This is a genomic window from Nocardia sp. NPDC049149 (genome assembly GCF_043197455.1).
Classification (GTDB): Bacteria; Actinomycetota; Actinomycetes; order Mycobacteriales; family Mycobacteriaceae; genus Nocardia.
This window is the reverse complement of sequence record NZ_JBICTD010000002.1, coordinates 414054-470812: the sequence shown is the minus strand read 5'-3', so window position 1 is coordinate 470812 and position 56759 is coordinate 414054. Positions and strand designations below refer to the sequence as shown.

Sequence of the window (56759 nt, the reverse complement as noted above, 5' to 3'; positions counted from 1 at the left end):
CAATCCCGTCATCCTGGACAGCGTTTTGAGGTCGGCGCGCAACGCCTCGTCGGCGCCGGGGTACTGCACCTTCACCGCGACGACGCGACCGTCCGACCACACCGCCTTGTGCACCTGGCCGATGCTGGCCGAGGCGGCGGGGCTGTCGTCGAACTCCTGAAAACGCTGCCGCCACTGGGTGCCGAGCTGTTGGTCGAGCACCCGGTGCACGGTCTCTGCGGGCATCGGCGGCGCGGCCGCCTGCAGCTTCGTCAATGCCTCGCGGTAGTGCTCGCCGAATTCCTCGGGGACCGCGGCTTCCATCACGCTCAGCGCCTGGCCGAACTTCATCGCGCCGCCCTTGAGCTCGCCGAGCACCGTGAACAGCTGCTCGGCGGCCTTCTGATTCAGCTGCGCGTTGATCTCCGACTTGTCGCCGCCTGCCAGCTTCTTCCCGAAACCCACGGCCGCGCGCCCGGCGATGCCGAGTGGAATCTTGGCCAACTTGGCGTTTCGGGATGAGCGACGGCGCACGATCTCAGACACGTACCCATCATGGCGGACGCACCCGCTACTTAGCCACGGCAATCTTGAAACGGAGGCGTTCGAGCGAGTGACCCCGATCACTTCGACCCGTTCGCGAGCACATTCGCGCGCCATATCTTTGCGCACTCATGCGTGTTCGGTATCGAAACGCCCTGTGCGGAGGGCGGTTCAGGAGCGGGCCGCGATGCTGGCCGGCAATGCGAACGTTTCCTTACAACGGCAGCCCGGCGGGGATGCGCGCACAGTCGCAGTCGGGATGCCTGGGCCAACGGCGGTGGTCCAGGCGGTGCGAGTCCAGGTCCAGCTCGAGGGTGGTGTCGAGGGTGGCAAGCGGGCGGTCCGGCGACAGCGACAGGATCGTTTCGATCTCGGTGACGGCCAGCGCCGCGGTGGCCGCGACCCGGGCGGGCGAGGCATGACCGGTGCGACCGAGCAACTGGGCGGCCAGGTGCGGCCAGCTGCCGTCGTTGTCGGAGCGCAACAGGTCGGCGCAGCGCAGGCAGCTGGTGGCGCCGGGCAGCACGAGCGGCCCGATCAGTCCTCTGCCGTCCCTGATCCGCACCGGCAGGTGCGGAACCCGATGTCGAACAAGATCATCGATGAGGCGCGGGTCCGCGATCTGCGCATCGGTCAGCACCACCAGATCGACCCGCCAGGTGGACACCGAGGCCGCCTGCGGTCCGTAGTCGCGGGACCGGCTCGGGCGCACGCCGAGTTTGCGCAGTCCCGCGGCGACCGCGTCCGACATCGGGCCCAACCCGTGCACCCGCACCGCGCGGATGCGTCCGGCGCGCTCGTCCGGATGCTCGAGCAGTCCGGCTCCGTCGAGCAGGTCGAGCAGCGCCACCGCATGTTCCGGTTCGATGCCGTGTTCGCTTGCGCGCCAGACGATCTGGGGCCGAGTCTGCAACCCGTCCAACAGCCGAAGGAACGCGACGACCGTGTCGGCGTCCAGCCCGCCGGCGTCCAGCACCACCGCGGTCTCCGGCTGCCACCCGAGCTGCACGACGCCGGACGGGCGCACCAGCACCGCGACCTGAGAGCGCAGCATCGGACCACGGCGCAGGGATGTCATGCCAAGCAGTATGCGAACCCCGCCATGCGTGACTCGCGCGAAATCCCGTGGTTATCCCCAGGATTCGCGCTGGTCAACAGGGCACGTCACGCGGACGGTCCGCTGTCCTTACCGAGGTCGGGTCCGGACTCGCCGCGGTCGGCCCGGCGTTCCTCGGCCTGCTCTCGCTCGGCCTGCTCCCGCGCCTCGGTCTCGGCCAGCTGTGCGAGCGGATCGTCGAACGCGGTGGTGCCGCCACCGATCACCGCATCGATGAAGCCCGCGGGGGAGTCCAGATCGGCGGAGTCGGGCAGCAGGTCAGGGTGCGCCCAGACGCCGTCGCGCTTCTCCATGCCCGCATCGTTGGTCAGCCTGCGCCACAGCGCGGCGGCTTCGCGCAGCTTGCGCGGTCGCAGCTCGAGACCGACCAGGGTCGCGAACGTCTGCTCCGCGGGACCACCCGTGGCGCGGCGCCTGCGCAGCGTCTCGGCCAGCGCGCCCGCGCCGGGCAGCCGATCGCCGACCGCGTCGGTGACCACCACCTCGACCCAGCCCTCGATCAACGCGAGCAGCGTCTCCAGTCGTTCCAGCGCCTGCTTCTGCTCCGGCGTCGTCTGCGGCTCGAAGGTGCCCTGCGACAAGATCTCTTCGAGCTTCGAGGGATCCGACAACGCCATCGGGTCGATGCCCTGGGCCGCCTCCTCCAGCGCGGAGAAATCCATCCGGATGCCGCGTGCGTAATCCTCCACCGCGGCGAGCACCTGCTGACGCAGCCACGGCACATGACCGAACAGCCGCTGATGCGCCGCCTCCCGCGCGGCGAGGAACACCATGATCTCGCTCTCCGGCTGCTCCAGGCCCGCGCTGAACTCCGCGATCGCCGAGGGCAGCAGGGCCGCGGTACCGGACGGTCCGAGCGGAAGGCCGATATCGGTGGAGGTCAGCACCTCCTTGGCGAGCTGGCCGAGCGCCTGCCCGAGCTGGGAGCCGAACGCGAGCCCGCCCATCTGGCCGAGCATGCCGACCATCGGCGCGGCGAACTCCTTCGCCTCCTCCGGTAACGACGCGGTCCACATTCCGGAAATCTGTTGCGCCACCGGGTCGCACAGCCGCTGCCAGGTCGACAGCGTCTCCTCGATCCAGTCGTTGGCGGTCCATGCCACGGTCTTGGTCGCGCCGGCGGGCAGCGTGGTCGCGCCGTCGAGCCACAGCTCGGCCAGGTGCGCGGCATCGGCGACGGCACTCGCGGTGCTCGCCGACACCGGGGTCAGGTTCTTGCCGAGTTGCTGGCGGGCCAGCCGCTTGGCGACGTCGTAGTTCACCGGTCCGGACTGTGCCGAGCCCGGCTGGCCCATGCCGCTGAGCATCTGGCCGAGCGAGGTCAGCATCTGTCCGAGCTGCGACGGATCGAAGCCGCCGCCAGGTCCGCCCATTCCCATGCCGAACGGGTTGTTCGACTCGGGACCGCCCGGCTCGTCACCGCGCTTGCGGTCATCGTCGTCGCGGTTCGAAAATCCGAAGGGGACGTCACTCATAACCCTTACGTTACGCGTGCAGTGCAGCCCCCCGACGTTCGCGCAGCGCGAAACGGTGCCTGTTCTCGGCGTGCTCGCGACTGTGCCGTTCGTCGCACTGGTTTGTTTCCTGGCCGCGATGCCTCAGCTCGACGGCATCAGGTTCTGCCGTTGATTCGGCTAGGTGGCGAGGGCGTACGGATCTGTCAATGCGGTCGGTGTCCGCGCGATCCCCAACGGTGTTTCGGGAAAGCGGGAGCCTGCGACATAGAACCGTGCGCGGGTTCGCCCCACCGGCTCGAGGATTTGCCGGTGGACGAGTTCACGCAAATCTCGTTGTGCCTGCTGCAGGTTGAGGCCTTCGTTCTGCTCGTAGCGAGTGCGGCGGACACGGCCGGACAGTGCGACGTCGTGCAACGCGGTGACCAACCGCTCATCGAGGCGCTCACGGGACGCGAATTCGGTCAGCGCCTCCCAGACCTGGCCGGAGCGGAGGAACCGAGCATGGACGGTCTGCGTCTGCTGGTGGTAGGCCGTCAGGTTGAGAGGACGCGCGGGGTGCCGAATGTTCGCCTCTGCGGCCCGGAGCGGGCGGCGATCATTACTGTGGTCCAGGTGAATCGTCGGATCCTCACGCTGGTGGCCGCTCTGATCCCGGTGCTGGTGCTCGGTGCGCTCGGCACCGTGCTCACTGTGCCGTTCGTCGCACTCGGCCCCGGCCCTACCTTCAACACGCTCGGCAAGGTGGACGGCAAAGAGGTCGTCGATGTCCGCGGCACCGAGGTGGACCCGGTGTCGGGACACCTCAATATGACGACGGTGTCGGTGCGGGACGGGTTGAGCATCTTCGAGGCCTTCGGCTTCTGGGTGAGCGGCAAGCACGGGCTGGTGCCGCGCGCCGAGGTGTATCCGCCCGGGGTGCCGCGCGAGGAGATCGACAAGTCGAACCAGCAGGACTTCAAGGATTCCGAGGGCAACGCCGAAGTGGCGGCGCTGCATTTCCTGAACCTGCCGACGGTGGTGCTGCTGCGCAAAGTGACCGAGGAAGGTCCGGCCAAGGACCTGCTGCGCCAGGGCGACCAGATCATCAGCATCAACAACGTCCCGATGAACACGCCGAAGGATGTGGTGTCCGCGGTATCGGGGCAGGCGCCGGGCACGCAGCTGACCATGCTGGTGCGTCGCGACACCGGCGAGCAAACCGTCACCGTCACCCTCGGCCAACGGCCGGACGATCAGGCCAAGGGCTACCTCGGCGTGACACCGGGGGAGGGCGCGCGCCCGCCCATGCAGGTGGACTTCAATCTCGCCGACATCGGCGGACCGTCGGCCGGGCTGATGTTCAGCCTCGCGCTGATCGACAAGCTCACTCCCGGTGAACTGGATGGCGGCCGCTTCGTCGCAGGCACCGGAACCATCGACCAGGACGGCAAGGTCGGCCCGATCGGTGGCATCCAGTACAAGATGATGGCCGCGCGCGACGCGGGCGCCGAGACCTTCCTCGTCCCCGCCGCCAACTGCAGCGAGGCGAAGCAGCGCATCCCCGACGGCCTGCGCCTGGTGAAGGTCGAAAACCTCACCGGCGCAGTGCAGGCGCTCAACGACATCAACGCGGGCAAGGAGCCCGTCAGCTGCAGCAGCTGACGCGGGTCACTCCAGCGTGGCGTGCAGCGCGTCGATCAGGTTGGGCGCCAGGTTCGGATAGGTGCGCAGGTCCATGTCGGCGAATTCGTCGGCGTCGTCCTCCGGCCGCACCTGCAGCAGCGACAGCGACGCGCCCTCGCGCAGCACCGCGGCGAACAGTCGCGCCTCGCGCCGATCCGGATGCGCTTCGGCCGCGGCCCGCGCGGCGGCGTCGGCGGCCTCGTGGTCGGCGAGCAACGGCACCAGCGCGTCGTCGAGCGCGGATTCCGCGTCCGGCGGCAACACCACGATCTCCTGCACCAGGACGCAGCCGAGCACCGCGGGCGGCCAGCTCATGGTCGCGAGGATCTCGTCGAGCGCCATCGAACCGCCCGTCACGTCGTCCGGGAACAGCTCCTGGGCAACGGGAGTGAGCTCGGCGCCCTCGTCGAGCTCGTCCAGTAGTTCCGGCTGGGCCGCGACCAGGTCGGCCGTCGGCACCAGCGCAAACATCTGCGGCGGCTTGCCCCACCCTTCGGCATCCACAAATTCCGCCACCTCCCGGACGGAACGGGCGAGGACGAGTTCGGCGTGCAGATCTGCGGGGGTCACGGGGTGTATCCAATCAAACGATCGGCAGGCCGAGTCACCAACCCGCTGATTCGCCACCGACCACTCAACCACCACGCGCGAGTTCTGCGAGCGCCGTTCGCGGCGCGAGACTAAGGGGGCCGCGAACACGCAGCGCCGGAGGCGCTGCCAAAGACACTGTCCGATTCCGTAGAGTGGGCCCGAAGCGGTCCGGAAGGACCATCCGCAACATCGGACTGCGGCGGCTCGGCCGGACGTTTCGGCGCGGGCGCCGCCGGACCTTGGAGAGTGGCATCGTGGGCATGCGGCCCCCCACCGGCTTACCTTCGCTGTCTCGACGCAGCCGCGTGCTGCTGCTGGCGGCCATCGCCTTGGCGGCGTTGCTGCTGCTCGGGCCACGACTGACCGACACGTACACGAACTGGCTGTGGTTCGGGGAGGTCAATTTTCGCAGCGTGTATCTGACCGTGCTGCGGACTCGGATCTTGCTGTTCGTCGCCACCGCCCTCTTCGTCGGCCTGATCGTCTGGCTCGCGTTGCTGCTCGCGTACCGGTCTCGGCCGGTGTTCGTGCCGGTGGCCGGGCCGAACGATCCGATCGCGCGGTACCGCACCACCGTGATGAGCAGGCTGCGGCTGTTCGGTGTCGGCATCCCGTTGCTGCTCGGGCTGCTGTCCGGCCTGGTGGCGCAATCGAATTGGGTGACGGTGCAGCTGTTCTTGAACAGCAGCTCGTTCGGCCAGCAGGATCCGCAGTTCCACTTGGACGTCAGCTTCTACGCGTTCGAGCTTCCGTTCTATCGGATGGTGTTGAACTGGCTGTTCGTCGCGGTGGTCATCGCGTTCTTCGCCAGCTTGATCACCCATTACATCTTTGGTGGCCTGCGGTTGAGCGGCCGCGAGGGCACGCTCACCAGGGCCGCGCGGGTCCAACTTGCGGTGATCGCGGGAATCTTCGTGCTGCTCAAGGCGATCGCGTACTGGTTCGATCGCTATGAGCTGCTGATGAGCAGCCGCAAGGAGCCCACGTTCACCGGTGGTTCCTTCACCGATATCAACGCGGTGCTGCCCGCCAAGCTGATCCTGTTGTCCATCGCGGTGATCTGCGCGGTCGCTTTCTTCGCCGGCATCGTGCTCCGCGATCTGCGGGTGCCTGCCATGGCGGCGGCGTTGCTTGTGCTGTCCTCGATCCTGGTCGGCGCGGTGTGGCCGCTTGTGGTGGAACAGTTCTCGGTGCGCCCGAACGCGGCGGACAAGGAGAGCGAATACATCCAGCGCAATATCGCCGCGACCAGGCAGGCGTATGGCATCACGCCCGACAAGATCGACTATGTGGATTACAAGGGCGAGAGCAAGAAGACGCCGCTCGAGGTTCCTGTCGATGCCGCGACGATCGGCAATGCCCGGCTGCTCGATCCGAACATCTTGTCGCCGACGTTCACTCAGCTGCGCCAGCTGAAGAACTTCTACGGCTTCCCCGAGTCGCTCGACATCGACCGCTACAACCTCGACGGCGATGTGCAGGACTACATCGTCGCCGCGCGTGAGCTGTCGCCCGCGGCATTGAGCGGCAACCAGACGGACTGGATCAACCAGCACACCGTCTACACCCATGGCAACGGTTTCGTTGCGGCACCGGCCAACCGGGTCAACAAGCCGCAATCCGATCCGAACGCGACGGGCGGCAGCAGCGACAGTGGCTACCCGATCTTCATGGTCAGCGATCTGTTCACGCCGACGGACAAGCAGCGAATCAAGGTCGACCAGCCGCGCATCTACTACGGCGAGGTGATTTCGCAGACCAACCCGGACTACGCGATCGTCGGCGCCAACAGTCAGCCGCCGCGTGAATACGACACGGACGCCGCGCAGTTCACCTATGACGGCAAGGGCGGCGTGTCGATCGGCAACTGGTTCAACCGGCTTGCCTTCGCCGCCAAGTACGCCGAGCGCAATATTCTCTTCTCCTCGGCCATCGGCAACGACTCGAAGATCATCTTCAACCGCGCGCCGCGCGAGCGGGTGCAGAAGGTGGCGCCGTGGCTGACCACCGACGGCAACGCGTATCCGGCGGTCGTCAACGGGCGGATCCAGTGGATCGTCGACGCGTACACCACTCTCGACAACTACCCGTACGCGCAGACCACCTCGCTCAGCAGCACGGTCGAGGACAGCATCGACAAGAAGACCGGTCGACTGCTGCCGCGCAAGACGGTCAGCTATATCCGCAACTCGGTCAAGGCCACCGTCGACGCGTACGACGGCACGGTGACGCTGTACGAGACGGACAAGACCGATCCGGTGCTGCAGGCGTGGCGCGGGGTGTTCCCCGGCGCGGTGAAGTCGGAGAGCGAGATCTCACCCGAGCTGCGGGCGCACTTCCGCTATCCGGAGGATCTGTTCAAGGTGCAGCGCGAGATGCTGACCAAGTATCACGTGGACAATCCGCGAGAGTTCTTCACCAACAACGCGTTCTGGTCGGTGCCGACCGATCCGACGATCGAGGGCGGCACGTTCAACCAGCCGCCGTACTACGTGCTGCTCGGTGATCCGCAGACGAACAAGCCGGTGTTCAACCTGACCAGTGCCATGGTCGGCTACAACAGGCAGTTCCTCTCCGCCTACATCTCGGTGCGTGCCGATCCGGACAACTACGGCAAGTTCACGATTCGTCGCTTGCCGACCGATACGCAGACGCTCGGTCCGCAGCAGACACAGAACCGGATGACGACCGCGCCGGATGTGTCGCAAGAGAAGACCTTGCTGTCCAACTCGAACAAGATCAAATACGGCAACTTGCTGACGCTGCCGGTTGCCGACGGCGGGATCCTCTACGTCGAGCCGTTCTACAACGAACGCAACACCGGGCCGAACACCGCGACGTTCCCGCAGCTGCTGCGCGTGCTGGTGAGTTACCGCGACGAAGCGGGCAGCGTCAAGGTCGGCTATGCGTCGACGCTGGCCGACGCGCTGAACCAGGTGTTGCCGGGAGCGGGTGCACTGGCGACGCCGTTCGGCGGCGACTCCGGTGCGCGGCCCAAGCCGGGCACCGTGCCGCCGCCCGCCGAGACCGGTTCGACGACCCAGCCGCCCGGCGGTACCCCACCGCCTGCCGGGGTGACCCCGCCGCCCGGCTCGTCCCCGGCGAAGGACGCTGCCGCGGCAGAGCTGAACAGGAAGATCGAGAACGTGCGTAATGCCATGCGCACCGGCAACTTCCAGGAATTCGGCAAGGCGTTGGACGAGCTGGAGGCGGCCGTGAAGGCCTACCAGGACGCCGGTCGCTGAGGTAGGTATCGAGCGAAACACGAAGCGGCGCTGCTATCCCCGGGGATAGCAGCGCCGCTTGCGTTGTGCGACAGCAGTTATCGGTTCGCGATCGACTCGATCAGCGGGCCGTTCTGCTCCAGGATCTGCTGGAACTGGGCTTCGACGCCGTACTGCTTGGCCAGGTTGCTGCCCGCCGACTTGGCCTGGTCGACGAGTGCCTGGCGGCTGCCCGGCGCGGGCAGGGCGGGCGCGGCGGGCTCAGGCTCGGGCTCCGGCGTGGCGGCGACCTCGGGCTCGGAGGTGCCAGCGCGCAGGTACTGGCCGCACGTCGGCCAGGCGCCCTGGCCCTGGGAGGCGAGCACGTTCTCCGCGACGCGGATCTGCTCCTCCTTGCTCGCGGTGTGGGCCGAGCCCTGACCGCCGTTGGCCCGCCAGGTGCTCTGCGAGAACTGCAGGCCGCCGTAGTAGCCGTTTCCGGTGTTGATCCCCCAGTTGCCGCCGCTCTCGCACTGTGCGACACCGTCCCAGTTGTGGGCGGGTGCTGCGGAGGCGGTCGCGGTGGAGAATGCGAACGGGACGGCAACAAGAGCGCCGGTCACGGCGGCAAAGCCGAGGGCGCGGGCGTTGAACTTCCGGTTCTCAGTCATAAGTGCTTTTCCCTCCCTGCGCCTACCGACTCGGCGAATAACGTCGCCGGTCCCTGCCCCCAGGTCGTCGGGGATCCTCGAACCGTGGGGCAGGGTCGCCGGTATTCGTCGGTTCGAGTTCGAGCCCATCACGGATGATCCGGGCCGTGAACGCACGGTAACGAAGAAATCTCGGCAGATCACGTCTTGATAACGCGCGAATTGCATGAAGCGAATAACCCGAATATCGTCCTTTGTGCAGGTGGGAAATGCCCTCGACACGCGTTCCGGTCGGTCTGTTATAGCACCGTTAAGTGTTCGAGATCACTACGAAATAGTGACCCGGATCACGTTTGAGCGGTTGCGATAGTCGGTGATAGACCCATTCGCATTGCTAAGCGTTCGGGTTCGTCGCCCCCATGCGTGGGTGATCCTGCGCTCCGGCCTGGCCGTCGGGCCGCTCGGCTCGTCGTGCTGATCGACTGCTGGCACCGGAATCGCCGGTCTGACCAGGCGATTTGGCGTCAGCGTGAACCCGTGTGTAATGTTGTGTTTACCGACGCGGGGTGGAGCAGCTCGGTAGCTCGCTGGGCTCATAACCCAGAGGTCGCAGGTTCAAATCCTGTCCCCGCTACAAAAGGGAAAACGGCTCGGAACGAAATGTTCCGGGCCGTTTTTCATTGCCGCTCGAGGTAGGGCGTTCGCCGGCCGTCGGATCACCGCGCCGGTATCAGGCTGGCCTTGACTCGTATTGACAAGGCCTAAGACAGCGCCGTCGCGGCGCCGCAGGACCCTACGCTTCGGTACTGATCAGCATCGGATCAACGGCGCTCCGGTGCTGATCGGAACCTGATCAGCGCGAGTACGGAGAACGCGATAGTGGTGGTCACCTCCATCGAATTGCCGGATCCCAAGGGGGACAGGCGATGTCGATGAATGCAGAGTCGAGAATGTGGAATACGGTGCGGGACTTCGCCGGTCGGCGGTCACGAGCCGCGCTCGGTGCGGTCTGTGCGCTTGCTGTCGTCGCGGGCGGCGCGGTGGCCGGGCCGGCGGCGGCTGAACCGGATGAGCCTGCGACAGGGACGGTGCATGCGCCGAACTGGCGTCTGCCCGTTAATGTGCGGTCCGGTCCGAGCCTGCGCAGTGCGAAGGTCGGCCGGGTTCGGCACGGTGCTCAGGTGACGATCGTGTGCACGGTTCGTGGCGACCGCGTCCGGGGCGGCTGGGCCGCCACCGATGTGTGGGACAAGCTCGATAGCGGAGGGTTCATCAGCGACGCCTTCGTCGACACGGGAACCGATGAGCCTGCGGCGCCCGACTGCGCGGGCGAGGACCCCGAGCAGCCTACCAAGCCCGCGGAACCGACCGACCCGCCGAAACCCACTGAGCCGCCGAAACCCACCGAGCCGCCGAAACCCACCGAGCCCGAGGAACCGGAGAAGCCGGCACCGCCGGACGCAGGTGAGGGCGCGACGGCGTGGGAGAAGCAAATCCTCGACCTCACCAACGCCGAGCGTCGAAAGAAGGGCTGCCAGCCGCTGCGCTTGGATGCGCGGTTGACCAAGGCGGCGCGGCTGCACAACCAGGAAATGCGAGATCGACGGTACTTCAACCACATCAGCCCCGTCGCCAGCCACCGCTACCCCGAGCACCGCGCGAAGGCGCAGGGGTACCAGGCGGAGGTCTCGGAGATCATCGCCCTCGGCGCCTCCAATCCCCGTGAGGCCATGCAGGGTTGGATGAGCAGCTCCGGCCACCGAGAGGAGCTCCTCAAATGCTCCTGGAAGTCGGTCGGTGTCGCCGCACTCAAAGGCAGCCCCGGACGCGGCAATCGCTTGGAAGACACCGGACCGTGGTGGACCCAGATGTTCGGCACCCGCTGATCCCGTTGCCCCGCTATGTGGAAAGCGGCTCGAAACGCGATGTTCCGGGCCGTTTTTCGCTGCTGCAAGCGTGACTCGGTGCTACGCCACCGTCGGCTGGCGCGAAATCTGTTCGGTCACTTGATCATTCGGAAGCGCGGATGGCGCAGCCAGGCTTCGAGGAACTCCACGTCGCCGATATGGCAGCGGTCGACGAGGTACAGGCGGCCCGGCAGCTTTCGCATCCCGTGCGCGATCCGTCTCGCCAGTTCGGCCTCTTGCTCACGAGTTCGTTTGACGAAGGGGATGTCGTCGGGCCAGGGGATCGGAACCAGGCTGCCGCAGAAGTCGATCAAGCCGTCGTATTCGAGCGCGAGCACCAGGCACAGGTGACCGATCAGCCGGTGATCGACGGGGCGGTTGGCGCCCATCGACAGGGTGATCTTGGCGGCCGGTGTGAAGCCGATTGCCGTGGCCAGCCGTGGATCCGCACGATGGGGTGGTCGCACGACGACTGCCGTATACGAGGCATCGACCAGGTCCTCCGGCATTCCGAAAGCCGAAGGGTCACACAGAATCCAGTCGTCCTCCCAGGGGGCAGGCAGGAATGCCTGCGTCATGAGGCTGCGCACCTTCTCCGCATCGATCGGTTCTCGCAACAGAACCATCGCAACTGGACCGCCCATGCGATCCATGATGCGCCGGCCTCGCCGAGGAGCCAGGTCATTTTCGGCTGTGGTTGAGGCACAGCGCTTTCTGATGTCGGTCTAGATCGCGTCCAACGCCCGCCTGCCGGTGCGCGGGCCCCATATCCCGACGAGCGTGACCATGGCGAGCAGTGCGACGGTGATGACCGTGAACACCAGACCTGGGCCGTTGGCGCGGTCGAGCAGCGGCAGCAACACGAACGGCAAGATAGCGGTGCTGACCTTCGACAACGAGTAGGTCGCGCCTGATGCGGTGCCGCGCACTGCGGTCGGGAACGATTCCGGAAGGTAGGCGTGCAGCGCGTCCGAGAAGACGTTGCTGGCGAGGGTGAACAGCGCGCCTGACAGCAGAATGATCGGCACGCTGGTGGCGAAGCCGAAAGCCAGGCCGAACAACGCCATCAGCGTCGCGGTCACCATCACGAGATGTTTGCGTTCGAACCGTTCCATCAGCGGGATGGCGAGCAGCGAGCCGAGGGGATAGCCGAGATAGGTGACGGCCAGATAGCTCAGTGAGGTCACTACTTCGAAACCCTTGCGGTCCAGCACGAGAACGGCCAGCGTGCCGAACCCGTAGTAGCCGAAGACCTGCAGGATCATCACCGCGGAGAACAGTGTGGTCCGGGCCCGGTACGGCGGCCGCACGATCGCGCTGAAGGGGACGGCCGTCGCCTTGGCGGCCTGCTTGGCGATCCAGTGCGGCGATTCCGGCATGTTCTTGCGCGCCACGACCACCACGGCGGCGCCGAGCCCGCCGATCACGAACAGCCAGCGCCAGCCGTCGACGCCGAAGGGCTGCAACGGAACCAGCCATTTGGCGAGGAACCCGACGATCGGCACCGCGCAGAAACCGATCGTGTACGCCATGGCGATCATCCGGCCGCGCACCTGCGGCGGCACCACCTCGGAGAGATAGGTGTCGGACACGGTCATCTCGGCGCCGATACCGAGGCCTGCGAGGAATCGCGTCGCCATCAGGAAGGTGATGTTGGGGCTGAACGCGCCGAGCAAGGTGAATCCGGAATACAGCGCGATATTGACCATGAACATGCGGCGGCGGCCGAAGATATCGGACAGTCTGCCGATCACCAGCGCGCCGAGGAATTGGCCCGCGAAGGCCGAAGCGACAATGCCGCTGAGCTGGAATGTGGACAGGTGCAGTTCTTGTTTCAGTACGCCGGTAATGGTCCCGGCGAGAAACAGCTCATAGAGATCGAAGAACAGTCCGGCGCCGACGAGTACAACCAATTTGCGATGAATGGGACGAACCGGCAGTTCGTCCAGCCGCAGACTTTCTCGCCCGAGGTCGGATGCTGTTGTCATTCCGCCATACTGCCGACGAACCAAGCACCCGACAACTATTTCGTGGTGCGCGACACGAGGTGTCGCGCACGGTTCATTCGAAACTCACCGAATGGTTGACCTGCCACCCTCCGGCCCGGTGGTTGTGGTGTCGCGCACCCGCGCTTACTGGGCGAGCGTCCAGGTCGCAACACTGTCAAGGCCACCTCGATTCCGCGCACCGCTGCCCACCCCGGGTGGTTGACTTGCCGTGCGCAGGCTCCGGCCGGTCGCACGTCAGCTAACCCGAGGTCAGGAGGCCACGGAAATGCCCACTCACGACGGAAGTTGGCCGCAGGGGACACCGTGCTGGGTCGACACGCAAGTCGACGACACCGCACGAGCCCGCGAGTTCTATGGCGAACTATTCGGCTGGGAAGTCCAGGACAGTCCGCCGGACGCAGGTGGCTATCTGCTGGCGCTACTCGGCGGCAGGCCTGCCGCGGGCATCGGGCCCAAGCCCGACGGCATGGCCATGCCGTCGGTGTGGACCACCTACTTCGCCGCGGACAGCGCCGACGCGATCGCCGAAAAGGTCACCGCGGCAGGCGGTGTGGTCTTCATGCCGCCGTTCGACGTGCTCGACGTCGGCCGGATGTTCGTCGGTGCCGACCCGGCGGGGGCGGCCTTCGGTGTGTGGGAAGCCAAGGCGCACACCGGTGCCGGGATCTACAACGAGCCGAACGCCTACTGCTGGAACGAACTGCACACCCTGCAGTACAAGCAGTCGCAGGAGTTCTACGCGGCCGTATTCGGCTGGAACTACACCGAAATCGGTGACGGCGCGAACTTCGTCTACTCCACCTTCAGCCTGACGCAGGGCGGCGACCCGGTCGGCGGCATGAACGATTCGGCCACCGGACCCGGCGGCGAGGACATGTCGTACTGGCTGACGTGGTTCCAGGTGGACGGCACCGACGCGGCCCTCGACAAGGGGGTGGAGTTGGGCGCGACCGTCATGATGGGCGCCCAGGACAGCCCGTTCGGTCGGATGGGCATCCTGCAGGGGCCGCAGGGTGAGGTGTTCGGCGTGATCGATACGACGAAGACGGTGGGCGAACCGCCTTCGGGTGCATAGCAATAGCGCACAACGAAGGGCCTGCACCTCGGTGCAGGCCCTTCGCTGCTGATCGACGCTATGACTTGGTGATCGGCGGGATCGCCGGGCGGGTGGTGCGCAGCGTCGCCTTGGCGGCGCGGTTCTCCGCCTCGGTCGCGGCGTTGGCGAGCTCGACGTTGTCGGGTGCGACGGCGGCTTTGTCGGCCGCCTGCATCGCCTCGGCGGCTTGAAAGGCGCCGAGGACGCTGTCGGCGGCCTTGCCGGTGGCGCGGATCGCGGCGTATGCGGCCAGGGCGGCGGAGGCAGCGGCGCGGGTGGCCTCGACGGTCGACATGGCCGCCTCGACCGTGGTCACGGCCGCCTCGGCCGGTGACGGCGCGCGGACTCTGCCGGTCTGGGCGGGTGTGGTGCCGCTCGGGGCCTGCTGAGTGGCGGTGTCGGTGCGGCGGGTGGCCTCGGCGCGGTCGCGCGCGCTCGCCGTCCGTTGCTTGGCCTGGTCGATCAGTGCTTTCTCGGTGGACGTCTGGGTGCGGGACGCGGGGGCGGCGGCATCGTGCGCGGCGGCGACCCCGGCCCCGGACAGCAACAGTGCGGAACACGCGACGACCGTGACGGCGGCACGGGTGCGATCACAACGCATAGCGCTCCATTCAAGAAGACTGGGCAGTCTGCTTCACCGTACGTCCACTTTGTCGGACTTTCGGGGACCCTGGCCGGGCGTGCCGCAGCGAGGCCCCGCTGACCGGGCGCGAGCTCGCGTCGCCGGACGCCCGGCCGGGCGAGACTGGAAAACTAGCGCGAAACCAGGCCGTGCTGATGCGCGTACACGACGGCGTGGATGCGATCGCGCACGCCGAGTTTCGCCAACACTCGGGACACGTGGGTCTTCACCGTCTCCTCGCCGACGCCGAGCCGCGCCGCGATTTCGGCATTGCTGTGCGCATCGGCGAGCAGCAGCAACACCTCCAGTTCCCGCACGGTGAGTTGCTCGACCTCCGGCGGGGTGCGCGGCGGGGCGAGGGTGGTGGCGAACCGGGCGGCCAGGCGCCGGGTCATCGACGGATCGATCAGGGCGTCACCGCGGGCCGCGATCCGGATGGCGGCGACCAGCTCCTCCGGCGGCAGGCTCTTCAGCAGGAACCCGCTCGCGCCGGCCTGCAGCGCACGGTAGAGGTTGGCGTCGCTGTCGTAGGTGGTCAGCACGAGCACCCTGGTGCCGCCCGCCGCGACGATCGTCTCGGTGGCGGTGAGCCCGTCCAGCTTGGGCATGCGCACGTCGAGAATCGCCACATCCGGCCGCAGCCGGAGGCTTTCGGCGATGGCGGCGCGGCCGTCGCTGACCTCGGCGACACAGTCGAGGTCGGCCTGGCTGTCGACCACCGCGCGCAACCCGGAGCGGAACATGCTGTGGTCGTCGGCGATCAGGACCCGGATGCTCATGCGCCCCCGATCGGCAGCGAAACCGTGGTGTGCCATCGGGTTCCTTCTGCGTCGGGTCCGTAGTCGAGCTCGCCGTCGAAAAGCTCGGTGCGACGGCGGATCCCGGCCAGCCCGCGCGGCACCGCGGTGCGGTCGGTCGCCGGTACCGGCGGCAGCGGATTGGTCGCCCGGATCACCACCCGCGTCGGCCGGAATTCGACGTCGAGCAGCGCGTGCTCGCCGTCGCCGTGGCGCAACGCGTTGGTCAGCATCTCCTGCACGATGCGATACACGGTGAGATCCAAGGACTCCGGGAGTTCGGCCGCCGAACCGTGCACGATCACTTCGACATTCAGCCCCGCGGTCCGCACGTAGTCGACCAGCCCCTCGATATCCGCGAGTCCGGGCTGGCGTTGCCCGGAGTCGTCGCGGCCGTGCAGGAGGTCGAGTTGACGGCGCAGATCGACCAGCGCCGCTCTACTGCTGGCCTCGACCGCGGTCAGCGACTGGGTTGCCGGGCCATTCGTGCTGTCCGCCATGGCCATTCGAGCCGCGCCCGCATGGATGCCGATGGCGCTGACGTGGTGGGAGATCACATCGTGCAGATCCCGCGCGATGGCGGCCCGCTCCTCGGCCACCGCGCGCTCGACCGCAACCTGATGTTCCTGCTTGCGCAGGCGTTCCCGCTGTTCCAGCTCGGCAAGGTAGGCGCCACGCGCCGCGGTGTAGCGGCCGACCAGCCACGGCACGCACCCCGCGGACACCGTCGAGGCGAGCAGCAGCCGCCAGTCGCGGGTGGTGTCGCGCACGATCATCAACTGGGAGAAGGTCACGCCGCCACACATGACGAGCATGGTCAACACCGAGCTCGGGCCTGCCAGCCAGGCGCCGGCCCGGTAGCCGGCCACCAGGAAGCCGACGTCGGTGATCCGCGCGGCGAGACCGTGGGTGTGCAGCAGCCAGGCGGCGAGCAGCCGGACCACGACCTGGGCCACCGCAACCACGCCTGCCGTGCGCGGCGGCGCGGCCAGCGCGAGATCACCCGCGACGATGCCGATCATCGCCGCGGTGGTGTGCCACGGTGCGTAGCTGAACATGCCGGACAACCACAGCACCACCCCGTCGATCACCGCGGCGACCACCGCGACCAGGAGTGACTGGCGGGCCAGCGATCTGCTCACGTCCACCGGTGCGCCACCGCCTTCGGGTCGTCGGAGCCGTCGCAGGCGATCGTAGCGAGATCGATGCCTCGGGTTCGGGATGCTGCCCGCTAACTCTGCCCGGGCGGCCGCGGTGTCGCGTCCCCCGTGCGGGGGACGCGGAATCCCTCGTCGGCGCGATGTTTCCGCAGGCCGCCGTCCGTATCGTCGAGAAGCACCGGCGACGGCGAAGGAGATCTCATGGGCCCGGTGGAATTGTTCAGTTACGCCATTCCGGCATTCGCGTTGTTCATGTTTGTCGAGTGGCTCGGCTACCGTCGCGATCCCGATCGGCCCGCGAATACCGCGTCCGGCCGCGACACCGCGTCCAATGTGGCGACGTTCGTCATCGGGCGGTTCGCCAAACAGGTGACGCAGTACCTGATTCCGTTCTCCACCGTGGTGCTTGCGGCCGCGATCACGCCGCTGCACTTGTCGGCGAAGTCGTGGTGGGTCTGGGTGCTCGGCCTGGTGGTCACCGATTTCTGCTACTACTGGGCGCATCGCGCCGACCATCGGGTCCGGCTGCTGTGGACCTCGCACAGCGTGCACCACTCCAGTGAGTACTTCAATTTCTCCACCGCGCTCCGGCTGCCGTGGTTCCATCCCGTCGCCAACATCCTGCGTGGAATGGCCTGGGTGCCAGCGGCTTTGCTCGGGTTCCCGGTCTGGATGATCTTCTTGCTGCAGAGCATCGGCCTGCTCTACCAGTTCCCGATCCACACCCAGCGGGTCGGCACGCTCGGCCGCCCGATCGAGTTCTTGTTCAACACCCCGGCGCACCACCGCATCCACCACGGCTCGAACCAGCCCTATATCGACAAGAACTACGGCGGCGTCTTCATCATCTGGGACCGTATGTTCGGCAGCTTCGCCGCCGAATCCGAGCCCATTCGCTACGGCCTCACCAAGAACATCGGCACCGACAATCCGGTGAAGGTCAACTTTCACGAGCTGGCCGGGCTCATTGGCGACGTGCGCCGCGCCACCACTTGGCGGGGCAGGCTCGGCTACATCTTCGGCCCGCCCGGCTGGGCGGAGCATCCGCAGGCGGCACCACGGGTCGAATCGGTGCAGCTCACCTGACGAGTCGATCTCACCGATGATCGAGGAAGAACCGGACGGCAGCGACGTGCGGCGAGCTCGCCGCGAACTCGACGAGCGCGACGCCCCGTGCGTCCCCGATCCTGACCGACGCGGTCACCGTGCGACCCGCGGCGATCAGCTTGCTCCACCGCATGGTTCGCGCCCGGTTGGTGAACTCCTCCACCGATACCGGTGTGCCCGCGGGCAATTCGACCACGGCGTAGTGGCCGAGCAGGCCGCGCACCCGGGCGATGTCGGTGCTGCCCGCCGCAGCGAAAAGCCGTTCGGTTACTCGTTTCCCGGTCCGGCCGACACCGCCGAGCGCGCGCAGCATGCCGAGCGCTCCGTCGACACCCTGATGGGTGATCAGTTGCGGACCGAGCTGCAGCGCCGCGCCGAATCCCCGTGGGCCGGTGCGCAACAGCTGCACGATCATCGGCGCCAGTTCCCAATGCGCGGCCAGGTGGGTGATCTTCCAGTCGCCGTCTTCGTCGGCGAGCTGGTAGCGCAGGTGCATCGGCACCGAGACCCTGGCGCCGGTCGCCATCGTCGTCTCGATGGTCAGATCGCGCACGACCGTCGGCGGGTGCACGATGTCGCGATCGACTCGGAAGGCGATGGTGTTCGGGGCGATGAAGGTCTCGTAGAAGCGCTCGATGGCCGCGCGGCCGACATGGGGACGGGACCCGACCGGGTCGTTGACCTCGGCATCGGCGGTGAACAGGTCGACCCATGCCGACTTGTCGTGTGCGGCGACCGCCCTGGGCGACGCCTGGACGGCGGTCAGCAGGTCCGCGGCCGAGGGCTCCAACGGCATGGCACGTTCCTCCGATGTCGACGATGACTCGACACATGGTAGAACAAGTTCCAGTTGGGGGATCGTGTTCCGGCACAGTCTCAGTCGACGTCGAGACCAGCGGCTCCCCGGCAGAACCGCCAGAGCCGGTCCCGGTCGCCGGGGCCGAAGTGGGTGCGGCGCAGGTAGTGCTCGGGGCGCACCCGCCGGTCGTGCCAGAACTGGCCGGACGGCAGCGTGGTCGCGGTCGCGGCCAACCAGACAGCGGTGTCCGCGCCCTCCTCGGGGCTGCGCAGCAGGGGGCCGGTGATCCGGTGGAAGAGCGGCAGCGAGGTGACGACGCCGGGGGTGTCGGCCCAGCCGGGGTGCATGCTGTGGAACGCAATGCCTTGTGGCGCATAGTGTTCGGCGAGCAGTGGAGTCAACGCCACCTGCATGCGTTTGGTGCGGGCGTAGGCGATCGCGCCCTGGTAGCGGCCGTGCCTATATTCCGGATCGTCGACGGCAAGCGGCTGGGAGTACATCCCGCCAGAGGACATCAGGATCACCCGGGCCGCGTCGGCCGCGCCGAGCAGCGGCGCGAGCCGTTCGGTGAGCAGCAACGGACCGAGCACATGGACGGCCAGCGTCAGCTCGTGTCCCTCGGCGGTCTCGGTGCGCTCGGGCGGCAGCAGGCCCGCGTTGTGAATCAGCACATCCAGCCGCGTCAGCCGGTCGGCGAGTTCGTCCGCGCAGGCCGTCACCGACTGCGGATCGGACACATCACACACGGTCACCGCGACATCGGCGCCCGGGTGGGCGGCCCGAATCTCCGTGCACGCCTGCTCGCCACGTGCCCGATCGCGGACCGCGAGCAGCACCGTGCCGCCGAGTCCGGCCAGTCCCGCCGCGATGGCCTTGCCGATGCCGGAGTTCGCGCCGGTCACCAGCGCGCTGCGGCCGTGCATGGCATCGGGCTGCGGATCGTCGGCGAGCCAGTGGCGGCGCCGCCAGCGGAATCCGAGTCGGGTGTACCCAGGCGCGATCGTCCGGTCGAGCAGAGTGTCGAACACGGCGGCCACAGCGGTCATGGCGCAATTCTCGTGCGCAGCGGCCGAATCCGCCAGTAAATGATGCATGAACGTTGCAATGGGGCGGTATCTCGCTAGAGTCGAGTAATGGGCATCGAGTGTTCGAGCGTTGTCGCGGCACCCAGGTCCGAGGTCTTCGAGTGGCATACCCGGGCCGGCGCGTTCGCCAGGCTCGCGCCGCCGTGGCAGCCGGTATCGATACTGGCCGAGGCCGATTCGCTGGCCGACGGTCAGGCCGTGCTCGGCTTGCCTGCCGGGCTGCGCTGGGTGGCCAGGCACGATCCCGACGGGTACGACCCACCGCGGCGGTTCGTCGACCACATCGCCGTCGACGGCGTGGCCTCGCTGCCCGCAACCCTGCTGCGCTGGCGGCACACGCACGAGTTCGAGGCCGTCGACGAGGCGCACACCCTGGTGCTCGACCGGGTCGCGTCGCCGGTGCCCGCGTTCGCCCTGCGGCCGATGTTCGACTACCGATACCGGCAGCTCGCCGACGACCTCGCCGCGCACGCCGACGCGGCGCGTGCGGGCTGGACGGCCAAGACGATCGCGGTGACCGGCGCCTCCGGTCTGGTCGGCGCCGCATTGACCGCCTTCCTGACGACCGGCGGGCACACCGTCGTCCGGCTGGTCCGGCACGCACCGGGTCAGGGCGAAAGGCAATGGGACCCGGACGATCCCGCGCCGGACCTGTGCGACGGCGTCGACGCCGTTGTGCACCTGGCGGGTGCGTCGATCGCAGGCCGATTCACCGAGGACCACAAGCGGGCCGTCCTCGACAGCCGCATCGGGCCGACCGAGCGCCTCGCCGCCGTCGCCGCGCGCGCCGGGGTTCCCGTCTTCGTCAGCGCGTCCGCGATCGGCTACTACGGCTACGACCGCGGCGACGAGCGGTTGTCCGAGGCGGCCACTCGCGGCGGCGGTTTCCTCGCCGACGTGGTCGACGCGTGGGAGACGGCCGCCAACAGTGCTGCCGCTGCCGGAGTTCGCGTGGTCACGGTGCGCACCGGGATCGTGCAGTCACCGCGCGGCGGTACGTTGCGACTGTTGCGGCCGCTGTTCGCGACCGGTCTCGGCGGGCGGATCGGCGACGGCGAACAATGGCTGTCCTGGATCGGGATCGACGATCTCGTCGACGTCTACCACCGTGCGCTGTGGGACAACACCCTGGCAGGACCGGTGAATGCCGTTGCGCCACAGCCTGTTCGCAACAGTGAGTACACCCACGTCCTCGCGAGCGTGCTGCGCAGGCCCGCGTTGCTTCCGGTGCCCGAGTTCGGGCCTGCGCTGTTGCTCGGCACACAGGGCGCCCAGGAGCTCGCCGCGGCCAGTCAGCGGGTGGTCCCCGCCGTGCTCGAGCAGGCCGGACATCGTTTCCGCGCACCGGATCTCGGCTCGGCGCTGAGTCATCTGCTCGGCCGAGACCGCAGGCTCGACCGCGGTCATCCCCTCGGCCCCGCCCGGTTGTGATCTCAGGCGGGCGCCTCACGGGTCAGCAGGATCTGGTGCACATCGAGGTAGCCGCACCGGAATCCGGCCTCGGCATACGCTAGGTACAGCCGCCACATGCGCCGGAAGATCGGATCGAAGCCGAGTTCGGCAACCCGGTCGGCACGAGCGTTGAAGCGCTGCTGCCATAGTCGCAGCGTGTGCGCGTAGTGATCGCCCATCGACAGTTGTTCGCGGACAACGAGTCCGGTGGTGCGGGCGGCGACATCGGCGAGCAGCCGGGTGGACGGCAGGAAGCCGCCGGGGAAGATGTACTTCTGCACCCAGGTGTAGGTGCGGCGGGTGGCGAGCATGCGGTGGTGCGGCATGGTGATCGCCTGGATCACCGCGCGTCCGCCGGGGGCGAGGACCCGGTCGATGGTTTCGAAGAAGGTGTCCAGGTACTCGTACCCGACGGCCTCGATCATCTCCACCGAGACCACCGCATCGAATTCTCCTGTCACCCTGCGATAGTCGAGGAGATCGATGGTGACCTGCTCGGACCGGCCCGCGGCGGCGATCCGCCCTAGCGCAAGCGCACGCTGCTCGGTCGACAGCGTCACCGAGCGCACCGTCGCGCCACGGGCGGCCGCGCGCAGCGCCAATTCGCCCCAGCCGGTGCCGATTTCGAGGAGCCGGGTGCCGGGGCCGACGCCCGCGCAGTCGAGAATGCGGTCGATCTTCGCGCGCTGGGCGGTGGCGAGGTCGGCCCAGCGCGGCGGCGGCGCGGTGGCCGGGAACAGCGCGCCGGAGTAGGTCAGCGTCTCGTCGAGAAACAGTTCGAAGAGATTGTTGGACAGGTCGTAGTGCCTGGCGATGTTGCCCCGGGTGTTGGCTTCGGCATTGCGTTCGGCGGCGGGCTGTTTCGCGACGTAGAGGCGGCGCAACGCGCGCAGCGGTGCGGGCACCAGCGTCTCGATGTTCGCGGCGAACACGGTGAGGGTGGCGGCCGGATCCGGCGCGGACCAGTCGCCTGCCATGTAGGCCTCGCCGAAGCCGATCAGTCCGCTGACACCCAGGCGCGCGGCGAAATCGGCGGGGCGGTGCAGGATCAGCCGCGGCGCATCCGCGGCGCCACCGCCGATCGTCGTCCCGTCCGGATAGTCGACCAGGATCGGCAGCCTGCGGGCGGCCCGGCGGAACAGTCGGTCCGCCACCAGCGCGGCGAGGGCGGCCCCGGTGCCACTCGGGACGTGCTCGACATCGGGCCACGAGGTCGAGGGGCGAATCGTGACGTGCGTGTGGCTGCTCACCGCGAAGACTCCTCGAAGTGTTCGACCGGTCGGGGGACAGGGCGCAGGCCGCGTGCCAGGAGATGCACGCCGTGCCTGCGGATCAGCGCCGAGACCACAAGCGGGGCAAGGGGTACTGCCACTGTCGCGCGCAGGATGGTACGGACGGTGGCCGGTTGGCAACGACCGGTCATCGAGGCGGCGAAGATCGGCTGGTCGTCGTGCAGCGCGACGGAAACCCGCAGGCGATCGGTGGGTTCGGGCACGCGCAGTCGATATTCGCCGCGCACCTCGTTGAACGGGGAGACGTAGAACTGCTTGTCGGTGCTCGCCCTGCCGTGCCGGTCGGGACGAACCAGGTAGCAGTGCCGCTGGCGGTAGGTGTTGTGCACCTCCGCGAGGACGCAGACCAGGGCGCCTGCGCGGTCGTGACACCAGAACAGGCTGAGCGGGTTGAAGACATAACCGAGCACGCGCGCGTTGGCGAGCATGGTGACCCGGCCGCCCGCGAGGTCGATGCCGTGCTCGCCCAGGTAGTCGTCGATGTTCGCGCGCAGGGTGCGGGCCGGATCACCGAGATGGTCGGCGGCGTGGAACCCGGCCAGCGGGCGCAGCCACCGCGGCAGCCGCGGCAGGTCGTCGAGGTCGACCAGCCAGCTGTAGCTGCGATAGCGGAACTCGTGGTGCAGCGGGCTGCGCCGGACGTGGTGGATCCGGGTGCGGACGATCTGTGCGCTGTTCACGAGGTAGGCACGGCCGCGACAGTAGTGGTGTGCCAGCGGGCGCCGAGCCGGGTTGCGGCACGCAGCCCGGCGAGCGCACCGTCCTCGTGGAAGCCCCAGCCGTGGTAGGCGCCTGCGAAACGCACACGCGCACAGCCGATCTCGCCCAGCCTGCGCTGCGCGGCCAGCGAGGTGACGGTGTAGCGCGGATGCTGGTACACCATCCGATCGATGACCTGGTCTTGATCGACGCGGTCGCCGTCGCCGAGCGTGGCGAGGAACCGTCGATCGCCGTCGAGCCGCTGCAGCCTGCTCAGGTCGTAGCTGACCAGCACCCGGTCCGGCTGCGCTGCGCAGGACGGCAGTCGGTAGTTCCAGGACGCTCTGGCCCGCTCCGCGCGCGGCAGCACTGAGGTATCGGTATGCAGCACAGTGTGATTCACCGAATACGGCATGGCGGACAGCACTGTGCGCTCGGCGTCGGTCGGCTCGGCGAGCAGCCGCAGCGCCTGATCGGGATGGGTGGCGACGACCGCGCCGTCGAACACTCTGACCTCGTCCGCGTCGTCACGGACCGCGACGCTGTCGGCGAGCCGATGCACCGCCCGTACCGGCGTGCCGATCAGCACGGTGTCCAGTCGGTCGGTGATCGCGCGGACATAGGTCGCCGAGCCACCGGTCACGGTGCGCCAGGTGGGGGAGTCGAACACCGTCAGCATGCCGTGGTGGTCGAGGAAGGTGAACAGGTATCTGGCCGGGTAGCGCAACGCGGTGGCCGGATCGCACGACCACACCGCGGCGACGAGCGGGACGAGGAAGTGCGTGACGAAGTAGTCGGTGAAGCCGGTGGCGAAGACGAATTCGCCTAGCGTGCGGCCGGTTTCGGTGTCTCGCGCCAGTTCGGCGCGCGCCAGCCGGTGGAACCGGGGCACCTCGGCGAGCAGCCGCAGGTAGCGGCCGCGGGTGAGCGATCGTGGCGTGGCGAACAGTCCGCCGAGCCCACGGGCGCCCGCGTATTCCAGCCCGCAGCCGTCGCAGCGCACCGACATGCTCATGTCCGAGTCCTGCGTAGCGATGCCCAGTTCGCGGAACAGGCGCAGCAGCGTCGGATAAGTGCGGTCGTTGTGCACCAGAAAACCGGTGTCGACGCCGATCGTCGCACCATCGCTCGCGGTGACCGTATGGGTGTCGGCATGACCGCCGAGCCGGTTATCCGCTTCGTAGAGGGTCACTTCGGCGGATCCGGACAGCACCCATGCTGCGGTCAATCCGGCCACTCCGCTGCCGATGACCGCGATCCGTCGCACGCCACCGGATCGTGGCGCGGTGGGCTGGTCCATGAGGGTCCTCCTCGCTGCCGGTCGTCTCCGTGCGAAGTGCCGAATGCTTGCCATCGCGCTAGGTCGCACCGGCAGCGATGGTGTTCCGGCTCTTCGCGCCGACAACCTATTGCGTCGATTATGCATCGTTTGGTGGATCGAGCAACACCAGGTGCCCGGCAGTAGCGCCCGGCATGATCGATCGTGGGAAGGAGTTCGCCCTGCTGCTCGCCGCGGATTGCTCGGGGTGTCGAGAAGCGCAGTCCGCGACGTCCGGGCAGGTCAGAGCAGCTGATCCACCGCGTCGGTGAGGCTGGCCACGCGGCGGGCCGCGGCGGGTAGGAGCACCGCATCCCAGCCGGGACCGCCGACGAACACCCGCGAGCCCGCGTCGAGGCAGGCGACTACCGCCGAGGTCAGCGCGGTCGATTCCTGCTGTGACCACAGCACGACCGCGGCGGGTTGCGCGTGCCTGGCGAGGCTGTCGGTCAGCGCGCCGGTGGGCACGTCCGCGCCGAGCATGTGCGCGCCGACGCCGCGCTCGGCCAGTGCCGCACGCAGCACTTCCAGTGGTAGCGCGTGGGTTTCGCCGCTGGTGCAGGCCAGCACCACCGAGGTGGGCGCCGCGGTTTCGGGTGGCGGATTGGTGCGATGCAGCACCGAGGTGATGCACCACGAGAGCAGATGTTCGACGTCGATGCAGCCTTCGCCCGCGCCCTGGCGCGCAACGATGTCGGCGAAGGCGGGGCGGCACAACCGATCCCAGGTCTCGACAACGCCGAAGCTGCGAAAGTGGGCGTCCAGGTAGGCGGTTGCCGCCCTGGTCTCCAACGCGAAGGCGGCGGCGAGCAGTGGGAACCGGTCGCCGAGCAACGGTGCCGGCCCGCGCACGGCGGCCGCGGCGCCTGCCGGGCTCGCGCCCTCGTTGATGAGCGTGAGCATGCGTTCGAGCAGCGCGATATCGGCCGCGGTGTAGAGGCGATGCTTGCCCGGCCGATCCTGGGGCGGGCCGATGTCGTAGCGGCGGTTCCAGCTCCGCAGCGTCGCCGTCGGGATGCCGAGGCGCTCGGCAACCGCGCGCACCGTGTATCCGGCCGCGGCGGAGGCGGGAGCGGAACCGGCGGGCATTGCCCTATTCTGCCTGGTCCCGATCGCCCGATTCAGCATGCCCGGGCGGCCGCGCGTCGTGCGGAGCGTCTGGTGCTCTGGCCATGGTGATCAACGCCTTGTTCGCCATTTGCATCAATTGTGCATCGTTGTCCGCTAGTATGGCGGATGTCGTCGATTTCCGAGGAGCTCGCGTGACATCTCGAACCCAGCGATTTCGCCTTAGCCTGTTCGTTGCCATGATCGCAACGGCCGTCGCAACCATGAGCGGCAGTGCCCAGGCGGCGCCCGGCGCGGCACCGGCGCCGGTGTCGTCGCTCGACCTGAATCGATACCTCGGCACCTGGCAGCAGTTGGCGGCGATACCGCAGTACTTCAATCTGGTCTGCGCCCGCGACACCCAGGCGAACTACGCGCTCGACCCGCGTGGCAATGTCGCGGTGCGCAATACCTGCACCACGTGGTCGAACACGAACAACGAAATCACCGGCACCGCAACGGTCAACGACCGGATCACCGGTGCGCAGCTGCACGTCAGCTTTCCCGGTGTGCCCACCCAAGACCGGATAGACGGACCGACCAACTACATCGTCACCGCGCTCGGGCCGGACTACTCGTGGGCGGTCGTCACCGATCCGAGCAGGCGGTCCGGGTTCGTGCTCGCTCGCGCGCCACGGCTCGATCCGGTCGAGTGGGCCACGGTGCGGACGGAAATCGTTGCGGCAGGGCAGGATCCGTGTCTCTACCTGACCTCGCCGACCACCGGTGGCCTCGCGGACATCGTGCCGCTGTGCACGGTGTAGGTCTTGCGCCACTGAGCTCGCCGGCGCCCGCGAGGGTTGCGTCGACGGTGCGGGCTTGAGCCGCCCACGACGCCGTGGCGCCACCCTCGTGGGTGCCGGAATGGCTGTGTATCAGTTGCTTTCGCGATCGAAGAGGAGCAGATGACCGTCACCATCGCGCTGTTCACCCGGGATCTGCGGGTGCACGACAACCCGGTGCTCACCGCGGCTCACCGCGAAGGCGCCGCCGTGGTACCGCTTTTCGTCCTCGACGAGACGATCCTGGCCGGCCGCTTCGCGGCGCCGAACCGGGCCCGTTTCCTCGCCGCCGCGCTCGGTGAGCTCGACGCCGAACTGCGTTCCGTCGGCGGCAGACTGGTGGTGCGGCGCGGCGATGTCGTCGAGGCGGTCGCCGAGGTGGCGGCTCAGGTGCATGCCGACAGCGTGCATATCGCGGCCGACGTCAGCGGATACAGCCGCAGGCGCGAACAGGCACTGCGGGAACGGTTGGGGCAACGGGGCTGTCTGCTGCACACCCACGTCGCGTCGATCACGGCCGCCGACCCCGAGGTGCTCGTCCCGTCCACCGGGCGTGACCATTTCGCGGTGTTCACCCCGTATTTCCGGCGGTGGACGGAGGCGCACCAGCGTAAGCCGCTCGGCAAGCCGCGTGCGCTCACCATGCCTCCGGTGTCGAGTGATCCGCTGCCGGAGGCCGAGCAGCTCTGCGCGGGGCCGACGTCGCCGGAGCTGGCCGTCGGCGGCGAGACGACGGGGCGAAAGATGCTGCGGGACTGGCTGTCCGGTCCGGTCGACGACTACGAAGAGCGCAACGACGACCTCGCCGCCGATGCCACCTCGCGGCTGTCGCCGTACCTGCACTTCGGTTGCGTGTCTCCGGTGGAGCTGGTGCACCGAGTCGACATGTCGACGGCGGGCGGCCACGCATTCGCCCGCCAATTGGCGTGGCGGGACTTCCATCATCAGCTGCTCGGCGCCCGGCCGGACGCGGCATGGTCGGATTACCGTGCCAGGCAGTTCGATTGGCGCGACGATCCGGAAGCGGCCGAGGCCTGGCGCGCGGGACGCACCGGATTCCCGATCGTCGACGCGGGCATGCGGCAACTGCGGGCGGAAGGGTGGATGCCCGGCCGGGCCAGGCTGATCGCCGCCAGCTTCCTGGCGAAATCGCTGCGGGTGGACTGGCGCGTCGGCGCGGCACATTTCCTGCACTGGCTGGTCGACGCGGATCTTGCCAACAACCAGCTCAATTGGCAGTGGGTGGCCGGTACCGGCACCGACACCAGGCCGAACCGGGTGCTCAACCCGCTGCGTCAGGCCAAACGCTACGACGTGGACGGCACGTACGTGCGCCGCTGGATTCCCGAACTCGCGCATCTCGACGGCGCCGCGGTGCACACGCCGTGGCGCGCGGGTGTCGATCCTGCCGAGTATCCCGGGCCGATCATCGAGTGCGTCGGGATGTAGCGCACCGATTTCGCCGCGGATCGTCGCGCGCTCTTCCTAATCGGCGGTGCCGGGTCTTGAATCGATAGATATCGAGGCATTGTCGTGCTCGAAGAAAGGGGCCTGTGATGATGGGCACCGTCGAGATCGTGATCACCATCGGCCGGGTACTGGATACCCTCCAAAGAGCGCTGTTCCTGCTGGCTCTCGGTTGGTGACCGCGCTACGCCAGGGGCGCCCGCACCGCGCCGTTGCGATGCGGACACCCGGGCCGGTTGGCTCGGTCGCCATCCAGTGATTACGGCGTAAAGACCTAGTACCCATTCGATGCCGCGGTCACGCCTGTATTTCGGCGCGGCCACGAATGCGCCAGTTCGATCGCGCGCGTGGATTCGCCGAATCACGCAGGCGGACGGCGCGCACCTGGATACCGTTGATCGCCGGATCTTTTCGCGAGGAGGGGCGATGACGATCATCGATGCCTGGGCACAGCATCCGACGCTGCGGCTGGTCGAGCACGACATGTTCGACTCGCTGCGGCGCTGGGGTGCGCCGATGCCGACCGAACAGCCGCCGGTGTCGGCCACCGTGGCGGCCATGGACGACGGGGGCGTCGACATCGCGTTGATCAGCGCCTGGTACGGGCCGGAGGGCGTGCTGATCGCCAACGACGAGGTCGCGTCGTTCGTCGCGGAATCCGCAGGCAGGCTGGTCGGCGTCGCGTCCGTCGATCTGCGCAAGCCGATGGCCGCCGTGCGCGAATTACGCCGTGCGGTCCGGGAATTGGGCATGAAAGCGCTGCGGGTGGTGCCGTGGCTGTGGGGGTGGCCGCCGAACGATCGACGGTACTACCCGCTTTATGCCGAGTGCATCGAACTGGGCATACCCTTCTGCACTCAGGTCGGGCACACCGGACCGCTGCGCACCTCGGAAACCGGCCGCCCGATCCCGTACCTCGACGACGTCGCCCTCGACTTCCCTGAGCTGACCATCGTCGGCGGCCACATCGGCTACCCGTGGACCGCCGAGATGATCGCGGTCGCCACGAAGCACGAAAACGTCTACATCGATACCTCGGCCTACACCGTTCGTCGCTACCCGCCGGAGCTGGTGGCCTATCTGAAAGCACACGGCCGCCGAAAAGTCTTGTTCGGCACCAACTTTCCGATGATCATGCCGGATCGGGCTCTCGCAGGCCTCGATGATCTAGGCCTCGACGACGAAACCCGCGACCTGTTCCTCGCGGGCAACGCCCGCCGTATCTTCCAGCTGGACAAGGGCGCCGACTGACGGCCGTGGCTCAGCGGCGGCGGATGAGCAGGATGTTGTCCTTGCGGGCGCCCGGCTGTCCTTCGGGGCCCGCGTGCTCGCGTTCGCCGAGGCCGTCGACCTCGACCTGCCATTCGTCGGCGTCGAGCTGCAGGCCTGCCAAAACCTCTGCGGTGGTGGGGAAGTGGATGTCGGTAGGTGGTGTCTCGACCCAGGTCGGCCATTCGGCGTGGCCGACGATCAGGAGCAGGCCGCCGGGTGCGACGGCGTCGGCCGCGCGGCGCAGGATCTGCTCGCGTTCGTAGGCCTTGGCGACGGGGGAGTGCAGATACTGCGCGGAGATGAGGTCGAAGCGTCCAGCGGGGAACGAGTCCGCGAGGTCGTGCTGCTGCCAGTTGATGTCGGTGATGCCCCGCTCGGCGGCACGGGCCTTGGCCCGGCCGAGCGCCGTCTCCGAGACGTCGACCGCGGTGACCTGCCAGCCCTGCTCGGCGAGCCAGATCGCGTCGGCGCCTTCCGCGCAACCGAGGTCGAGCGCGGAGCCGGCCGGGACTGCGGTGATCTCGCGAACCAACAGGAAGTTGGGTGCGCCCGACCAGACTTGCTCGCGCTCTTGATAGAAGGTCTCCCAATACTCCACCGTGGTGCCGCCGTCGTGGCTGTGTGTGTCGGCGTCGTGGCTGTGTGTCTCGGTCATGACCACACCATCCATCAGGTGTGGCCATTACGGCAAAGATTCTTGCCGGTTCGGCAACAACTATTCGGGCTTGGCCTCGGGACCGGGCTTTGTCTCGGCGTCGGCGTTCGCGTCGGTAGTGGTCTCGGTCTCGGTCTCGGCTTTGGCAGTGGCCTCGGCCTTGGTAGTGGTTTCGGCCTGCAACTCGGTCTCGGCTGCGGCCTCGGCCTCGGCCTCGACCTCGGGTGCCGATCTCGGCTCGGCCTGCTCGGCGAGCGCGCGGTCCTCGACGATCATGACGGCTTGCTTGCTCTTGCCCCAGCCCGCGACTGCCTCGGTCCGCATCCGCTCGACCATGTGCGGATAATGCAGTTCGAACGCCGGACGCTCGGACCGGATCCGCGGCAGCTCGTAGAAGTTGTGCCGCGGCGGCGGACAGGTGGTCGCCCACTCCAGCGAATTGCCGTAGCCCCACGGATCATCCACGGTCACGACCTCGCCGTAGCGGAAGCTCTTGAACACATTCCAGATGAACGGCAACATCGACCCGCCGAGGATGAACGCCCCGATGGTGGAAAGGGTGTTCAGCGCGGTGAAGCCGTCCATGGGCAGGTAATCGGCATAGCGGCGCGGCATGCCCTCGGCGCCGACCCAGTGCTGCACCAGGAACGTGATGTGGAACCCGAAGAAGGTGGTCCAGAAGTGCCACTTGCCGAGGCGCTCGTCCATCATCCGTCCGGTCATCTTCGGGAACCAGAAGTAGATCCCGGCGAAGGTGGCGAACACGATGGTGCCGAACAACACGTAATGGAAGTGCGCGACAACGAAATACGAATCCGTCACGTGGAAGTCCAGCGGCGGGCTGGCCAGGATGACACCGGAGAGACCACCGAACAGGAACGTCGTCAGGAAGCCGAGGGCGAACAGCATCGGCGTCTCGAACGTCAGCTGACCGCGCCACATCGTGAAGATCCAGTTGAAGAACTTCACCCCGGTCGGCACCGCGATCAGGAACGTCATCAGCGAAAAGAACGGCAGCAGTATCGATCCCGTCGCGTACATGTGATGCGCCCAGACCGCCACCGACAGTGCGCCGATCGAGATGGTCGCGTACACCAGCGCGCTGTAGCCGAACAGCGGCTTGCGGCTGAACACCGGGAAGATCTCGGTGACGATGCCGAAGAACGGCAGCGCGACGATGTACACCTCGGGATGCCCGAAGAACCAGAACAGGTGCTGCCACAGCAGCACTCCGCCATTGGCAGGGTCGTAGATGTGCGCGCCGAGGTGCCGATCGATGAACAACGCGAACAGCGCCGCGGTCAGGATCGGAAAGGCAAGCAGCACAAGGATGCTGGTGATCAGGATGTTCCAGGTGAAGATCGGCATCCGGAACATGATCATGCCTGGCGCGCGCAGGCAGATGACCGTGGTGATCATGTTGACGCCGCCGAGGATGGTGCCGAGGCCGGACAGGATCAGCCCCATGATCCACAGGTCGGCGCCCGCGCCGGGTGCGTGCTCGAAGTTGCTCAGCGGTGTGTACCCGGTCCAACCGAAATCAGCGGCGCCGCCGGGCGTGATGAAGCCCGCGGTCGCGAGGGTGGCGCCGAACAGATACAGCCAGTAACTGAAGGCGTTGAGCCGCGGGAAGGCGACGTCCGGTGCGCCGATCTGCAAGGGCAGCACGGCATTTGCGAAGCCGAACACGATCGGTGTCGCGTAGAACAGCAGCATGATGGTGCCGTGCATGGTGAACAGCTGATTGAACTGCTCGGTCGAGAGGAACTGCATGCCCGGCCGCGCCAGTTCGCCGCGCATCAGCAACGCCATCAAGCCGCCGATGAAGAAGAACGACATCGCCGTGACGAGGTACATGATGCCGAGCACCTTGGGATCGGTGGTCGTGATCATCTTCCAGATGTAGGAACCCTTCGGCCCCAGCCGTCGCGGATACGGCCGAACCGCCTCGAGTTGTCCGGTTTGCGTCACGGCCGCCACCTTCCCAACCGCCGTCGATGCTGCGACCGGCACGACCGGCCTCCCGTCAACCAAACCATGTGATCGCGGTCTCACGCCAGCACTTGATCGACTTTGCCGAAGGTTTGCCATGACATGGCGAATCAGCCTGTGCTGCCAGCCATTTGCTGGCAGCACAGGTGCTGCTCGTGGTCGGCCGATCGATAGGCCGTTGGTATTGCCGGACTCAGAAATCCAGCGGATCGCGGATGAGCATGCCCTCCACCGCGCGCAGGCGATCGCTCATGGTCGACAGCAGATCGATGGAGTCGTCCGAGAGACCGACCACGGTATGGAGCAGCTTGCGCAGCCGAGGCAGCGCCATCGCGCTGGCGACCGCCGCATCATGGTCGATCGGCGGGAGTGGGAACGGGCGGACGAGCTGGTCGAGATCCACGGCGTAGTACTCACAATCGGTCATCTGGCCCCCTGGGACCATTGTGGGCGCGCTGGGCCGCGCGCCGTTGCGATGTGGAGCAGCGAGTTCGACGAAATATCTTGTGCGGAACTCCCACATCGCATCCACTTCGTCGCTGCGCGGGCCCGGAACGTTTCGCCGACGTCGGCGGACAATACGAACGAAAACCCCAACCGGGCATCGATTCCGCATGGAACGATGGGAGACGGCCGATATGTACCGATCTGGTGAGGGGCCCGACATGGGGAATCTCGACGACAAGGTAGCGGTGATCACCGGCGGCGCCCGGGGTCAGGGTCGTGCGCACGCGGTGGCGTTGGCGGCGGCAGGCGCCGACATCGTGGTGTGTGACCTCGCCGAACAGATCGCGAGTGTGCCGTATCCGCTCAGCACCGAATCCGATCTGGCCGAAACGGCCAAGCTGGTCGAGGAGACCGGCCGCCGCTGCGTGCCGGTCAAGGCCGACGTGCGGAGTCAGGCCGAGATGACCGCCGTCGCGCAGCGTGCCATCGACGACTTCGGCCGCATCGACATCCTGGTCGCCAACGCGGGCATCGCCTCCAACGCGCAGATCGCGGAGATGGGCGACGACCTGTGGCAGGACACGATCGACGTCAACCTCAGCGGCGTCTTCCACAGCTTCCGTGCGGTGCTGCCGCACATGATCGAACGGCGCTGGGGCCGCATCGTGGCCACCTCGTCCATCGTGGCCAGGATGGGTGTGCGCAGCGCCGGACATTACGCGGCGGCCAAATGGGGTGTGCTCGGACTGGTCAAGTCGCTGTCGCTGGAAGTGGCGGAGTATGGGATCACCGTCAACGCGGTGCTGCCCGGCGGGGTGGACACCGACATGATCCAGAACCCGGCAATGTATCGAATGATGCTGCCGGACAAGGAGAATCCCACCAGGGAAGACGTGATGGCGATGTTCGCGTCCGGGCCGCCGAACGGCGATCTGATCGCGCCTGCCGAGGTGGCCGACGCGGTCCTGCTGCTCGTCTCCGAGCAGGGGCGGCATTTCAACGGTGAGGCGCTGACCATCTCCGGTGGCATCAGCGCCAACACCGTCTGACCACTCGGCGTCAGATATCGAACGTGCGGAGCTCGGTCGCGCTGCGAATGTGACGTGCATCCCTGTCGGCATATCCGCGGGAACTTTCCCGGCATCGCATCCGACTGGTGAACGTGACCTGTCAGAGACAAGGACCCTCGTTTCGGGGATGGTGGACGGCAACAGAGGGCAAGCAGTCGGCGGGGTCGGTGAGCACGTGCAGGTGAAACGCTCGACTGTGCACCTTGTCTGGCTGGTCGCGGGGGCCGTTCTGCTCGCTCTGGTCATCGGATCGGTGGTCGCGGCGGGTGCCAGCCCGTACGCGGCCGCCGGTACTGCCTATCCCGGTCTCCCGGATGTGCTCGCCTATGTGCTGCTGCGCGTGGTCGCGGCACTCGCGGGCGCGACCGCGCTCGGCGCCCTGGTCTACGCGGTGTGCTGCACCGCGGTCACCAGCAGGGGCCGCCTCGATGTCGACGGGTATGCCGGGGTGCGGCTCGCCGAACGCGCAGGCCTGGTGTGGTTGGCCGCGGCGCTCGCGCTGATTCCGGTGACCGCGGCGAATATCGGCGGGCTCACCGTGTCCGGGCTGTTTCGGATCGGTGCGCTCGGCGCGCTCATCGATGCCGGCGAGAAGCCGAAGGCATGGATCGTGGTCGCCGTCATGGCGGCCGTGGTGACGCTCGGCGCTCGGATCATGCTGTCCTGGAACGGGATAGCGGTGCTGCTGCTGCCCGCCGCGATCGGCGTGCTTCCGCCCGCGCTGGCAGGCAACGCGGGCGAGGGTCCGAATCACGACTACGGCACCGGCGCGATGATCATCTTCCAGCTCGCGGTGTCGGTGCTGCCCGGATTACTGTGGTGCGTCGCCGATCACGTGCGCCGCGGCGGCGACCACGTGGGCACCGCGGTGCGCCGCGGCGCGACCATCGCGCTGGTTTGTCTTGCTGCGGCGGCACTGAGCGGTGTGGTGCTCGTGGCGATCCTGCTGCCGTGGTCGGCGGTGCTCAGCACCGGGTACGGGCGGCTCGCACTGGTCGTCGTCGCCGTCGGCGTCGACCTGGCGCTCACGATGCGCGTGCTGCTTGCCCGCCGTGATCCCGAGCCGAGCGCCCGCACGGCCTTCCTGATCGCCTGCAGCGCAGCACTTTCCGCGGTGGCACTCGGCGCGACGGTGGCCATGGCGGTGCAGCCTGCCCCCGCCTTCGCCGACCGCTCGTTCACCGCGCAGGAGGTGTTCCTCGGCTTCAATATCCTCGCCCCGCCGGACGTGCTGCGGCTGATCACGTTCTGGCGCTTCGACATTGTGCTCGGCACCGCGGCGCTGGCCGCGATCGTGCTGTACGCGCTCGGCGTGCTGCGGCTGTGGCGGCGCGGGGACCACTGGTCGCCGTGGCGCACCACGTCGTGGATCGGCGGCTGTGTCGCCCTGCTGATCGCGACGTCGTCCGGCATCGGCACGTACGGGTTCGCCATGTTCAGCATGCACATGATCACCCACATGGCTCTGAACATGTTCGTGCCGGTGTTGCTCGTGCTCGGCGCGCCGGTGACGCTGCTGCTGCGTGCCGTCCCCGCGGCCAAGCGCGGCCAGGTGCACGGCCTGCGCGAGTGGGTGCTGACGATCCTGCATTCGCGGCCGACCGCGGTGATCGCGCATCCGGCCACGGCGCTCACCCTGTTCGTGATCTCGCTGTACGGACTGTATTTCACGCCGCTGTTCGAGAGCCTCATCCGCTATCACTGGGGGCACGTGCTGATGAACGTGCACTTCCTGATCGTCGGTTATCTGTATTACTGGGGCATCATCGGCATCGACCCCGGCCCGCGGCGGCTGCCGCACCTCGGCCGACTCGGGATGTTGTTCGCGGTCATGCCTTTTCACGCGTTCTTCGGTGTCGCGGTGATGTCGATGAACACCGTCATCGGCTCGCGCTTCTACACCAACCTGCAGCTGCCGTGGCCCATCGATCTGCTGTCCGATCAGAAGGTCGGCGGCGGCATCGCCTGGGTTTCCGGCGAAATCCCGATCCTGCTCGTTGTCGGCGCGCTGCTGACCCAGTGGGTGGCGCAGGATCGGCGTACCGCGGTGCGCACCGACCGCAAGGACGACGAGTACGGCGACTCCGAACTCGACGCCTACAACGCGATGTTGGAGCAGCTGGCAAAGACCCGGCGCTGAACCTTCCCCGGTTCAGCGCCGGAATCCTCAGCGCGCGAAGCGAACCCGCCGCAGCCGCAGGCTGTTCGAAACCACGAAGAACGACGAGAACGCCATGGCGGCGCCGGCGATCAGCGGGTTGAGCCAGCCGAGCGCGGCGATCGGGATGGCGATCACGTTGTAGCCGAACGCCCACACCAGGTTGCCCTTGATCGTGCGCAGTGTCGCGTGCGCCAGCTCGATGGCGTCGGCGACCGCACCGAGATCCTCGCGCACCAGAATGATGTCGGCCGCCGCGATCGCGACATCGGTGCCCGCGCCGATGGCCATGCCGAGATCGGCGGTGGCCAGCGCCGCGCCGTCGTTGATGCCGTCGCCGACCATCACCACCCGGTGCCCCTGTTCCTGGATGCGGGCGATCAGCTCGACCTTGCCCTCCGGAAGCAGTTCGGCGACAACCTCATCGATGCCGATCTCGTCCGCCACCGACTGCGCGGCGTAGGCGTTGTCGCCGGTGAACATCATGACCCGCAACCCGAGCCGGTGCAGTCGCTTGATCGCGGCGGCCGCGGTCTCCTTGACGGTGTCGGCGACCGCGACGACCGCGACCACGGCGCCGTCCACGGCGACGAGCACGACGGTGCGCCCTGCGCGTTCCTGCTTGCTCACTGCCCGAGCCGATTCCGGCGGAATGCCGATGCCGTGATCGTCGAACAGCCGGGCCCGGCCGACCATGACTTTCTTGCCGTCCACCACCCCGCGCGCACCCAATCCTGGTAGTGCTTCGAAGGATTCGACCTCCGGCAGTGCCTCGACGGTGTCACGGGCATGCCGGGTGATCGCGGCCGCGACCGCGTGCTCGGAGGCCGCCTCCACCGCACCGGCCAGCCGAAGCACCTCCTCGGTGTCGAACGAGGCGCGGGCGAGCACCGCGACCACGCTCATCGCGCCGTTGGTGACGGTCCCGGTCTTGTCGAGCACCACGGTGTCCACATCCCGGGTGGCCTCCAGCGCCTGATGGCCCTTGATGAAGATGCCCAGTTGCGCACCGCGTCCCGACGCCACCATCAGCGCGGTGGGAATCGCCAGCCCGAGCGCGCACGGACAGGCGACCACCAGCACCGCAAGCGCGGCCGCCGCGGCCTGGTCCGCACCGGCGCCGGTGAGCAGCCAGGTCACGAAAGTCACTGCGGTGATGAGGAATACGAACGGCACGAACACCGACGACACCCGGTCGGCGATGCGCTGCATGCGCGCCTTGCCGGTTTGCGCCGCTTCGACGAGTCGAATCATCCCGGACAGCTTGGTGTCCGCGCCGACCGCGGCGGCCTCCACGATCAGCCTGCCGGTGAGCGCGGTGGTGCCGCCGATCACCGCCATGCCGGTGCTGACGTCGACCGGAATCGACTCGCCGGTCATGGCGCTGGCGTCGACGCTCGATTCGCCCGCAACGACGAGGCCGTCGGTGGCGATGGTCTCGCCGGGGCGCACCACGAAGCGCTGGCCTTCGACGAGTTCGCCAATGGGGACCCGCATTTCGCGGTCGTCCTTGGTCAGCACCGTGACCTCGCGGGCACCGAGCGCGGCGAGGGCGCGCAGCGCGCTGCCCGCCGACCGCTTGGCCTTGGCCTCGAAGTACCGGCCCGCCAACACGAACGCGGTGACGCCTGCGGCCACCTCGAGGTAGATCGCGTCACTGGACCAGATCGCCGCCCAGACGCCGTCCGGTGCGGGCCCGGAGCGGTCGGGGTGCAGGTACATCGTGTCCAGTGACCACAGCGTCGCGGTGATCACTCCGACCGAGACCAGGGTGTCCATGCTGGCCGCGCCGACCTTCGCGTTGGCAAAAGCCTTGCGGTGGAACGGCGCCGCCGACCAGACCACCACGGGCAGCGCGAGCACAGTGAGGATCACCTGCCAGCCGGTGATCCTGGTGCTCGGGACGGTGGCGAACATCACCGAAAGATCGGCGAGCGGGAAGAACGCCATCAGCGCGACGATCAGGCGGCGCAGCAGATCCCGCACCTCGGCGTCCTCGGGTGCCGAGCTGATCGCCTCGGCATGGTCGGTGACCGGCGTCGCACCGAAGCCGGTGGCGTCGACCTCGGCGCAGAGCCGCTCGGCGCTGATGTCGGGGTCGGCGTCGATGGTGGCGATGCCGGTGGCGTAGTTCACCGAGGCGGTGACGCCGTCGATCTTGTTGAGTTTGCGCTCGATCCGCGTCGCGCAGGCGCCACAGCTCATGCCGGTGACGGCGAGGGAGATGCGGGTGGGATCGGTGCTCGGCGTTGGCCTGCTGAGCTGGTCGAGCTCGATGGTCATGAAATTCCGTTCGTCATGCGGCGGGATCGTGGGTGGAGCGCAGGTGGCCGAGGCGCCTGCCGAACTGAGCGCCCGGCGGCAGCACCAGATCGGTGGGGACGCGGTCGCTGGTCGGCGGCGAGGTGTCCGGGCGGCGGGTGCGGTGCACGACAACGACCAGCGCCAGAGCGACGACCAGCACGGCGTGCGAGAGCACCCGGGAGATCGGCACCACACCGGAATACAGATCCGCGACCACGAACGCGCTCAACGCGGCGACCAGGACGCCGAGCACCGGCAGCACGCCTGCGGCGGCGATCGGGCGCACTGCGCAGTAGATGAACCCGACGCCGATGGCCAGGCTCCACGCGGTGCTCTCGTTGATCAGATGCCTGGTCATCTCGGCGCCGTGCTGGTGGTGGCTCATGCCGAAGTCGACTCCGGCCAGCTGGGCCAAGGCCAGCGTGCATTGCAGCAGCCCGAGCAGTCCGAGCACGACGCGGATCCCGGTGGTCCTGGTCGCGGGCACGGCCGCGCGCAGCCTGGCAGGCAGCGACGGCCGTGGTCGTTCCAGCTCGGCGGCGGCGAAGATCGCATCGGTCAGATCGGGTGCGTACGAGGACGTGGCGCGCAGCCGCTTCGAGGTCTCCACGGCGGCGACATACCAGGAGCAGCACTCGCCGCACTGCTCGAGATGCTCGTCCACCCGCGCCGCGGGAACGGTTTCGCGTTCGCCGTCGATCCGGGCCGACAGCGCCGTCCGGCACACTTTGCACTCCACGTCCAGATTGTCGTCCACGGGGACGCCGAAGTTCCCGGCGGTTGCCGCCCGGTTATTCTCGACGCCATGCCAACGCCCGCCGAGGATGCCGAGACGACCCGCCTGGCCTTGGCGGCGGCGCGTGGCGACCGGCGGGCACTCGAGGGTTTCATCAGGGCAACGCAGCAGGACGTGTGGCGGTTGCTCGCCCATTTGACCGAGGTCAGCCGGGCCGATGACCTGACCCAGGAGACGTATCTGCGGGCGCTCGGCAGCATCAAACGGTTCGAGGGCCGTGCCAGCGCGCGCACCTGGTTGCTGTCCATCGCCCGGCGCGTCGTGGTCGATCAGGTGCGGATGGCGGTGGCAAGGCCGAAGATCGCACACGGCGTCGACTGGGTGGCGGCGTCGGACCGGCAGGTGCCGAGGCAGGATGGGCTGACCGAGATCGTCGAGCTCAATCTGCTGCTGGACGATCTCGCGCCGGAGCGGCGCGAGGCACTGGTGCTCACCCAGATGCTCGGCCTGTCCTACGCGGAGGCGGCCGCGGTGTGCGGCTGCCCGGTCGGGACGGTGCGCTCGCGGGTGGCGCGGGCGCGCGAGGACATGGTCGCCGCGACCCGGTTCGGTGTGCGGCGCATCGCCAACGGGTAATCGCGTCACGGCTCCGCCAACGGGTTTGCGGCGTAACGCAATCGGATGACACCGTCCGCGTGCGGTGCGGCGGTGGCGACGACGCCGAACACGTCGCGCAGTAGCTCGGGCGTCATCACGTCGAGCACGGCGCCCGCCGCGACGACCCTGCCGTGATCGAGGACGACCAGCCGGTCGCAGCAGCGCACCGCGAGGTCGAGTTCGTGCAGCACCGCCAGCGTGGTGATGCCCGTCGAGCGGATCAGCGCGAGCAGTTCGAAGCGGGCGCGGACGTCGAGATGATTGGTCAGTTCGTCGAGCACGAGCAGGCGCGGTTCTTGCGCCAATGCCCGTGCCAGCAGCACTCGTTGGCGTTCACCGCCGGACAGCGACCCGATCGTCCGGTCGGCGAACGCGGTGACGCCGGTGCGTGCCAGCGCGTCCGCGACGGCGCGGTGATCGGCCTCGGTATCCCTGCTGAACAGCGCGTGATGCGGGTTGCGGCCGAGGCCGACCGCCTCGGCGACGGTGAGTTCCGGTGCGCCGGAACCGTTTTGCAGCACGGCCGCGGTCGTGCGGGCGGCGGTGCGCACCGGCATCGCGGTGAGGTCGGCGCCGTCGATCGTGACGATGCCGCCGGCAGGCCGGACCGAGCGATAGATCGTGCGCAGCAGCGTGGTCTTGCCGCTGCCGTTCGGTCCGACGATGCCGACGACCGCACCGGGTGGCGCGTGCAGCGTCACCGCGTCGAGGACCGTGGCCTCGCCGAAGGTGACCCGCACTCCGGCGACCGATAATTCAGCGGCGACCTGTGTCATGCCTGCCCACCGTTCCGGCGGAGCAGCCACAGGAAGAACGGGGCGCCGAACGCGGCGGTGAAGATGCCGAGCGGCACCTCGTTGGGCGCGTCGATGGTGCGGGAAATCAGGTCCACCACAACCAGATACGCGGCGCCGAGAAGTGCGGCCAGCGGCAGTACCCTGCGATGATCCAGCCCGAACGCCAGCCGCACCAGGTGCGGAATCATCAAGCCGACGAAGCCGATGCCGCCTGCCGCGGCGATCAGCACGCCGGTCAGCAGCGAGGCGAGGACGAGCAGGACGATGCGGAGGGCGCGCACGTCGACGCCGAGCGCGGTGGCTTGTTCGTCGCCGGTGCCGAGCACATTGAGCCGTCGGCCGAAGGCGAGCGCGACGGCGACGGCCACCAGCACCACGACGGTGACCGGGCCGAGCCTGCCCCAGCTCGCGCCAGCGACGCTGCCCATCGTCCAGAACAGCACGGACCGTAGCTCATTCGGGGTGGCGCGCAGCTGCAGATAGTTGGTGGCGGCCAGCAGCAGATAGCCGACCGCGACCCCGGCGAGCACCAAGCGCGTCGGCGCCAGGGTGCCGCGCTGCTGGCCGAGCAGGAACACCACCGCGATGGTCGCGATGGCGCCGCAGAAGGCGGCGGTGGACACGCTGACGCCGCCGAGTGCGCCACCGGCGGTGACGATCACGAGCACCGCGCCGAGCGACGCACCGGAGGACAACCCGAGCACGTACGGGTCGGCGAGCGGATTGTTCACCAGCGCTTGCAGAATCACGCCTGCGACGGCAAGACCGCAGCCGCACAGCGCGGCCAGGATCACCCGGGGCAGCCGATAGTTCCAGACGATCTGATCGACGGTGAAGCCGACATCCGGTGTCTTGCCCGACAGGTGGGCAAGGATCACCCGGCCGGTGTCGGCGGCGGAGACGGTCACCGAGCCTGCGGCGATGGACAGCAGCATCACGGCGAACAGGACCGCCGCCGAGACGGCGAGCACTACCGGCAGGGGCGTCGCCGCCAGCGGGGCGCGGGTGCGGGTCACCGGAACTGTTCGGGGTGCACCAGTTTCGCGATTCGCTGCACCGCGACGTCGTTGCTTGGCCCCAGGTAGATCGAATCCGCCAGTACCGCATAGTTGTTGGCCTGTGCGGCGGGCCACTGCGGGAACTGCGCGAGGATCCGCTTGGCGGCGCCGTCGATATCGGGATTGCGATAGTTCACCACGATCAGTCCGTCGATCGGGGTGACCGCGAGCTGCTCCTTGCTGATCGTCACGAACGCGGTGCCGTCGTCGCGCTTGAACGGGTTCACGCCGCCCGCCTTGTCGATGACGTCGTTCCAGATGCCGCCCGCCGCGATCGCGGAGAAGTCCGAATCGTCGCCGCCCATGCCCATGCCGGTGAACACGAGCAGCACGTTCTTCTTCGGCTGCCCGCTCACCTTGGCCGCGGTCTCGGCGATGGCGCGCTGTCCGTCGGCGATCAGGCGATCGGCCCGGCCGGGCACATCGAAGATGCGGCCGAGATCGCGCAGCAGCGCGAAGCTGTCCTCGATGGTCGGTGTGCCGGTGACCGCGCCGGTCACCCCGCAGTTCGCCCGCGGCACATAGGTGTTGGCGCCCGCGGCGGCGAGCTCGTCGCGGGTGGCGAAACCCTGATCGGCGGCGAAACCGCCACCGCCGGTGGAGATCACCAGGTCGGGGCGTTGGTTCAGCATGGCCTCGCGCGGGATGTCCTGCAGGCTGTTGGGGGTGATGTTGCCGGTGGGCAATGCGTCGATCGCGGCCGACCGGCCCGGCACGTCCGAGGCGCCGTAGGACTGTGCGTTGGCCACCACCCGGTCGCCGAGGCCGAGCGCGAGCAGCGCGGAGACCTCACCGACGGAGCCGCCGTTCATCACGACGACGCGCTTGGGCGCCTCGGTGAATGTGTAAGTCTTGCCGCAGTTTTCCACGGTGATCGGGTAGCTGGTGCCGCCCTCGGTCGCCGCCGCCGGTCTGGTGTTCTCGGTGGCGGTCACCGACGTGGTGCAGCCGGTGACCGCGAGAGCGCTCGCGGTGAGTGCCAGTAATAGCGCGCGTTTCATGGGTGCCTCTTCGAGGGTTGCGCCGCGCCGACCGGGATGGCGGAGGGCGTTGGGAGAAAACGGGTTTCGATCAGGTAGTCGATCCCGGCGGTAAGCGTGGCTATCGAATCCGGCTGCGGGACAGCCGAATCGATGGGGGCGTTGCGGGCATCGGTGATGCCTGGTGACCCGAGGTGTGCAGCGTGTGCGCGGGCAACGGTGAGGGTGTGATCGCCCTGCGCGGAGGCGCGGTCCGCACGGGCGGTCAACCTGGCGTGCCAGGTCGATGCGGGAATGGCCGCGATCGGGTAGCCGCGCTCGCGCAGCAAGTCGACGATCGTGGCGAAGGCGATCGGGTGGCGGCTGGTCAGCTGGAAGGTGTCGGCGGTCGGCCGCTCGGTGATGTGGTGAGCGATGGTGGCCGCGACCCAGTCCACCGGGACGAGGTCGACGGTGCCTGCGTCATAGAGCTCGGCGGGTACCGCCTCGAGGACGATCATGGCGCGAATCAGACTCCAGAAGGCGTCATCCGGGCCGGACGTGCCGGTTCGCGAGTGTCCGCCGATGCGTCCCGGTCGGTAGACGGCGACCGGGACGCCGCGCTCGGCCGCGGCGTAGACCAGGCCTTCCGCGACCCATTTGCTCGCGACGTACCCATTGGGTGGCAGCGAACTCGCGTCCCTGCGGCCGTGTTCGGTCGGTGCGGCGGTGTCGATGGAGGAGACGAAATGCACCGGCTTCGTCGTTCCGGTCGCGGCGAGCCGCAGCAGGCGTTCGGTGCCTTCGACATTCGCCGGGCGCAACCGGGCGTACGGCTCGAAATGGTGAACTCGGGCCCCGTTGTGCACGATGACGTCGACGGTGGCGGCCAGCGCCCGATAGCGCGCGGGGGACAGACCGAGCTCGGGAAGGGCGAGATCGCCTGCGAGCGCGGTGATCCTGGATCCGGGTGCGCCGCCGGGCCTGGGTGCTCGATCGAGGAGGCCGTTATCGAGACCGTAGCGGGTGAACGTGGCGTGGATGCGTTGTAGTGCTGCGGCATCGTCGTCGGCGCGCACCAGGCAGCAGACCTCGAGCTCGGTCTGCTCGAGCAGTGCGGCGAGCAGGAAGGCACCGAGGAAGCCGGTGGCACCGGTCAGCAGCACCGTGCGCGGGTGCTCTCGTGTGGCCGCTGTGGCAAGGATGGTGGGGTCGAGGCGCGTGTCGGACTCGAGATCGGCTGCTGTCCAAGGCAATTGCTCGGTGTCATTGCCGGTGTCGAGGCGTTCGGCGAGCCCGGCGACGGTGGGGGTGTCGAACATGGCGCGGAGGTCCCAGCGCACGCCGAAGGCCGCCCTGATGCCGTTGAGGACTCGGGCGGCGCGCAGCGAATGTCCACCGTGCGCGAAGAAGTCGTCATCGATGCCTACCGAGTCGACGTCGAGGGCGGCGGAGAACAGCTGAGCCAATGCGTGTTCAGTGGGGGTTCGTGCGGGGCGCCGCGTGCTTTCGGCGGCCGGTGGCGCGGGCAATGCGGCGCGGTCCAGCTTTCCGTTCGTGGTGTGCGGCAAGCGATCCAGGTGGACGTATACGGTCGGCACCATGTAGTCGGGCAGCCGTCCCGCGAGGTGGCTGCGCAGCTCCCTGGTGTCCGGTACCGCCGTGGTCGGCACCACGTAGGCGACGAGAACCTCGTCGTGGATGCGCACCGCCGCGGCGTCGATCTGTGGATGCCCGGCGAGCGCGGCTTCCACCTCGCCGACCTCGATCCGGTAGCCGCGCAACGACATCTGGCTGTCACCTCGGCCGAGGTACTCGAGGTGGCCGTCGTGATGCCTGCGCACCAGGTCACCGGTGCGATAGAGGCGATGGCCGTTCGCGTCGAACGGGTCGGCGACGAACCGTGCCGCGGTCGCCGCCTGCGCGCCGAGATACCGCTGCCCGACCGGCGTTCCGCCTAGGTACAGTTCGCCGACCACGCCGGGTGGGACCGGTCGCAAAGCACGGTCCAGCACGTGGCAGTGGCCATTGGCGACCGGCCCGCCGATCGACGGAGTCCGGTGTGCGTCGAGGGTGGTCCAGGTGGCGTCGACCGTGCATTCGGTGGGCCCGTACAGGTTGTAGACCGAGACGCCGGGCACGGCACGGAGCGTCGCCCACAGTTCCGGGTCGATCGCCTCACCGCCGAGCGCGATCACGCCAGGGCGATGCGGCCCGGTGAGTAACCCTGCGGACAGCAGTTCTCTGGCGAAAGTTGGTGTGACATCGAGGAAGTCGATGCGTTCAGTGCGAAGGTACCGGACCAGCCGATCGGGATCGCGGCGCAGCGCGTCGTCGATGAAATGCAGTTCGTGTCCGGCCAGCAGCCAGAGCAGCCCTTCCCACGCGGTGTCGAAGGTCATCGATGCGGTGAGTGCGGCGCGCATCCGTCGTCCGCCTCGCGCCGCCACCTCGGGTTCGATCAGGTGCTCGCGATGGTGGTGGTACAGGTTGACCACCGACCGGTGCGAAATCACCACGGCCTTTGGGGTTCCGGTGGTGCCCGAGGTATGGATCACCCAGGCCGGATGCTCCGGGTGTTGGCGGGTGCGGGCGATCGATGTTTCGGCATTGACCCCCGGGTTCTCGCGCGCTTGGTCTCGGCCAGCTGATGCGTGCGAAGGCACCGCCAGTGTCGTTTCGGCAGTATCGAATTCGGAGACCTCGACGCAGCGATCGCGTTGTGCCGTCGGAACCAAATCCGCGAGTGCGGCGGTGGTGACCACTGCGCGCAGACCCGGCGCGTCAGCGTGCCGATCGAGGCCGTCGAGCAGCACCGCCAACCGTGGCGCCGGCTGGCCGGGATCGAGCGGGGCGTAAGCGGCACCGCAGGCGAGCACCGCGAACAGGGCGACGATCGCGTCACTGGTTCGAGGGAGAAGTACCGCGACGGTGTCACCGCGGCAAACACCCGCACTGGTCAGCGCGGCGCTCAATGTCTTTGTCCGCCTGGCGAGTTTCGCGTAGGAGAGGGACAGCGCGGTGCCGTCCGCCTCGGTGGTGACGAGGGCGGTAGCCGTCGGCGTCCGGGCGATCCATGGCGCGAGCAGGTCGCTCACGGTGGTGTCCGGCCTCGGGCGTTCGGGACCACGGCTGTTGGCGTGCAACCACTCTCGCTCACCGGGCAGCAACAGGTCCACCGCGCCGAGCGACTGGTTCGGCGCTTCGAGGATGCGGCGCAGGAACGTGGTGAAGCGCCGCAGATGCGTCCGCAGCTCATCGGCCGTGTATGCGCTCGGATGGCCGTCGAGGTACAGCGTCGGCCCGGTGCCGTCGAGCCGGTCGTAGAGGTTGAAGACCAGGTCGTCGATCATGCCCGCGGTGACATTGCGGACGGCGCTGGTGCAGTCGGCGAAGCGCAGGTCGTAGTCGAACAGCATGATGTTGACCGACGGCCCGTACATGGCGCGATCGCTGCCGACCATGCCGAGGTCGCGGCGCACCTGCTCGCTGCGGTAGCGCTGATGGCGTCTGCTCCGGACCAGGTGGCGGGCGATGCGGCCGGTGAGTTCGGTGAGCGTCTGGTCGGCGGTGCAGTCGGCCCACAGGGCGACGCCGTTGAGCGTCATGCACGGCACTCGCAGCGCGGGTGTGCCGGTGCGCAGCATGATCGGCAGCGCGAGGCACACCTCGGTGGCTCCGGTCATTCGGTGCACGTAGGCCGCGATCGCGGCCGTGAGGACATCGGTCCAGTTCGCGCGGGCGCCTTCCGCGGCACGGCGCAGCAGCGTGACCGATTCCGGGTCCAGTGTGGTGAATTCCCGAAGCGCTTTGGCCGCAACGGTTGTCGCGTGTGGGGTAGCGCCGGACACCGGGACGGCAGGAAGTGCAGCAGCCGGGGTGGGGAGGGACAGCGTGACGGGGGCCGGGCGGTCCCGCAGATACTCGAGCCAGAACGCGCGATCGCGTTCGAGGTCCGGTGAGTCGGCGTACTCGACGTCGGCCGCCACCACGGCATCCCACGAGCCGAACGCGCACGGCGGTGGCTCGGCGCCGGTCGTACCCGCCGTGTACAGCTCCGCGACGCGACGGGCGATCAGTGCCATGCCGTACCCGTCGAGCAGGATGTGGTGCACCCGGTGGTACCAGAGCGTGCGCCGCGGACCGAGCCGGAACACGATGTGCGCGAACAGGATGTCGCCGGTCAGCTCGACCGGCGTTGCCACGTCCTGATCCATCAGCGCCAGCGCGGCGCCGAGCGGGTCCGGCTCTGCGGACACGTCGAGCACCTGAACGGCCCAATCCGGCGTGTGCGTGAGCTGACCGGGGCCGTCCTCGACGAACCGAATCTGCAGTGCCGCAGCCTCATCGATGGCCGTGTGGATGGCACGCACCAGGACATCCACCGCTACCCGGCCCGAAATATCCACGTATTCGGCGATATTGAAAACCGCCGACGCCGGGTCGAGCTGCTGGCCGAGCCAGACGCCCAATTGCGCGGCGGTCAACGGGCGTACGGCAGCCGTCACGACTCCGCCTCGCTGGCGCTCAGCTCCGTCGTGCCCGCTGGCCGGCCGTATCTGTGGTTCACTCGCTGACGCTCGCTCACGGCGCGGCCCGCGGCGCGAGCAGCGGCCACCACGCGGTGAGGGTGGGCTGCTCGGCCAGGTCGGCGAAGGCCGGGGCAGCGCCACGTGACTTCCAGCGTTCGATCAGGCCGATCAGCCGCACCGAGTCCAGTCCGGCGGCGAACAGGTCCTCGGCGTCGTTCAGCTCGTGCGGCTCCAGATAGAGCGCCTCGGCGATATCCGCGCGGACGTCGGCATAGGTGAGTGGTTCCATCGCGCTAATTGACCTGTCTCTCGCGGTCGGCCCAGAACCGGTCGCGCAGCTGCCAGCGCAGGATCTTGCCGCTGGGATTGCGGGGAATGCGGTCGAGGAACTCGAAACGCACCGGAATCTTGAACTGCGCCAGGTTCTCCCGGCAGAACGTCATCAGCTCGCGCGCTCTGACCTCCGCGCCGGGGCGACAGGCGACGAACGCGTGCACCGCCTCGCCGAGCGTGTCGTCCGGCACGCCGATCACCGCCGAATCCGCCACGGCCGGATGCTTGGCGAGGACGTTCTCGATCTCGGCGGGGTAGATGTTCTCGCCGCCCACGATGATCATGTCTTTCAACCGGTCTCGGATGTACAGGTATCCGTCGGCGTCGACGTAGCCCGCGTCCCCGGTGTGGATCCAGCCGTCGATCAAGGTGTCGGCGGTGGCCGCGGGCAGCTCCCAGTAGCCGAGCATGGCCGCCGGGGTGCGCAGGCAGATCTCGCCGACCTCTCCGGTCGTCCGCTCGATGCCCGCCGCATCGATGATCCGCACGGACACACCGGGATACGGGCGGCCAGCCGCGGCCAGCCGATGATTGCCGACGACATGCTGTTTCGGCGGAAGACAGATCGCGGTGTTCCCGGTCTCGGTGAGCCCGTAGATCTGCGCGAAGTCGGCGTCGAAGAGCGCCAACGCCTCTTGCAGCAGCGTCTCCGAAATGGGCGACCCGCCATAGACGACCTTGCGTACCGAGCTGACCGTCGCAGCGGCGACACCAGGTTCGCCGATGATCAGCCGCAACATCGACGGGACCACACACAGGGTGGTGATCCGGGCTTCCTCGATGAGCGCTACGGCCGTGCTGCTGTCGAACCGTGGCATCGCCACATTCGTGATGCCAGCAGCGAAACCCTGCATGGCCCACCAGATTCCGCCGACGTGAAAGCCGGGGAGGCCGATCAGGCTGCGGTCGCCGTCCCGGAAGTCGATCCAGTCGAGCCCGGCCGTCGCGAGCGCGTCGGCGATGGCGAAGAAGCTGCGTTGGGCCAGCACAACACCTTTGGGCAGCCCGGTGGTTCCGCTGGTGTACAGCTGGATCACCGCATCGTCGCGGCCGGACGGCGGTGTGTTCGGCTCCGGGTCGGCGGCTTCGGCCAGCCAGCCGGCGAAGTCGGCGCCGTCGAGCCGGACGATCCGAGCCTGCGGCGCGGCGGCGTGCGCGATCTCGGCGGTGTCGGCGTCGACCAGCACCAGCGTGCTGCCCGAGTCTGCGATGATGTGTTCGACTTCCGGCGCGGTCAGCCGGAAGTTGATCGGGACGAGGACTGCGCCGGTGCGGGCGCAGGCGAAGAACAGCGCGTAGTAGTAGACGGATTCCTGGCCGAGGTAGGCCACCCGACTGCCCGCGGCGATCCCGGCGGCGGCGAGTGCGCGGGCGAGCCGGATGCTGTCGCCCCACAACTGCGCGTAGTCGAGTTCGATGCCTGCGCAGGCGATGGCCACGGTGGCCGGACGGTCGCGCGCATGCCCGGCCAGCACCGAGGTCACCGTGCGCGCGGTCATCGGGCGACGCCCAGCGGTTGGGCCGTGGTCACGATGGCCAACCGGACCCGGCCCGCGCAGTGCCCACCGTTGGTGTCCCAGAACCGGAACGAGGTGTCCAGCGAGGTATACGGCGCACCGTCGACGGTGCTCGTCCGTGCCACGCCGCTGTGCAGGGTGAACTCGCCGGTGAATCGCTGCGGGGTGATCGGCCGCCGAAAGGTGCTGTCGAAGCGCGTGATGAGGATGTCGGGCAGCTGGCGGCGCCAGTAGTCGTCCATGGTCCAACCGCTGAACAGCGTGCCGACGTTGTGCCGCACCAGCACCGCGACGGTCTGGTAGAGCAACTGGTTGTAGCAGATGTTCGCCTCGACCGAATTGAGATGCCCGGTCGCGTCGATATAGCAGGACGCCGGAATCTCGAATTCGCCGGTGGCGGTGGCTTGTTCGCCGTGCACCCGGACGCTCGCCGAGCGAAGGTAGCGGCAGTGCGGCTGGTAGCAGCGCAACACGTCCGACAGCAGCGCCGGGTCATTCGCGAACAGCTGCTCGGTCATGCGCGGCCGTCCGCGTCGTCGTACACGGTGACCCGGTGCGAGACCGAGGGTTCGGCGGTGGCGGTGTGCAGCGCCCGATGCACCATGGTGCGGTTGTCCCAGATGAGCAGGTCGCCCCGCTCGAAGGTCTGCAGCCGGATCGCCGGATGCGTCATGGTGTCGTCGAGTTGGCCGGTGGCCGTGAGCAATTCGCGCAGCAGGTCGGGGCGGTCGGTGCCGTCGGCCGCGGTGATGTTCGTGGTGAAGCCCTCGCTGATGTACACCACCGGTTCGCCGGTGTGCGGGTGCGTATGCACTGTCGGCGCGGTGACCGGGGGCGTCTTGCGCTCGATCTCTGCGAGCAGCTCCGAAATGGGCCGGTAGACATCGCTCGGGCGGATCTTGAAATAGCGGTGGACGCTGTGCGTCGCCATCGTGTCTGCGATGGATTGCCGCAGTTCAGGGCTGAGTATCCGGTAGGCGGCGGCGAGGTCGATGAAGTAGGTGCCCCTGTTGTGCGCGGGCACCACCTGCGGGTGGATGAAGGTGAGGTCGAACGCCCTCGGCATGAACTGGTAGTCCGAATGCCAGAACTTTCCGGTCTTCGGCACGCCGACCCGCTGTTCGCCGGTGTCGACATTGGACGAAACGAACACATCGGGCACCTCGGGGTGCGCGTAGATCGGCTCGTAGTACCGCACCGGATCACCGAAACGACTTGCCAGCGCGACGAATTGGTGCGGATCGAGCTCGATCCCCTTGAGCACGGCGATCCGGTCGCGGTAGACGGCGCGCTTGACCGCGCGGATGTCGTCGTGCGATGTGGCGTCGAAATCCTCGACCACCACACCGAAGTCTCCCTGCGGGCTGATCCGCATGGCTGTTCGCTGCATGACCACTTAGTCGGACCACTACGCCCGGTAGTTCCCGGCAATTTCGACGTATTGTCCGAGGTGGCGGTGCCGGTGTGAGCTGGCCGACATTCGACGAGCACCGGTTGCGTGATCGGCAACGCTGGGGCTAGCGTCCTTCCGCGGTACCGCGTACCGCTCTGCACGGCGACCCGACCAGTCTCGGCTGACTCGCCAATATTGCTTCTCTGCAACACCTTTCGTATTCAGCGTGCGCCGTCGAGTGCACCGCGGAGCGCGCGCGGCGGCTGCCGCGTGCCGAGAAGATGAGGGAATCCCATGGGTAGAACAACTTTCGTGACGGTGCTGGTCACGGTGGCCGCCATGATCGGTGCGGCGGGCACCTCGCACGCCGAGGCCGCGACCTCCGAAATCCACTACACCGCAGGCGTGGTCGACAAATCGGTCGTGCTGACCACCGACGCGGGGTCGCTGACCGCCGACAACGGACGTTTCCTGGTGAACGACAGCACCGGCCGAGTCCTCGTGTCGATGCCGCTGACCTATCAGCGCGACGACAAAGTGTGGCCCATCACAGCGACGATCGACGGAAGCACCGCGACGCTGACGCCGAACACCGACCCCGCCGCCGCAAAACCGGCACCGCCGCAGCTGCGCGACATCGCGATTGATCCGCAGTCCACCGACTTCAACACCGCCGTGATGAACTTCGCCACCGTCGCAGGCCTCGGCGTGGCGTTGGGCACCCTGATCGGCACGACCATCGGCGCAGCCATCGGCTGCGTGGCGGGCGGCGCCTTGGTCGGGGCCGCGGCGGCGGTGCCGACGATCGGAGTCCTTGCCGTGCCCGGCTTCCTCGGCGGTTGCCTGGTGACCGGTGCGGCCGCCGCTCCGATCGGTGCCGTCATCGGCACCATCGCCCTCGGTGTCCCCGCGGCGATCATCGGCGGGCTGCTGTTCGCGGGCGCGCTCGGCAAGCAAGCCGCGAGCTGACTTTCATGCTTGCGTACGCATTCTTGCGATAACGCTGCTGTACAGCGCTGACCGGCCGTGCTTCACTTGGTAGACAGGTCTGTCCCGTGGGGCGGCAGACCGAGGAGTCGGCAGATGGCCAGTAATAACGACGGGCAGATCGCCGCCGCGGCTCCGGGCCGGTCGGTGACGAGAGTCCCTGGCATGCTTCGTTTTTCGGTGTGTCGACCGCGTCGCCACATCGCCATGATGCGGGTGGACGGTGAGATCGATCTGTGGACAGCGCCGAGCTTCCGCGATCAGGTGTCACGGGTGCTCGGTGCGCGGTCGTCCGTGGTGGTGCTCGATCTCTCACCGGTCACGTTCTTGGCGGCCGCAGGCCTCCAGGTCCTGGTCGACGCGCAGGCACAGGCCGAAACGACCCGGCGCAGAATGGTATTGATCACCAAGGATCGGTGCGTCGACCGTGCCATCGAGGTCACCGGCCTGGCGCCGAGCTTCCACCGGGTGCGGTCGCTGAATGCCGTGCTGGCCGAGAGTGTGCCGGGGTTCGCCGAGGGCGCGGGATACGAAGAGACGGCGTAGACCTCGGACGCGGGCGGCCTCCGTCCTGCGGAATGCCCCCGCGTCCGAACAGATCTCGAGCTCAGTGCAGCCTTGACTCGACGCGATGCCGCGCGGACTCGGCGAACCGACCACCACGCTTGCGTGCGGTGTCGGCAAGCTCGGGACCACGATCGCGGGCGGCCTCGGCCAGCGCGGCGCCACGTTCCTTTGCCAGCTCGCCTGCCACCTCGGTCCGCTCCCGCGCCAACTCCGCGGCCAACTCCGCTCGTTCCCTGGCGATCTCGGCCCATTCGGCGCCGCGGTGCTTGGCCACATCGGCCAGTTCCGCGCCGCGCTCCTTCGCGAGTTCCGCGAATTCGGCGCCGCGGTGCTTGGCGACGTCGGCCCACTTCGGGCCGCGCTCCTTGGCGAGCTCAGCGAGCTCGGCGCCGCGATGCTTGGCCACGTCCGCCAGTTCCGCCCCACGTTCCTTGGCGGTCTCGGCCAGGGGAGCCGCGTGTTCCTTTGCGGCAGCGGCCCATTCCGGCCCGTGCTGCTGGACGGTCTCGGCGAGCTCGGCACCCTTCGTCGCGGCGACGCTGCCGAAAGAGCTTGCTGCCGAAGCGACTTCGTGTGCCCGGCGACGCAACGCCTCCGCGGTCGCGCCGTCCGACGATCCGGTGAACGGGAGCGCCGCGCTCACGGTGGCGGCCGCGTCCCTGGCGGCCCGCCTGCCACGCCAGCCGAGCGAGGGCTTGCCCTCGGTATCGGCCGCGGCGATCATCAGCCCGCCGAGCAGGCCGAGATCCTTGAGGAAAGCGTTGCGCTTGCTCGCTTTCAGCGCCGGATCCGGTTCGTTCCAGAAGTCCTGTTCGGTGATCGTGGCAGGCACGACCGTCGCCGCCAAGACGAGTGCGGCCAGGCGTGGCGCCTTACCGATCGCAAGCAGCACGCCACCGACGACTTGGGCGCCCGCGTTGACCTTGACGGCGGTGCCAGGATCGCTGGGCAACTTCGCGGCGTACTGCTCGGGCAACTGTCGTTGACCGCGCTGCACCAGTTCGGTCGCTGCCTTGACGCGGGATTCCGGGCGACGCAACGTATCGACACCCTCCACGACGAAGACAGTGGCCAGTAGTGGGCGGGCAAGTCGGCGTAACAACATGACGGATCCCTTTCCTCGACGGCTCTCTTCGACCGGGTTCCCGGAAGGTCTCGCATCAAACCCGGCTGACGGGCGCTAACGGACGTATCGGACTCTGAAACTACACCGAGTAACGGCAAATATCAGGCTAACGATCTGAAGGGTGTTCGAGGTGTTAAACGATCTTCGAACGGTCTACCCGAAGGGAGACCGAAGTCGGTTCCCGCTTTGCTCCGCCGGAGGTACCCCCTGATGAATTCCGATACGGCCCCAACGACTTTCGAAGAGATCGTCGCACCGCTGCCGACCGCGCCGCCCTGTACCTTCCGCTTCGACACCGTCCCGTGCCGACATCGGGCGAATTGGTTCATTCGCAAGCGCGCCTGCTGTCACGCGTCTGGCATCGACTTCATGTGCGATACGTGCCACACACGGATGCGGTGGTTGCTCACGCTCGGCGTCGAATTCGAGTGCACGGGTTGTGGCGCGCGCTCGGACAGCTTCGCCGCGATGTACCCGGCTTCCGGGGAGCTGTGAGCAGGTCGGCCAGCGTGGGTGTGCTCAGGAGCCGCCCGCTGCCTCCGGCATCGCCACCCGGCTGGTCGCCGCGAGGAAATCGGTGATGACCGAGGTGACCCGATCCGGGTCCTCCATCATCGGCAGGTGACCGCAGTCCGCCAGCTCGACCGCGGTGTGCGGGCGCAGCGTCCGGTTGAGCTCGGCGCCTGCGCGCGCCGAGAGGATGCGGTTCTGCTTGCCCCAGAGCGTGCAGATCGGCGGGAACCCCGGCGGCGGGGTGAACGCGTCGAGCGCCGCGAAGGCAGGAAAGTCCTGGACCAGGCCGTCCAGCGCGCGCAGCCTGCCGCGATCGGACCAATGCGCGCGCAGCCGCGGCGAGTTGTACAGCCGCTGGCGGCGACCGCGCGCACCGAGCTGGCTGGCGATGATCAGCGAGACGGCCGGGCCAGGCAGCGCGAGCCTGCGGGCCAGTGGCGCCAGCGGCAGCCGCGCGTCCGCCCAGGCCAGTCCCGCCGACTGCCCGGAGCTGACGGTCTTCGCGGTCAACGGATTGATCAGCACGAGTGCCCGCACCCGCTCCGAGCGCCCCATCGCATAGCTCAGCGAGGTCGCGCTGCCGAGGCAGTTGCCGACCAGTGCGACATCGGTACGGCGGTGCGTCTCCAGGAAGGCGTCGAGCATGGCGACGTAGTCGGCGAGGCGGTAGCCGTCGGCGGGCTGCTCGGAGTCCCCGTAGCCGGGCAGGTCGAGCGCGAAGACCTCGTGCTCGCGCCGCAGTGCCGCGATCTGGTCGTCCCAGATATGGCGTTGGGTGCCCGCGTTGTGCAGGAACACGACCGGCGTGCCGGTGCCCGCGCGCTCGAAGGCCACGGCCCTGCCCCGGTACTCGAAAACCTGATGCTCGGAAATGTCCACGTTGACTCCTTGCGAGCGGCCGGGCGACACAGGTCGCCCGATCGCTCGCAATTTTACGCTGTTGTCCTCGGGTGAGCTCGGGCTTCGGCGCCATCGAGGTCAGACCTCGATGGCGGTGCGCACCACCTTGCCGGTCGCGTTGCGCGGCAAGGCCGTCGCGGTGAGTCGCCAGCGGGCGGGCACCTTGTAGTAGGCGAGCCGCTCCGCGGTGAAGGCGCGCAGCTCCGCCTCGGTGACCGGCGCGCGGTCGTCGATCACGACGAGCGCGGCGACCTGCTGGCCGAGATCGGCGTCGGGAATACCGATCACCGCGCACTCGCGCACCGCGGGATGCTCCTCCAGGCACTGCTCGATCTCGACGGGATAGACGTTCTCCCCGCCGCGCAGGATGAGATCCGAGCGCCGGCCGGACAGGCGCAGCCTGCCGTCGGTGCGCACGCCGATATCGCCGGTGCGCAGCCACCGATCCTCGGTGATGGCCGCCGCGGTGGCCGCCTCGTCTTGCCAATAGCCGAGCATCACATACGAACTGCGTACGCAGATCTCGCCTTCGGTGCCGTCGGGCATCGCGTTGCCCGCGCTGTCGCGGATTTCCACGGCGACACCGAGGACGGGGCGACCCACCGTGTCCGGGAACGCCGCGAGTTCGGCGGGACTGGCCATGGTGGCCGCGGTGCTGCATTCGGTGAGCCCGTAGCTGGTGACCAACGCGGTTCTGGTGATCGGAAGTCGTTCGCGCAGTTGCTGTTGCAGTGCGGCCGAGGACGGCGCCGAGTTCAGCGAGAACGAGTTGAGCGAGGACAGGTCGTAGCCGGACAGGTCCCGCTCGAGCAACCGGGTGGCCATGGTCGGCATGGCGCCCCAGTTGGTGACGCGCTCATCGGCGATCAGGCGCAGCACCTGATCGGCATCGAACGAGCCGCGATAGAGCACCGCGGTGTCGCCGGTCACCAGCCTCGGCACCACCAGGTTGTGCAGGCTGGCGATGTGGAACAGCGGCGAGGTGAGCAGATATATACGGCCGCTGGGCAATTCGGTCGCGCCGGTGAACTCGGCGGCGAGCGCGTCGTTGAACACGTGATAGCCGATGACCGCGATCAGGTTTCGATGCGAGTGCACCGCGCCCTTCGGTCGTCCGCTCGTCCCGCTCGTGTACAGCACCACCGCCGGATCGTCCTCGTCGACGTCCGCGAGTGGGAGTGTGTCGCAGGCGAATTCGTCGATCAGCGCGGGCACATCGTGCTCCATGGTCAGCACCGGAACGCGAATGTCCAACTCCGCGAGCAGCGCAGCGCGTTTCGCGTCGACGACGAGGACGGCGGGCCTGGTGTGCTCGACGCCGTAGGCGACCTCGCGCGGCGCCCACCACGCGTTGTACCCCACCGCGATCGCGCCGAGACACTGTGCGGCCCAGAACGTCAACACCCATTCGGCGGTGTTGGCGGCCAGGATGCCGACCCGGTCGCCCTGTGTGATGCCGTATCGGTCGCGCAACGCCGTGGCCAGCGCGCCGACCGCCGCCGCGTGCTCGGCGAACGACATCCGGCGGTCCTCGGTGACCAGGTAGTCGCGCGCGCCGTGCGCGGTCGACGCGGCGAGCACCGCACCGAGCGATGTCTCCCGATGCCGCAGCACCGGCAGCGGCACCCCGAGCACGTCCTCGACCACCATCTCGCACCGTCCGCCCGGCCCGGTCAACCGGGCGGCCGCCGCGGCGGCGAACGCCTGCGGGTCGAAAGGCTCTGTCATCTATCGCACTTTCTCTTCGGCGCGCACGGCCCCGAACACCGCACGCAGATAGCCGTCGGCCCGCTCCGAACCGATCAGTCCCGGCGCCATCTTGTTCATGGTGTACGCGAAGGTGATTCGGTGGTCGAGATCGTTCACCACCATCGCACCGCCGTAGCCTGCCCACCAGCAGACGCGGCCGTCGGGCACCTCCGGTGCGGTCTGCGGCTGCGGTAGGCCGTAGCCGATGCCGAACCGCAGCGGCACCAGCAGCGCGAGATCGACGCCGTCGGACTGCTGTTCGAAGATCAGGTCGATGGTCTGCTCGGACAGGAACCGCCGCCCGTCGAGCACGCCGCCGCAGGAGACCAGCGACTGCACCCGCGCCACCGAGCGGGCGTTGCCGTGGCCGTTCACCGCGCCGATCTCGGCCGTGCGCCAGGCGGGGCTCGCGGTTTCGGCGATGTCGAGCAGCGGGCTGGTGAGGGTCTTGACCAGGATGCTCTCCTGATCGAGTGCGGCCATGTCGAATTCGAGCATGGGCGGCGGGACGAGGGGCGCGATCCGATGATGGTGCTGTGGCGGGGTGCCGATGTGGAAGTCGGCGCCGAGCGGCCCGGCCAGTTCGGCGGCGAAGAACTCGCCGAGCGTCTGCCCGGTGATGCGGCGGATCACCTCGCCGATCAGATGCCCGTAGTTCAGCACGTGATAGCCGGAGGCGGTGCCGGGCGCCCACCACGGCGGCTGGGCCGCGAGGCGGGCCGCGGCGGCCTCGGCGTCGTAGATTTCGCTCAGCTCGATCGGCGGCTGCCAGCCCGAGACGCCGGAGGTGTGGCCGAGCAGCTGCCGAATCTCGATGTCGCCCTTGCCGTTCGCGGCGAACTCCGGCCAGTAGTGCGCCACCCGCTGCCGCACATCCAGCGCGCCGCGGTCGACGAGCAGCAACGCGCTGAGCGCGGTCATGGTCTTGCTGATCGAGAAGACGTCGACCAAGGTGTCCTCGGTCCACGGCTGCGTGCGCTCGGGGTCGCGATGCCCACCCCAAAGATCGACGACGGGCACGCCGTCCACGGTGACGCAGATCGACGCGCCGAGTTCCGCGCCGGAGTCGAGCTGGGCCGCCAATTCCGTGCGCACGTCCGCGAATTGATCGGCGCAGAAGCCCGAAGTCGGCCCGT

At 68.1% G+C, this 56759-nt stretch carries 48 protein-coding genes, 1 tRNA gene and 1 pseudogene (2 of these 50 cut by a window edge); 16 read left to right on the top strand and 34 right to left on the bottom strand.

Features of this window, described 5'->3' with window-relative positions:
* From ACGFNJ_RS07880 to ACGFNJ_RS07865, 4 genes are all read right to left on the bottom strand, one after another.
* A protein-coding gene (locus ACGFNJ_RS07880; RefSeq protein WP_393444686.1) for an ABC1 kinase family protein crosses the window boundary here: on the bottom strand, positions 1 to 525 show its 5' end (the start). It extends 819 nt beyond the left edge of the window; 525 of the gene's 1344 nt are visible here — the first part of the coding sequence; it begins with the start codon at positions 523 to 525; its stop codon lies off the left edge, out of view.
* A gap of 211 nt (positions 526 to 736) precedes the next feature.
* Positions 737 to 1600 (bottom strand): TOMM precursor leader peptide-binding protein, encoded by an 864-nt coding sequence (locus ACGFNJ_RS07875; RefSeq protein WP_393444684.1) that lies wholly within the window; start codon positions 1598 to 1600, stop codon positions 737 to 739.
* 86 nt (positions 1601 to 1686) lie between these two features.
* Complete coding sequence (locus tag ACGFNJ_RS07870; RefSeq protein WP_393444682.1) at positions 1687 to 3114, bottom strand: zinc-dependent metalloprotease; 1428 nt, start codon at positions 3112 to 3114, stop codon at positions 1687 to 1689.
* 159 nt (positions 3115 to 3273) lie between these two features.
* Positions 3274 to 3522, bottom strand: coding sequence for a hypothetical protein (locus ACGFNJ_RS07865; RefSeq protein ID WP_393444680.1), 249 nt, complete (start codon positions 3520 to 3522; stop codon positions 3274 to 3276).
* A gap of 186 nt (positions 3523 to 3708) precedes the next feature.
* On the opposite strand from ACGFNJ_RS07865, the gene ACGFNJ_RS07860 reads away from it, so the two are divergent.
* Complete coding sequence (locus ACGFNJ_RS07860) at positions 3709 to 4737, top strand: PDZ domain-containing protein (RefSeq protein ID WP_393444678.1); 1029 nt, start codon at positions 3709 to 3711, stop codon at positions 4735 to 4737.
* A 6-nt stretch (positions 4738 to 4743) separates the two neighbouring features.
* Here the strand turns inward: ACGFNJ_RS07860 and ACGFNJ_RS07855 are convergent, their stop codons facing one another.
* Positions 4744 to 5328, bottom strand: a complete 585-nt coding sequence (locus ACGFNJ_RS07855; RefSeq protein WP_393444675.1) for a PPA1309 family protein — start codon at positions 5326 to 5328, stop codon at positions 4744 to 4746.
* Positions 5329 to 5603: 275 nt separating this feature from the next.
* Between ACGFNJ_RS07855 and ACGFNJ_RS07850 the strand changes: the two genes are divergently transcribed.
* On the top strand, positions 5604 to 8594 hold the full coding sequence (locus ACGFNJ_RS07850; RefSeq protein WP_393444672.1) for a UPF0182 family protein: 2991 nt from the start codon (positions 5604 to 5606) through the stop codon (positions 8592 to 8594).
* A 77-nt stretch (positions 8595 to 8671) separates the two neighbouring features.
* On the opposite strand, the gene ACGFNJ_RS07845 is transcribed toward ACGFNJ_RS07850, so the two are convergent.
* Entirely contained in the window at positions 8672 to 9223 is a 552-nt protein-coding gene (locus ACGFNJ_RS07845; protein ID WP_393444670.1) for a transglycosylase family protein, read from the bottom strand.
* A gap of 539 nt (positions 9224 to 9762) precedes the next feature.
* On the opposite strand from ACGFNJ_RS07845, the gene ACGFNJ_RS07840 reads away from it, so the two are divergent.
* Positions 9763 to 9836: transfer RNA gene (locus tag ACGFNJ_RS07840), tRNA-Met, on the top strand.
* Positions 9837 to 10134: 298 nt separating this feature from the next.
* Positions 10135 to 11088, top strand: coding sequence for a CAP domain-containing protein (locus ACGFNJ_RS07835; RefSeq protein WP_393444668.1), 954 nt, complete (start codon positions 10135 to 10137; stop codon positions 11086 to 11088).
* Positions 11089 to 11204: 116 nt separating this feature from the next.
* On the opposite strand, the gene ACGFNJ_RS07830 is transcribed toward ACGFNJ_RS07835, so the two are convergent.
* Together ACGFNJ_RS07830 and ACGFNJ_RS07825 are read right to left on the bottom strand one after the other, a co-directional pair.
* Positions 11205 to 11753, bottom strand: coding sequence for a DUF6368 family protein (locus tag ACGFNJ_RS07830; protein ID WP_393444666.1), 549 nt, complete (start codon positions 11751 to 11753; stop codon positions 11205 to 11207).
* A gap of 81 nt (positions 11754 to 11834) precedes the next feature.
* Entirely contained in the window at positions 11835 to 13097 is a 1263-nt protein-coding gene (locus tag ACGFNJ_RS07825; RefSeq protein ID WP_393444664.1) for an MFS transporter, read from the bottom strand.
* Positions 13098 to 13383: 286 nt separating this feature from the next.
* Between ACGFNJ_RS07825 and ACGFNJ_RS07820 the strand changes: the two genes are divergently transcribed.
* The gene (locus ACGFNJ_RS07820; protein ID WP_393444662.1) at positions 13384 to 14193 is read left to right on the top strand and encodes a VOC family protein; all 810 of its coding nucleotides are present in this window, start codon (positions 13384 to 13386) and stop codon (positions 14191 to 14193) included.
* 58 nt (positions 14194 to 14251) lie between these two features.
* Here ACGFNJ_RS07820 and ACGFNJ_RS07815 read toward each other — a convergent pair whose 3' ends face one another.
* From ACGFNJ_RS07815 to ACGFNJ_RS07805, 3 genes are all read right to left on the bottom strand, one after another.
* Positions 14252 to 14815 carry a hypothetical protein gene (locus ACGFNJ_RS07815; protein WP_393444660.1) on the bottom strand — a complete coding sequence of 188 codons (564 nt, stop codon included), beginning with the start codon at positions 14813 to 14815 and terminating at the stop codon, positions 14252 to 14254.
* Between the two features lie 152 nt (positions 14816 to 14967).
* Positions 14968 to 15615, bottom strand: a complete 648-nt coding sequence (locus tag ACGFNJ_RS07810) for a response regulator (protein WP_393444657.1) — start codon at positions 15613 to 15615, stop codon at positions 14968 to 14970.
* A complete protein-coding gene (locus ACGFNJ_RS07805; protein WP_393444655.1) occupies positions 15612 to 16781 on the bottom strand; it encodes a sensor histidine kinase in 1170 nt (389 codons plus the stop codon). The genes ACGFNJ_RS07810 and ACGFNJ_RS07805 overlap by 4 nt, the downstream gene beginning before the upstream one ends.
* Positions 16782 to 16994: 213 nt before the next feature.
* Between ACGFNJ_RS07805 and ACGFNJ_RS07800 the strand changes: the two genes are divergently transcribed.
* Positions 16995 to 17879 (top strand): sterol desaturase family protein, encoded by an 885-nt coding sequence (locus ACGFNJ_RS07800; RefSeq protein ID WP_393444653.1) that lies wholly within the window; start codon positions 16995 to 16997, stop codon positions 17877 to 17879.
* Between the two features lie 10 nt (positions 17880 to 17889).
* On the opposite strand, the gene ACGFNJ_RS07795 is transcribed toward ACGFNJ_RS07800, so the two are convergent.
* A complete protein-coding gene (locus tag ACGFNJ_RS07795) occupies positions 17890 to 18696 on the bottom strand; it encodes a nuclear transport factor 2 family protein (protein ID WP_393444650.1) in 807 nt (268 codons plus the stop codon).
* 80 nt (positions 18697 to 18776) lie between these two features.
* A complete protein-coding gene (locus ACGFNJ_RS07790) occupies positions 18777 to 19745 on the bottom strand; it encodes an SDR family NAD(P)-dependent oxidoreductase (protein WP_393444648.1) in 969 nt (322 codons plus the stop codon).
* 87 nt (positions 19746 to 19832) lie between these two features.
* On the opposite strand from ACGFNJ_RS07790, the gene ACGFNJ_RS07785 reads away from it, so the two are divergent.
* Complete coding sequence (locus ACGFNJ_RS07785) at positions 19833 to 21215, top strand: TIGR01777 family oxidoreductase (RefSeq protein ID WP_393444646.1); 1383 nt, start codon at positions 19833 to 19835, stop codon at positions 21213 to 21215.
* A 2-nt stretch (positions 21216 to 21217) separates the two neighbouring features.
* Here the strand turns inward: ACGFNJ_RS07785 and ACGFNJ_RS07780 are convergent, their stop codons facing one another.
* From ACGFNJ_RS07780 to ACGFNJ_RS07765, 4 genes are all read right to left on the bottom strand, one after another.
* Complete coding sequence (locus tag ACGFNJ_RS07780) at positions 21218 to 22486, bottom strand: class I SAM-dependent methyltransferase (RefSeq protein ID WP_393444644.1); 1269 nt, start codon at positions 22484 to 22486, stop codon at positions 21218 to 21220.
* Positions 22483 to 23208, bottom strand: coding sequence for a DUF1365 domain-containing protein (locus ACGFNJ_RS07775; RefSeq protein ID WP_393444641.1), 726 nt, complete (start codon positions 23206 to 23208; stop codon positions 22483 to 22485). Before ACGFNJ_RS07775 ends, ACGFNJ_RS07780 begins: the two co-directional genes overlap by 4 nt.
* Positions 23205 to 24527 carry an NAD(P)/FAD-dependent oxidoreductase gene (locus ACGFNJ_RS07770; protein ID WP_393444639.1) on the bottom strand — a complete coding sequence of 441 codons (1323 nt, stop codon included), beginning with the start codon at positions 24525 to 24527 and terminating at the stop codon, positions 23205 to 23207. The genes ACGFNJ_RS07775 and ACGFNJ_RS07770 overlap by 4 nt, the downstream gene beginning before the upstream one ends.
* 261 nt (positions 24528 to 24788) lie before the next feature.
* Positions 24789 to 25634, bottom strand: coding sequence for a MerR family transcriptional regulator (locus tag ACGFNJ_RS07765; protein WP_393444636.1), 846 nt, complete (start codon positions 25632 to 25634; stop codon positions 24789 to 24791).
* 218 nt (positions 25635 to 25852) lie between these two features.
* On the opposite strand from ACGFNJ_RS07765, the gene ACGFNJ_RS07760 reads away from it, so the two are divergent.
* From ACGFNJ_RS07760 to ACGFNJ_RS07750, 3 genes are all read left to right on the top strand, one after another.
* Positions 25853 to 26416, top strand: a complete 564-nt coding sequence (locus ACGFNJ_RS07760) for a lipocalin family protein (protein WP_393445888.1) — start codon at positions 25853 to 25855, stop codon at positions 26414 to 26416.
* A 141-nt stretch (positions 26417 to 26557) separates the two neighbouring features.
* Positions 26558 to 27883, top strand: coding sequence for a cryptochrome/photolyase family protein (locus tag ACGFNJ_RS07755; RefSeq protein WP_393444634.1), 1326 nt, complete (start codon positions 26558 to 26560; stop codon positions 27881 to 27883).
* A 444-nt stretch (positions 27884 to 28327) separates the two neighbouring features.
* A complete protein-coding gene (locus ACGFNJ_RS07750) occupies positions 28328 to 29152 on the top strand; it encodes an amidohydrolase family protein (protein WP_393444632.1) in 825 nt (274 codons plus the stop codon).
* A gap of 10 nt (positions 29153 to 29162) precedes the next feature.
* Here the strand turns inward: ACGFNJ_RS07750 and ACGFNJ_RS07745 are convergent, their stop codons facing one another.
* The 3 genes and pseudogenes from ACGFNJ_RS07745 to ACGFNJ_RS07735 form a co-directional block, all read right to left on the bottom strand.
* Positions 29163 to 29828, bottom strand: coding sequence for a class I SAM-dependent methyltransferase (locus tag ACGFNJ_RS07745; RefSeq protein WP_393444630.1), 666 nt, complete (start codon positions 29826 to 29828; stop codon positions 29163 to 29165).
* A gap of 300 nt (positions 29829 to 30128) precedes the next feature.
* Positions 30129 to 31721: pseudogene (gene ctaD / locus ACGFNJ_RS07740) on the bottom strand (cytochrome c oxidase subunit I); the annotation flags it as partial.
* Between the two features lie 292 nt (positions 31722 to 32013).
* Positions 32014 to 32247 carry a hypothetical protein gene (locus ACGFNJ_RS07735; protein ID WP_141717717.1) on the bottom strand — a complete coding sequence of 78 codons (234 nt, stop codon included), beginning with the start codon at positions 32245 to 32247 and terminating at the stop codon, positions 32014 to 32016.
* A 238-nt stretch (positions 32248 to 32485) separates the two neighbouring features.
* Here ACGFNJ_RS07735 and ACGFNJ_RS07730 point away from each other — a divergent pair, with 238 nt between their 5' ends.
* Both ACGFNJ_RS07730 and ACGFNJ_RS07725 read left to right on the top strand, forming a co-directional pair.
* Positions 32486 to 33316, top strand: coding sequence for a mycofactocin-coupled SDR family oxidoreductase (locus tag ACGFNJ_RS07730; RefSeq protein WP_393444627.1), 831 nt, complete (start codon positions 32486 to 32488; stop codon positions 33314 to 33316).
* 202 nt (positions 33317 to 33518) lie between these two features.
* Entirely contained in the window at positions 33519 to 35477 is a 1959-nt protein-coding gene (locus ACGFNJ_RS07725) for a cytochrome c oxidase assembly protein (RefSeq protein ID WP_393444625.1), read from the top strand.
* Between the two features lie 27 nt (positions 35478 to 35504).
* On the opposite strand, the gene ACGFNJ_RS07720 is transcribed toward ACGFNJ_RS07725, so the two are convergent.
* Positions 35505 to 37778, bottom strand: coding sequence for a heavy metal translocating P-type ATPase (locus ACGFNJ_RS07720; protein ID WP_393444623.1), 2274 nt, complete (start codon positions 37776 to 37778; stop codon positions 35505 to 35507).
* Between the two features lie 13 nt (positions 37779 to 37791).
* Positions 37792 to 38556: a zf-HC2 domain-containing protein gene (locus ACGFNJ_RS07715; RefSeq protein WP_393444620.1), complete on the bottom strand. Its 765-nt coding sequence runs from the start codon at positions 38554 to 38556 to the stop codon at positions 37792 to 37794.
* A gap of 48 nt (positions 38557 to 38604) precedes the next feature.
* On the opposite strand from ACGFNJ_RS07715, the gene sigC reads away from it, so the two are divergent.
* Positions 38605 to 39171 (top strand): RNA polymerase sigma factor SigC, encoded by a 567-nt coding sequence (gene sigC, locus ACGFNJ_RS07710; RefSeq protein WP_393444618.1) that lies wholly within the window; start codon positions 38605 to 38607, stop codon positions 39169 to 39171.
* Between the two features lie 5 nt (positions 39172 to 39176).
* Here the strand turns inward: sigC and ACGFNJ_RS07705 are convergent, their stop codons facing one another.
* The 8 genes from ACGFNJ_RS07705 to ACGFNJ_RS07670 form a co-directional block, all read right to left on the bottom strand.
* On the bottom strand, positions 39177 to 39968 hold the full coding sequence (locus tag ACGFNJ_RS07705) for an ABC transporter ATP-binding protein (RefSeq protein ID WP_393444616.1): 792 nt from the start codon (positions 39966 to 39968) through the stop codon (positions 39177 to 39179).
* Positions 39965 to 41005: a FecCD family ABC transporter permease gene (locus ACGFNJ_RS07700; protein ID WP_393444614.1), complete on the bottom strand. Its 1041-nt coding sequence runs from the start codon at positions 41003 to 41005 to the stop codon at positions 39965 to 39967. The genes ACGFNJ_RS07705 and ACGFNJ_RS07700 overlap by 4 nt, the downstream gene beginning before the upstream one ends.
* A complete protein-coding gene (locus ACGFNJ_RS07695; RefSeq protein WP_393444612.1) occupies positions 41002 to 42048 on the bottom strand; it encodes an ABC transporter substrate-binding protein in 1047 nt (348 codons plus the stop codon). The genes ACGFNJ_RS07700 and ACGFNJ_RS07695 overlap by 4 nt, the downstream gene beginning before the upstream one ends.
* On the bottom strand, positions 42045 to 46514 hold the full coding sequence (locus tag ACGFNJ_RS07690) for an amino acid adenylation domain-containing protein (RefSeq protein ID WP_393444610.1): 4470 nt from the start codon (positions 46512 to 46514) through the stop codon (positions 42045 to 42047). Before ACGFNJ_RS07690 ends, ACGFNJ_RS07695 begins: the two co-directional genes overlap by 4 nt.
* 76 nt (positions 46515 to 46590) lie before the next feature.
* On the bottom strand, positions 46591 to 46827 hold the full coding sequence (locus ACGFNJ_RS07685; protein ID WP_393444608.1) for a phosphopantetheine-binding protein: 237 nt from the start codon (positions 46825 to 46827) through the stop codon (positions 46591 to 46593).
* 4 nt (positions 46828 to 46831) lie between these two features.
* Positions 46832 to 48370 (bottom strand): long-chain-fatty-acid--CoA ligase, encoded by a 1539-nt coding sequence (locus ACGFNJ_RS07680; protein WP_393444605.1) that lies wholly within the window; start codon positions 48368 to 48370, stop codon positions 46832 to 46834.
* The gene (locus ACGFNJ_RS07675; protein ID WP_393444603.1) at positions 48367 to 48906 is read right to left on the bottom strand and encodes an FcoT family thioesterase; all 540 of its coding nucleotides are present in this window, start codon (positions 48904 to 48906) and stop codon (positions 48367 to 48369) included. The genes ACGFNJ_RS07680 and ACGFNJ_RS07675 overlap by 4 nt, the downstream gene beginning before the upstream one ends.
* On the bottom strand, positions 48903 to 49778 hold the full coding sequence (locus tag ACGFNJ_RS07670) for a TauD/TfdA dioxygenase family protein (protein ID WP_393444601.1): 876 nt from the start codon (positions 49776 to 49778) through the stop codon (positions 48903 to 48905). The genes ACGFNJ_RS07675 and ACGFNJ_RS07670 overlap by 4 nt, the downstream gene beginning before the upstream one ends.
* A 297-nt stretch (positions 49779 to 50075) precedes the next feature.
* Here ACGFNJ_RS07670 and ACGFNJ_RS07665 point away from each other — a divergent pair, with 297 nt between their 5' ends.
* Positions 50076 to 50750, top strand: coding sequence for a hypothetical protein (locus ACGFNJ_RS07665; protein WP_393444599.1), 675 nt, complete (start codon positions 50076 to 50078; stop codon positions 50748 to 50750).
* Positions 50751 to 50864: 114 nt separating this feature from the next.
* Complete coding sequence (locus ACGFNJ_RS07660) at positions 50865 to 51314, top strand: STAS domain-containing protein (RefSeq protein WP_393444597.1); 450 nt, start codon at positions 50865 to 50867, stop codon at positions 51312 to 51314.
* A 61-nt stretch (positions 51315 to 51375) separates the two neighbouring features.
* On the opposite strand, the gene ACGFNJ_RS07655 is transcribed toward ACGFNJ_RS07660, so the two are convergent.
* Positions 51376 to 52440, bottom strand: a complete 1065-nt coding sequence (locus ACGFNJ_RS07655; RefSeq protein ID WP_393444595.1) for a DoxX family membrane protein — start codon at positions 52438 to 52440, stop codon at positions 51376 to 51378.
* Between the two features lie 231 nt (positions 52441 to 52671).
* On the opposite strand from ACGFNJ_RS07655, the gene ACGFNJ_RS07650 reads away from it, so the two are divergent.
* Complete coding sequence (locus ACGFNJ_RS07650) at positions 52672 to 52956, top strand: hypothetical protein (protein WP_393444593.1); 285 nt, start codon at positions 52672 to 52674, stop codon at positions 52954 to 52956.
* Positions 52957 to 52980: 24 nt separating this feature from the next.
* Here the strand turns inward: ACGFNJ_RS07650 and ACGFNJ_RS07645 are convergent, their stop codons facing one another.
* From ACGFNJ_RS07645 to ACGFNJ_RS07635, 3 genes are all read right to left on the bottom strand, one after another.
* Entirely contained in the window at positions 52981 to 53853 is an 873-nt protein-coding gene (locus ACGFNJ_RS07645; RefSeq protein WP_393444590.1) for an alpha/beta fold hydrolase, read from the bottom strand.
* Positions 53854 to 53952: 99 nt separating this feature from the next.
* Positions 53953 to 55602, bottom strand: coding sequence for a class I adenylate-forming enzyme family protein (locus ACGFNJ_RS07640; RefSeq protein WP_393444588.1), 1650 nt, complete (start codon positions 55600 to 55602; stop codon positions 53953 to 53955).
* Positions 55603 to 56759, bottom strand: the 3' portion of a protein-coding gene (locus ACGFNJ_RS07635; protein ID WP_393444586.1) for a serine hydrolase domain-containing protein. Its footprint extends 43 nt past the window's final position; only the last 1157 of its 1200 coding nucleotides appear in the window; the start codon falls outside the window, past its right edge; the stop codon is at positions 55603 to 55605. It abuts the gene before it with no gap.

Excerpts from the sequence above, each read along its gene's own strand:
- ACGFNJ_RS07875 (WP_393444684.1), bottom strand. The coding sequence starts at position 1,600 with ATGACATCCCTGCGCCGTGGTCCGATGCTGCGCTCTCAGGTCGCGGTG.
- ACGFNJ_RS07870 (WP_393444682.1), bottom strand. The coding sequence starts at position 3,114 with ATGAGTGACGTCCCCTTCGGATTTTCGAACCGCGACGACGATGACCGC.
- ACGFNJ_RS07845 (WP_393444670.1), bottom strand. The coding sequence starts at position 9,223 with ATGACTGAGAACCGGAAGTTCAACGCCCGCGCCCTCGGCTTTGCCGCC.
- ACGFNJ_RS07835 (WP_393444668.1), top strand. The coding sequence starts at position 10,135 with ATGAATGCAGAGTCGAGAATGTGGAATACGGTGCGGGACTTCGCCGGT.
- ACGFNJ_RS07830 (WP_393444666.1), bottom strand. The coding sequence starts at position 11,753 with ATGGGCGGTCCAGTTGCGATGGTTCTGTTGCGAGAACCGATCGATGCG.
- ACGFNJ_RS07825 (WP_393444664.1), bottom strand. The coding sequence starts at position 13,097 with ATGACAACAGCATCCGACCTCGGGCGAGAAAGTCTGCGGCTGGACGAA.
- ACGFNJ_RS07820 (WP_393444662.1), top strand. The coding sequence starts at position 13,384 with ATGCCCACTCACGACGGAAGTTGGCCGCAGGGGACACCGTGCTGGGTC.
- ACGFNJ_RS07815 (WP_393444660.1), bottom strand. The coding sequence starts at position 14,815 with ATGCGTTGTGATCGCACCCGTGCCGCCGTCACGGTCGTCGCGTGTTCC.
- ACGFNJ_RS07810 (WP_393444657.1), bottom strand. The coding sequence starts at position 15,615 with ATGAGCATCCGGGTCCTGATCGCCGACGACCACAGCATGTTCCGCTCC.
- ACGFNJ_RS07800 (WP_393444653.1), top strand. The coding sequence starts at position 16,995 with ATGGGCCCGGTGGAATTGTTCAGTTACGCCATTCCGGCATTCGCGTTG.
- ACGFNJ_RS07795 (WP_393444650.1), bottom strand. The coding sequence starts at position 18,696 with ATGCCGTTGGAGCCCTCGGCCGCGGACCTGCTGACCGCCGTCCAGGCG.
- ACGFNJ_RS07790 (WP_393444648.1), bottom strand. The coding sequence starts at position 19,745 with ATGACCGCTGTGGCCGCCGTGTTCGACACTCTGCTCGACCGGACGATC.
- ACGFNJ_RS07785 (WP_393444646.1), top strand. The coding sequence starts at position 19,833 with ATGGGCATCGAGTGTTCGAGCGTTGTCGCGGCACCCAGGTCCGAGGTC.
- ACGFNJ_RS07770 (WP_393444639.1), bottom strand. The coding sequence starts at position 24,527 with ATGGACCAGCCCACCGCGCCACGATCCGGTGGCGTGCGACGGATCGCG.
- ACGFNJ_RS07765 (WP_393444636.1), bottom strand. The coding sequence starts at position 25,634 with ATGCCCGCCGGTTCCGCTCCCGCCTCCGCCGCGGCCGGATACACGGTG.
- ACGFNJ_RS07760 (WP_393445888.1), top strand. The coding sequence starts at position 25,853 with ATGATCGCAACGGCCGTCGCAACCATGAGCGGCAGTGCCCAGGCGGCG.
- ACGFNJ_RS07755 (WP_393444634.1), top strand. The coding sequence starts at position 26,558 with ATGACCGTCACCATCGCGCTGTTCACCCGGGATCTGCGGGTGCACGAC.
- ACGFNJ_RS07750 (WP_393444632.1), top strand. The coding sequence starts at position 28,328 with ATGACGATCATCGATGCCTGGGCACAGCATCCGACGCTGCGGCTGGTC.
- ACGFNJ_RS07745 (WP_393444630.1), bottom strand. The coding sequence starts at position 29,828 with ATGACCGAGACACACAGCCACGACGCCGACACACACAGCCACGACGGC.
- ACGFNJ_RS07735 (WP_141717717.1), bottom strand. The coding sequence starts at position 32,247 with ATGACCGATTGTGAGTACTACGCCGTGGATCTCGACCAGCTCGTCCGC.
- ACGFNJ_RS07730 (WP_393444627.1), top strand. The coding sequence starts at position 32,486 with ATGGGGAATCTCGACGACAAGGTAGCGGTGATCACCGGCGGCGCCCGG.
- ACGFNJ_RS07720 (WP_393444623.1), bottom strand. The coding sequence starts at position 37,778 with ATGACCATCGAGCTCGACCAGCTCAGCAGGCCAACGCCGAGCACCGAT.
- sigC (WP_393444618.1), top strand. The coding sequence starts at position 38,605 with ATGCCAACGCCCGCCGAGGATGCCGAGACGACCCGCCTGGCCTTGGCG.
- ACGFNJ_RS07705 (WP_393444616.1), bottom strand. The coding sequence starts at position 39,968 with ATGACACAGGTCGCCGCTGAATTATCGGTCGCCGGAGTGCGGGTCACC.
- ACGFNJ_RS07695 (WP_393444612.1), bottom strand. The coding sequence starts at position 42,048 with ATGAAACGCGCGCTATTACTGGCACTCACCGCGAGCGCTCTCGCGGTC.
- ACGFNJ_RS07685 (WP_393444608.1), bottom strand. The coding sequence starts at position 46,827 with ATGGAACCACTCACCTATGCCGACGTCCGCGCGGATATCGCCGAGGCG.
- ACGFNJ_RS07680 (WP_393444605.1), bottom strand. The coding sequence starts at position 48,370 with ATGACCGCGCGCACGGTGACCTCGGTGCTGGCCGGGCATGCGCGCGAC.
- ACGFNJ_RS07675 (WP_393444603.1), bottom strand. The coding sequence starts at position 48,906 with ATGACCGAGCAGCTGTTCGCGAATGACCCGGCGCTGCTGTCGGACGTG.
- ACGFNJ_RS07670 (WP_393444601.1), bottom strand. The coding sequence starts at position 49,778 with ATGCAGCGAACAGCCATGCGGATCAGCCCGCAGGGAGACTTCGGTGTG.
- ACGFNJ_RS07665 (WP_393444599.1), top strand. The coding sequence starts at position 50,076 with ATGGGTAGAACAACTTTCGTGACGGTGCTGGTCACGGTGGCCGCCATG.
- ACGFNJ_RS07660 (WP_393444597.1), top strand. The coding sequence starts at position 50,865 with ATGGCCAGTAATAACGACGGGCAGATCGCCGCCGCGGCTCCGGGCCGG.
- ACGFNJ_RS07655 (WP_393444595.1), bottom strand. The coding sequence starts at position 52,440 with ATGTTGTTACGCCGACTTGCCCGCCCACTACTGGCCACTGTCTTCGTC.
- ACGFNJ_RS07650 (WP_393444593.1), top strand. The coding sequence starts at position 52,672 with ATGAATTCCGATACGGCCCCAACGACTTTCGAAGAGATCGTCGCACCG.
- ACGFNJ_RS07640 (WP_393444588.1), bottom strand. The coding sequence starts at position 55,602 with ATGACAGAGCCTTTCGACCCGCAGGCGTTCGCCGCCGCGGCGGCCGCC.